Source organism: Hydrogenophaga sp. OTU3427 (assembly GCF_038440225.1).
Lineage (GTDB): Bacteria > Pseudomonadota > Gammaproteobacteria > Burkholderiales > Burkholderiaceae_C > Hydrogenophaga.
The window spans coordinates 57,672-101,250 of record NZ_JASATI010000015.1; the positions used below are offsets into that span (position 1 = coordinate 57,672).

42 protein-coding genes and 1 tRNA gene (1 of these 43 running past the window's edge) are annotated in these 43,579 nt (G+C 68.4%); 27 read left to right on the forward strand and 16 right to left on the reverse strand.

Annotation, left to right across the window (positions count from 1 at the left end):
* The 8 genes in view from nrdR to AAHB17_RS11085 are tightly spaced (at most 60 nt apart) and all read left to right on the forward strand, a layout consistent with a single transcriptional unit that may run on beyond the window.
* Positions 1-175: the 3' portion of a transcriptional regulator NrdR gene (gene nrdR / locus AAHB17_RS11050; protein WP_342130628.1), read on the forward strand. 275 nt of this gene lie to the left of the window's left edge; 175 of the gene's 450 nt are visible here — the last part of the coding sequence; its start codon lies beyond the left edge, outside the window; the stop codon is at positions 173-175.
* 60 nt (positions 176-235) lie between these two features.
* Complete coding sequence (locus AAHB17_RS11055) at positions 236-787, forward strand: GspH/FimT family pseudopilin (RefSeq protein WP_342130629.1); 552 nt, start codon at positions 236-238, stop codon at positions 785-787.
* A gap of 29 nt (positions 788-816) precedes the next feature.
* Entirely contained in the window at positions 817-1,251 is a 435-nt protein-coding gene (locus AAHB17_RS11060) for a type IV pilin protein (RefSeq protein ID WP_342130630.1), read from the forward strand.
* Positions 1,248-1,874, forward strand: a complete 627-nt coding sequence (locus AAHB17_RS11065; protein ID WP_342130631.1) for a PilW family protein — start codon at positions 1,248-1,250, stop codon at positions 1,872-1,874. Before AAHB17_RS11060 ends, AAHB17_RS11065 begins: the two co-directional genes overlap by 4 nt.
* Entirely contained in the window at positions 1,871-3,136 is a 1,266-nt protein-coding gene (locus AAHB17_RS11070) for a pilus assembly PilX family protein (RefSeq protein WP_342130632.1), read from the forward strand. Before AAHB17_RS11065 ends, AAHB17_RS11070 begins: the two co-directional genes overlap by 4 nt.
* Positions 3,133-4,278: a type IV pilus modification PilV family protein gene (locus AAHB17_RS11075; protein WP_342130633.1), complete on the forward strand. Its 1,146-nt coding sequence runs from the start codon at positions 3,133-3,135 to the stop codon at positions 4,276-4,278. The genes AAHB17_RS11070 and AAHB17_RS11075 overlap by 4 nt, the downstream gene beginning before the upstream one ends.
* Before the next feature lie 19 nt (positions 4,279-4,297).
* Positions 4,298-5,404, forward strand: a complete 1,107-nt coding sequence (ribD, locus tag AAHB17_RS11080; protein WP_342130634.1) for a bifunctional diaminohydroxyphosphoribosylaminopyrimidine deaminase/5-amino-6-(5-phosphoribosylamino)uracil reductase RibD — start codon at positions 4,298-4,300, stop codon at positions 5,402-5,404.
* A 40-nt stretch (positions 5,405-5,444) separates the two neighbouring features.
* Positions 5,445-6,071: a riboflavin synthase gene (locus AAHB17_RS11085; RefSeq protein WP_342130635.1), complete on the forward strand. Its 627-nt coding sequence runs from the start codon at positions 5,445-5,447 to the stop codon at positions 6,069-6,071.
* Positions 6,072-6,077: 6 nt separating this feature from the next.
* On the opposite strand, the gene AAHB17_RS11090 is transcribed toward AAHB17_RS11085, so the two are convergent.
* Positions 6,078-7,157 carry a GGDEF domain-containing protein gene (locus AAHB17_RS11090; protein ID WP_342130636.1) on the reverse strand — a complete coding sequence of 360 codons (1,080 nt, stop codon included), beginning with the start codon at positions 7,155-7,157 and terminating at the stop codon, positions 6,078-6,080.
* Between the two features lie 191 nt (positions 7,158-7,348).
* On the opposite strand from AAHB17_RS11090, the gene ribBA reads away from it, so the two are divergent.
* Genes ribBA through tolA form a run of 8 tightly spaced genes read left to right on the forward strand, consistent with a single transcriptional unit; the run spans position 7,349 to position 13,246 of the window.
* Positions 7,349-8,473: a bifunctional 3,4-dihydroxy-2-butanone-4-phosphate synthase/GTP cyclohydrolase II gene (gene ribBA, locus AAHB17_RS11095; RefSeq protein WP_342130637.1), complete on the forward strand. Its 1,125-nt coding sequence runs from the start codon at positions 7,349-7,351 to the stop codon at positions 8,471-8,473.
* Positions 8,474-8,491: 18 nt separating this feature from the next.
* Positions 8,492-8,956, forward strand: coding sequence for a 6,7-dimethyl-8-ribityllumazine synthase (ribH, locus tag AAHB17_RS11100; RefSeq protein WP_342130638.1), 465 nt, complete (start codon positions 8,492-8,494; stop codon positions 8,954-8,956).
* Positions 8,957-8,959: 3 nt separating this feature from the next.
* Positions 8,960-9,496, forward strand: coding sequence for a transcription antitermination factor NusB (gene nusB / locus AAHB17_RS11105; RefSeq protein WP_342130639.1), 537 nt, complete (start codon positions 8,960-8,962; stop codon positions 9,494-9,496).
* Entirely contained in the window at positions 9,493-10,695 is a 1,203-nt protein-coding gene (locus AAHB17_RS11110) for a pyridoxal phosphate-dependent aminotransferase (RefSeq protein WP_342130640.1), read from the forward strand. The genes nusB and AAHB17_RS11110 overlap by 4 nt, the downstream gene beginning before the upstream one ends.
* A complete protein-coding gene (ybgC, locus tag AAHB17_RS11115) occupies positions 10,692-11,108 on the forward strand; it encodes a tol-pal system-associated acyl-CoA thioesterase (protein WP_342130641.1) in 417 nt (138 codons plus the stop codon). The genes AAHB17_RS11110 and ybgC overlap by 4 nt, the downstream gene beginning before the upstream one ends.
* Positions 11,105-11,797 carry a protein TolQ gene (gene tolQ, locus AAHB17_RS11120; protein ID WP_342130642.1) on the forward strand — a complete coding sequence of 231 codons (693 nt, stop codon included), beginning with the start codon at positions 11,105-11,107 and terminating at the stop codon, positions 11,795-11,797. Before ybgC ends, tolQ begins: the two co-directional genes overlap by 4 nt.
* A 1-nt stretch (position 11,798) precedes the next feature.
* Complete coding sequence (locus AAHB17_RS11125) at positions 11,799-12,239, forward strand: ExbD/TolR family protein (RefSeq protein ID WP_342130643.1); 441 nt, start codon at positions 11,799-11,801, stop codon at positions 12,237-12,239.
* Between the two features lie 23 nt (positions 12,240-12,262).
* Positions 12,263-13,246 (forward strand): cell envelope integrity protein TolA, encoded by a 984-nt coding sequence (gene tolA, locus AAHB17_RS11130; RefSeq protein ID WP_342130644.1) that lies wholly within the window; start codon positions 12,263-12,265, stop codon positions 13,244-13,246.
* A 180-nt stretch (positions 13,247-13,426) separates the two neighbouring features.
* Here the strand turns inward: tolA and AAHB17_RS11135 are convergent, their stop codons facing one another.
* The 5 genes from AAHB17_RS11135 to AAHB17_RS11155 all read right to left on the reverse strand — a co-directional run bounded on the left by AAHB17_RS11135 (position 13,427) and on the right by AAHB17_RS11155 (position 20,925).
* Positions 13,427-14,902, reverse strand: a complete 1,476-nt coding sequence (locus AAHB17_RS11135) for a sensor histidine kinase (protein WP_342130645.1) — start codon at positions 14,900-14,902, stop codon at positions 13,427-13,429.
* Positions 14,903-14,988: 86 nt separating this feature from the next.
* Positions 14,989-18,561, reverse strand: coding sequence for a DNA polymerase III subunit alpha (gene dnaE / locus AAHB17_RS11140; RefSeq protein ID WP_342130646.1), 3,573 nt, complete (start codon positions 18,559-18,561; stop codon positions 14,989-14,991).
* 322 nt (positions 18,562-18,883) lie between these two features.
* Positions 18,884-19,579 (reverse strand): DUF599 domain-containing protein, encoded by a 696-nt coding sequence (locus tag AAHB17_RS11145; protein ID WP_342130647.1) that lies wholly within the window; start codon positions 19,577-19,579, stop codon positions 18,884-18,886.
* A 38-nt stretch (positions 19,580-19,617) separates the two neighbouring features.
* Positions 19,618-20,172 carry a flavodoxin family protein gene (locus tag AAHB17_RS11150; RefSeq protein WP_342130648.1) on the reverse strand — a complete coding sequence of 185 codons (555 nt, stop codon included), beginning with the start codon at positions 20,170-20,172 and terminating at the stop codon, positions 19,618-19,620.
* A gap of 51 nt (positions 20,173-20,223) precedes the next feature.
* Positions 20,224-20,925: a pirin family protein gene (locus tag AAHB17_RS11155; protein WP_342130649.1), complete on the reverse strand. Its 702-nt coding sequence runs from the start codon at positions 20,923-20,925 to the stop codon at positions 20,224-20,226.
* Between the two features lie 127 nt (positions 20,926-21,052).
* Between AAHB17_RS11155 and AAHB17_RS11160 the strand changes: the two genes are divergently transcribed.
* The 4 genes from AAHB17_RS11160 to trmB all read left to right on the forward strand — a co-directional run bounded on the left by AAHB17_RS11160 (position 21,053) and on the right by trmB (position 24,889).
* A complete protein-coding gene (locus AAHB17_RS11160) occupies positions 21,053-22,000 on the forward strand; it encodes a LysR family transcriptional regulator (protein WP_342130650.1) in 948 nt (315 codons plus the stop codon).
* A gap of 44 nt (positions 22,001-22,044) precedes the next feature.
* Entirely contained in the window at positions 22,045-23,160 is a 1,116-nt protein-coding gene (locus AAHB17_RS11165) for an NAD(P)/FAD-dependent oxidoreductase (RefSeq protein WP_342130651.1), read from the forward strand.
* Between the two features lie 81 nt (positions 23,161-23,241).
* Complete coding sequence (gene gluQRS / locus AAHB17_RS11170; RefSeq protein ID WP_342130652.1) at positions 23,242-24,150, forward strand: tRNA glutamyl-Q(34) synthetase GluQRS; 909 nt, start codon at positions 23,242-23,244, stop codon at positions 24,148-24,150.
* A 25-nt stretch (positions 24,151-24,175) separates the two neighbouring features.
* On the forward strand, positions 24,176-24,889 hold the full coding sequence (gene trmB / locus AAHB17_RS11175) for a tRNA (guanosine(46)-N7)-methyltransferase TrmB (protein ID WP_342130653.1): 714 nt from the start codon (positions 24,176-24,178) through the stop codon (positions 24,887-24,889).
* Here trmB and AAHB17_RS11180 read toward each other — a convergent pair.
* Together AAHB17_RS11180 and AAHB17_RS11185 are read right to left on the reverse strand one after the other, a co-directional pair.
* The gene (locus AAHB17_RS11180; protein ID WP_342130654.1) at positions 24,879-26,120 is read right to left on the reverse strand and encodes a sensor domain-containing diguanylate cyclase; all 1,242 of its coding nucleotides are present in this window, start codon (positions 26,118-26,120) and stop codon (positions 24,879-24,881) included. The two genes, trmB and AAHB17_RS11180, sit on opposite strands and share 11 nt — an antisense overlap.
* A 21-nt stretch (positions 26,121-26,141) precedes the next feature.
* Complete coding sequence (locus AAHB17_RS11185) at positions 26,142-27,236, reverse strand: ABC transporter substrate-binding protein (RefSeq protein WP_342130655.1); 1,095 nt, start codon at positions 27,234-27,236, stop codon at positions 26,142-26,144.
* Positions 27,237-27,370: 134 nt separating this feature from the next.
* Between AAHB17_RS11185 and AAHB17_RS11190 the strand changes: the two genes are divergently transcribed.
* A complete protein-coding gene (locus AAHB17_RS11190) occupies positions 27,371-28,315 on the forward strand; it encodes a pseudouridine synthase (RefSeq protein WP_342130656.1) in 945 nt (314 codons plus the stop codon).
* Between the two features lie 3 nt (positions 28,316-28,318).
* Here AAHB17_RS11190 and AAHB17_RS11195 read toward each other — a convergent pair whose 3' ends face one another.
* From AAHB17_RS11195 to alaS, 3 genes are all read right to left on the reverse strand, one after another.
* Positions 28,319-29,446 (reverse strand): transglutaminase-like domain-containing protein, encoded by a 1,128-nt coding sequence (locus tag AAHB17_RS11195; RefSeq protein WP_342130657.1) that lies wholly within the window; start codon positions 29,444-29,446, stop codon positions 28,319-28,321.
* Between the two features lie 69 nt (positions 29,447-29,515).
* Positions 29,516-30,043, reverse strand: coding sequence for a TlpA family protein disulfide reductase (locus tag AAHB17_RS11200; protein WP_342130658.1), 528 nt, complete (start codon positions 30,041-30,043; stop codon positions 29,516-29,518).
* On the reverse strand, positions 30,040-32,661 hold the full coding sequence (alaS, locus tag AAHB17_RS11205) for an alanine--tRNA ligase (protein ID WP_342130659.1): 2,622 nt from the start codon (positions 32,659-32,661) through the stop codon (positions 30,040-30,042). Before alaS ends, AAHB17_RS11200 begins: the two co-directional genes overlap by 4 nt.
* 98 nt (positions 32,662-32,759) lie before the next feature.
* On the opposite strand from alaS, the gene AAHB17_RS11210 reads away from it, so the two are divergent.
* The 5 genes from AAHB17_RS11210 (at position 32,760) to AAHB17_RS11230 (ending at position 36,800) form a co-directional block, all read left to right on the forward strand.
* The gene (locus AAHB17_RS11210; protein ID WP_342130660.1) at positions 32,760-33,572 is read left to right on the forward strand and encodes an HpcH/HpaI aldolase/citrate lyase family protein; all 813 of its coding nucleotides are present in this window, start codon (positions 32,760-32,762) and stop codon (positions 33,570-33,572) included.
* A 118-nt stretch (positions 33,573-33,690) separates the two neighbouring features.
* Positions 33,691-35,169 (forward strand): NAD-dependent succinate-semialdehyde dehydrogenase, encoded by a 1,479-nt coding sequence (locus tag AAHB17_RS11215; RefSeq protein WP_342130661.1) that lies wholly within the window; start codon positions 33,691-33,693, stop codon positions 35,167-35,169.
* Between the two features lie 14 nt (positions 35,170-35,183).
* Positions 35,184-35,741 carry a dTDP-4-dehydrorhamnose 3,5-epimerase family protein gene (locus AAHB17_RS11220; protein ID WP_342130662.1) on the forward strand — a complete coding sequence of 186 codons (558 nt, stop codon included), beginning with the start codon at positions 35,184-35,186 and terminating at the stop codon, positions 35,739-35,741.
* A gap of 6 nt (positions 35,742-35,747) precedes the next feature.
* On the forward strand, positions 35,748-36,713 hold the full coding sequence (locus AAHB17_RS11225; RefSeq protein ID WP_342130663.1) for a glycosyltransferase family 2 protein: 966 nt from the start codon (positions 35,748-35,750) through the stop codon (positions 36,711-36,713).
* A gap of 13 nt (positions 36,714-36,726) precedes the next feature.
* A tRNA-Gly gene (locus AAHB17_RS11230) sits at positions 36,727-36,800 on the forward strand.
* A gap of 64 nt (positions 36,801-36,864) precedes the next feature.
* Here the strand turns inward: AAHB17_RS11230 and AAHB17_RS11235 are convergent.
* The 5 genes from AAHB17_RS11235 to moaE form a co-directional block, all read right to left on the reverse strand.
* Positions 36,865-37,608 (reverse strand): heparan-alpha-glucosaminide N-acetyltransferase, encoded by a 744-nt coding sequence (locus AAHB17_RS11235; protein WP_342130664.1) that lies wholly within the window; start codon positions 37,606-37,608, stop codon positions 36,865-36,867.
* On the reverse strand, positions 37,605-38,348 hold the full coding sequence (locus AAHB17_RS11240) for an alpha/beta fold hydrolase (RefSeq protein ID WP_342130665.1): 744 nt from the start codon (positions 38,346-38,348) through the stop codon (positions 37,605-37,607). The genes AAHB17_RS11235 and AAHB17_RS11240 overlap by 4 nt, the downstream gene beginning before the upstream one ends.
* 83 nt (positions 38,349-38,431) lie before the next feature.
* The gene (clpB, locus tag AAHB17_RS11245; protein WP_342130666.1) at positions 38,432-41,035 is read right to left on the reverse strand and encodes an ATP-dependent chaperone ClpB; all 2,604 of its coding nucleotides are present in this window, start codon (positions 41,033-41,035) and stop codon (positions 38,432-38,434) included.
* 107 nt (positions 41,036-41,142) lie between these two features.
* On the reverse strand, positions 41,143-41,910 hold the full coding sequence (locus tag AAHB17_RS11250) for a GNAT family N-acetyltransferase (RefSeq protein WP_342130667.1): 768 nt from the start codon (positions 41,908-41,910) through the stop codon (positions 41,143-41,145).
* Positions 41,907-42,389 (reverse strand): molybdopterin synthase catalytic subunit MoaE, encoded by a 483-nt coding sequence (gene moaE, locus AAHB17_RS11255; RefSeq protein ID WP_342130668.1) that lies wholly within the window; start codon positions 42,387-42,389, stop codon positions 41,907-41,909. Before moaE ends, AAHB17_RS11250 begins: the two co-directional genes overlap by 4 nt.
* Before the next feature lie 261 nt (positions 42,390-42,650).
* Between moaE and AAHB17_RS11260 the strand changes: the two genes are divergently transcribed.
* Positions 42,651-43,556: a 4-hydroxy-tetrahydrodipicolinate synthase family protein gene (locus tag AAHB17_RS11260; RefSeq protein ID WP_342130669.1), complete on the forward strand. Its 906-nt coding sequence runs from the start codon at positions 42,651-42,653 to the stop codon at positions 43,554-43,556.
* The last annotated feature ends 23 nt before the right edge of the window (positions 43,557-43,579 follow it).

Consider the following 43,579-nt stretch of genomic DNA (forward strand, 5'->3'; position numbering starts at 1 on the left):
GGAAAAGCTGCTCAACCTGGGGCAGCGCGAAATCGCCTCCCACCGCATCGGCGAGATGGTGATGCGCGAACTCAAGAAGCTCGACAAGGTGGCCTACATCCGCTTCGCCAGCGTCTACCGCAGCTTCGAAGACATCGACGATTTCAAGAACCTGGTCGACGAAGTCCGGAAATAATTGTTCAGCTTCGTGTTCCCGATTCCGCTGTAGGCTGATGCCCACCAGGGGAGACGGAACATGCAGCACGAGCTCGCAACACCGCGGCGCCACGCCGAATCAGGACTCACACTCGCCGAGATGCTGGTGACCCTGGCGGTGCTGGGCATCCTGGCGGCCGTGGCGCTGCCCTCCCTGTCCGACCTGCTGGCCCGTCGCCGCCTTGATGGCGCCGCCACCGAATACCTGAACCACCTGCAGTGGGCGCGCCAACAGGCGGTGCAGCTCAACCGCAAGGTCCGTCTCAAGCTCGGCGCGGGCGGTCCCCACTCCTGTTATGTGTTCTACACCGGCGCGGCCGACAACTGCCAATGCAACGCGCAAGGCGCCCGTTGCACAGACCCGAGCCAACTGCTGCTGGCGGTCGCGCTGCGTCCATCGGACGGCGTCAGCCTGAGCACCCCCAGCGCCGGCGCGGGGCTGCTCATCGATCCCTTGCGCGGCACCGTCAGCCCCGCCATGACAACGGTCTTCAGCGCGGGACAAGCGGCCGTGCATCAGATCACCAACATCATGGGGCGAACCCGCAGCTGCAGCCCGGCCCCGCCGGTGCTGGGGCTGCCCGCCTGCTGACCGGTGTTCCAGGGCAAAGGAACCGCGGCATGGACACGATTCACCGGCTCCGGCGGCAGCGGGGGTTCAGCCTGGTCGAGGCGATGGTGGTCGTGGCGGTCATCGGCATCCTGGCCGCGATCGCCTATCCCAACTACACCGAACACGTCCGGCGCGGACGGCGATCGGACGCCATGGTCGCCCTCAGCGCGGTGTTGCAGGCACAGGAACGCTGGCGCGCCAACACCCTCACCTATGCAGCTCAATTGCAGGACCTGGGCCTTCGCAGCACCAGCCTCGACGGCCACTATGCGCTCGCCTTGAATGGCGCTTCGCGCAACAGCTACACCGCCACGGCCACCGCGGTCGGCGTGCAGGCCAGCGACACGGCGTGCAGCTCCATGTCCGTGACGCTGGACGCGCAGGGCATCCACTATGGTGCGACCGGCAGCGCCGGAGCTCGGCGTTGCTGGGGGCAGGAATGAGGCGCCAGCATGGTCTGACACTGGTGGAGTTGCTGATTGGCCTGGCCATCGGCCTGGTGGTGCTGGGCGGCGCCTTGCATCTGTTTCTGCAAAGCCTGCAAAACAGCCGGCGCCTGTTGTCGGAAGTCCGCCTTCACCAGGACCTGCGTGCCACCGTGGACCTGATCGCACGGGATCTGCGCCGAGCCGGCCACTGGAGCCAGGCGGTGCAGGCGCTGGACCAAGGCACTCACAACCCCAACGCGGACGTGACCTCCTCGGCTCACACCATCAGCTACCGCTTCGACAGCCCATCGGCCGCATCAAGCCAGGTGAACTTCTCGCTGATCGGTGACCGCATCCGGATGCAGATCGGTGGCGGCACCGCACAAAACCTGACCGATCCGGACGTGATGACGGTCACCCGCTTCGACATCCAGTCGCGGCCCGACACCTTGCCCCTGGGGCACCTGTGCCGCCCTGCCTGCACCGAGCTGGCCACTTGCCCACACATCGAACAGCGCCGCTATGAGATCCGCGTCGAAGCGCGGTCCCGAGCGGACGCCCAGGTTGTTCGGGCACTGGACAGCACCGTGCGGGTGCGCAACGACCAGGTGACGGGCAGTTGCCCCAGCCGTGCATGAACACGCACCGGCCCACGCCACCTCGCACCGCCGCAGGCGCGGCCACGCTGGTCATGGCCATCGTGCTGCTCTGCATCACCACCTTGATGGTGCTCTATCTCGACCGCGGGCTGGTCTTTGAACAAAAGGCCTCGACCAACCAGATGCGCGCCACGATCGCACAGGAGGCGGCGGAGGCCGGTCTCGACTGGGCCGCGGGCATGCTCAACCACCCCGAAGGCAGGTCGGCCACCTGCGAGATCGACGTGCCGCCCGCCCCATCGTTTCGCACACGTTACGTGGTCCCCGGCAGCACCGCGGCGGTGGCCAGCCCGGGCTGCAGCATCGGCGCCTCGGGCCTGGACTGCGCCTGCCCAGCCACGGGCGACGCCACCCTCGCAGGCACCCCGCAGGCCGGCTTCACCGTCTCGTTGGCGCCCGACCCGCAGGACCCCAACGGCTCGGTGCGCATCCGGTCCCAGGGCTGCGCGGCACCACCGTCTGCCTGCACGCCCGCCAACGCCGATGTGGCCGATGCCGCCGCCGTCGCCTTCGTCACCGTCAAGCTGCGCCCGCTGCTGCGCGCGGCGCCTCTGTCGGCACTGACCTGCGGCGGCAATTGCCAGCTCATCGACCAAGTTGCCCTGGCCAGTTCGGCCCGCGAATCGCAGGGCTTGCTGCTGCACGCTGGCGGCAACGCCAGCGCAGGCCCCGGTGTGTCGCTGCGCTCCCTGCCCGGCACCCCGGGCCACACCGCCCTGGTCACCCACGACCCCGCTCTGTCCGCTTTGGCCGGCGCCGACCCCACTTGCACCCAGGGGCTGCTTTTCCACGCCTACTTTGGGGCTCCCCTGGCGGCCTACGCGGCGGCGCCCACGGTGTTGAGCCTGGACTGCGCCGCCCAGTCCTCGTGCACACAACCCCTGGCCACCGCCTACGCCCGGGGCTGGCGCGCCTTCCACTTGCCCACCGGCCTCGTCGACGACGGTGCAGCCGGCCCGCTGCAACTCGGCACACCCAGCGACCCGGTGCTGCTGGTCAGCGCCGGGGCCGTGCGCCTGGGCGGCCCGGTGGACATCCACGGACTCCTCTACCTGGGTCACCCCGGCCCCGATGCACTGCGTGCCGACAGCGCCCGCTTCACCGGCGCCGTGGTGGCCTGCGCCGACCTGCGGCTGGGCGGCGGGACCCGCCTGAGTTACAGCACCGAGGTGCTCCAGGCGACCCGCAATGCCGGCAGCCTGATGGCCAAAGTTCCTGGCACCTGGAAAGACTTCGAATGAACCGCTCCCGCCGCCCGAACGCCCATTCTTCCCGACCGCCCCATCCGCTTGCCGGATTCGCGCTCGTCGAAGTCCTGGTCGCGTGTGTGCTGCTCGCCACCGGCCTGGTGGCACTCGCCGCCATGCACCCGCAGCTGTCGCGCAGCGCCGACCTGGCCCGCCAGCGCAGCGAAGCCGTACGGCTGGCACAGACCCAAATGGAAAACTTGCGCGTCGTCACCCAGTTCGACGCCAGCGCGGGCAACGACACCCACAGCAGCAACACGACCTACACCCGCAGTTGGCGCCTCGACACGACGCTCACCAGGACGCTGAAAACCGTGGCCGTTGACGTGGACTGGAACGACCGCACGGAACAGTCCCACCGCGTCAGTCTGCGCACCGTGCTGTGGCGGGACGATCCATCGTGGTCGGGAGGCCTGACCCACGCACCCGACCTCGCGCACGCCTGGCAACGTCCACACGACCGCCATCTGCAGATACCGCTGCCCGCCGTCTCGCTGGGCGCCGGCCGCAGCGTGCTCCGGGTCGACAACAGCCTGGCGGTGGTGCTGGACGACAGCACGGGAGAGATCGTGATGGTGTGCGACGCCGCCGTCACCAACCTCGCTGCACTCGCGGCGCATTGCCAGATGGCCAGCGGCCTGCTCCTCACCGGCCACATCACACGCTCCGAGCCGGGGTTGCCGTGGCCCACCGGCGTGGACATCAGTGGCCTCGCTGGCCTGGCCGATTCACCCCCCAGCACCTGCCGGCTGGGCGATGCGGTGGACCCCGCCACCGGGGCGGCCCTGCCCGACCACAAGCGCTATGTCTGTCTGCTGTTCCCGAGCAACGCCGACGCGGGCTGGTCGGGGCGGCTGCGGCTGGCGGGTGTGCCCACCGACGGCGATCACCTGGTGTGCCGCATCGAGCTCACGGCACGCGAACTGGACAACAACCAGCGCAACGCCCAGGACTACAGGGCGGTGAAAGCCCACCTGAGCGCGCAGAACCACCTGCTGCACCGATCCGCCGCCGGCACCTGCCCGGACGCGGGCGCCGACGACCACCAACTGGTCCTGCACCAGGACTGCCGCGCCAGCGATCCCCGCCGCGCAGCTTCGCAATGCCCGGCAATGGCGGTACGCTCGGGAGCTTGACGGCCCATCCTCCTTCCGAATGTCTTTTGAATCCGTTTCCGCCCTGCCGGCCATCGGCCTGTCCGAACCCAACCCCCGCGTCGCCTGCGCCATCGTCGGTCGTCACGGCGAACGCCTCGCCACCGGCCACACCCAACAAGCCGGTGGCCCCCATGCCGAAGTGATGGCCCTGCGCGCGGCCCAGGCCGCCGGCCACGACCTGCGTGGCGCCACCGCCTACGTGACGCTGGAGCCCTGCTCCCACCATGGCCGAACCCCGCCCTGCTGCGACGCGCTGATCGCCGCCGGCATCGCCCATGTGGTGGTGGCCTTGCCCGACCCCAACCCCCTGGTCGGCGGCGAGGGCATCGCCCGGCTGCGTGCCGCCGGCATCACGGTGGACGTGCTGCCGCCCGACGACCCCGCAGCCGTGGCCGCCCGGGAACTCAATATCGGATTTCTGTCGCGCATGGTCCGGGGCCTGCCGTGGGTCCGGCTCAAGGTGGCGGGCTCACTCGATGGCCGGACCGCGCTGCCCAACGGCAGCAGCCAATGGATCACCTCGCCCGAGGCGCGTGCGGACGGCCACGCCTGGCGCAAACGCGCTGGCGCCCTGCTCACCGGCATCGGGACCGTGCTGGAGGACGACCCCCGGCTCGACGTGCGGCTGGTGGACACCCAGATCCAGCCCCGCCGGGTGGTGGTCGACTCACGGCTGGAGATTTCGCCCACCGCCCGCATACTGCAACCACCCGGCGAGGTGTGGATCTACACCGCCGCCAACCCGGACAACTCCGCCGCCCAGCGCGCCGCCCTGCAGACCCTGGGCGTAAGCGTGATCGACTGCCCGGGCGCGCACGGCAAGGTCGACCTCGCGGCCATGCTGCGCGACCTGGCGCGGCGCGAGGTGAACGAACTCCATGTGGAGGCCGGCCACAAGCTCAACGGCTCCTTCCTGCGCGAAGGCCTGGTGGACGAGCTGTTGCTCTACCTCGCGCCCAAGCTGCTGGGCGACGGCGCGGGGCTCGCCGCGCTGGGCCCCTTCACCACGCTGGACCAGGCACCGGCCTTCGATTTCATCGACGTGCATCGGGTGGGCCCCGATCTGCGCCTGCGGGCCCGCCCACCTGGGCGAGACCGCTTCTGAGCCGGCACGGGCGGGCGGAAATCCCTGCGACAATCCCCGCATGTTCACTGGCATCATCACTGGCGTGGGGCGTGTCACCGCCGTCCACCCCCTGGGCGCTTCCGCCGCACACGGCAAACGCCTCACCATCCTGGCCCCACCGGGCTACCTGGACGACGTGGGCCTGGGCGACAGCATCGCCCTCAATGGCGCCTGCATGACCGTGACCACCTTTTCACCCCAGAGCGGCGAATTCACGGTGGACATTTCGGCCGAATCGCTGGACAAGACCAGCGGCCTGGACCGGCCAGGCCCCATCAACCTCGAAAAAGCCCTGCGCGCGCACGACCGCCTGGGCGGCCACATCGTCAGTGGCCATGTGGACGGCATTGGCCACGTGACGCGCTTCGAACAGGTGGGCGAAAGCTGGGACCTGCGGGTGATGGCCCCGCTGGCCCTGGCCAAGTACCTGGCCTACAAGGGCTCCATCACGGTCAACGGCGTCAGCCTGACCGTCAACCGCGTGGTCGACAGCAGCGACGGCTGCGAGTGCCACATCAACCTCATCCCGCACACGGTGGACAACACCGCGCTGGGCAGTCTGCGTGTGGGCTCGTCCGTCAACCTCGAAATCGACCTGATCGCCCGCTACTGCGAGCGCATGCTGAACCTCCAGACCCCGGCCTGACAGGGCTCAGCCCGCCGTTCCGGCCGCAACGCTGCCACCCGCCGCTGGCAATGGGTCGGCGACACACACCCGGTTGCGCCCGCTGCGCTTGGCCACATAGACGGCGCTGTCGGCGGCTGCCAGCAGCTTGTCCACGCCCATGCCTGGCTCACACTCGGCCACCCCCAGTGACGCCGTCGCCCAGAGCGGCGGCTCAGTGGGCAGCGCCCCGTCCGCGATGTGCTGGCGTATGCGCTCCGCAACCTCACGTGCCTGATCCTGCGTGGCTTCGGGCAACAGGACGACAAACTCCTCGCCCCCGTACCGCGCACAGCCATCGCCCACCCGCAACTGCGACGCCACACGGTCGGCCACGGCGCGCAACGCCTGGTCGCCCACGTGGTGGCCATGGGTGTCGTTGATCATTTTGAAGTGGTCGATGTCCAGCATGAGGATGGAAAAACGATGTCCACGGCTGTGGGCCATCTCCACGCTGCGGTCCAACGCGAGGTCGAGTGCGCGCCGGTTCATCTGCCCCGTCAGGGCATCGGTGGTCGCCTGGTGCTCCATCTGCGCCAGCGCCTCGCGCAACTGCTTGGCCAATGCGGCGTTCTCCAGCTGCAGCTGAAGGCCCTCGATGACCCGGACCGAGATCACCCCCAGGGTGTACGCCAGCACCACGAAGTAGACCAGCATGCCCACCACGAGCTGAAGCGAGGACACCAGGCGGTCTGCCCCGAAGCAGACGGTCACCCACAACGCGAACAGCAGCACGCGGAAGGCCGAGGGAATGGTGATGTAGACGGGCATGTTCACGGACACCACACCGCACAAAAGTACCGCCAGCCACGCATCCAGAAAGCGGTCGTGTGTCATCAGCAAGACGACGACCAGGCCCCAGCAAACGCCATCGATCAGGGCCACGGCCCACAGCCATCTGCTGTGGCGTTCGATGTGGCTGCCGTTGCGCTCGATGCCGCGCAACAACGCGAGGTTCAGGACCCATCCGGTGGCGAAGAGCCCCAGCCAGAGCACCATGTTGCCAACGGGCACCCGGCCATGGGCCAGCCAGGCCGCCAGCGCCCAGCCCGCAGGTGTGCCGTACATGATGCGCTGCAACGCATGGACACCCTGGGAAAAGCCGCGAGCCCTGGCCTCCGCAAACTTGCTCTCCACCTGTTGGGACACCTGCTGGACCTCCCCGTGCTGCGCAGAGGCAGCGATTTCATTGTAGTGGAGTCACCACACCAATACGATCTGGGACAATACGGGGTTACTCGAACTGATTGGCAAACAACATGGCACCCGTACCCGTTTCCCCGGTCGAAGACATCGTGGCCGACATGCGCGCCGGGCGCATCGTGATCCTCGTCGACGAGGAAGACCGCGAAAACGAAGGCGACCTGGTGCTGGCCGCCGAACACGTCACGCCTGAGGCGATCAATTTCATGGCCCGCTTCGGCCGTGGCCTGATCTGCCTGACGCTGACCCGCGAACGCTGCGAGCGCCTGCGATTGCCCCCCATGGTGCCGCGCAACGGCACCAAGATGGGCACCGCCTTCACCGTCTCCATCGAGGCCGCCGAAGGCGTGACCACCGGCATCTCGGCGGCCGACCGTGCCCGCACCGTGCAGGTGGCCGTGGCAGCCAACGCCAAGGCGTCCGACCTGGTGCAGCCCGGCCACATCTTCCCGCTGCAGGCGGTCGACGGCGGCGTGCTCATGCGCGCCGGCCACACCGAGGCCGGCTGCGACCTCGCCGCCATGGCCGGCTGCACGCCCGCCGCGGTGATCTGCGAGATCATGAAGGACGACGGCACCATGGCCCGCCTGCCGGACCTGCAGCTGTTCGCCGCCGAACACGGCCTGAAGATCGGCACCATCGCCGACCTGATCGAACACCGCAGCCGCGTCGAGAGCCTGGTGCAGAAGCTGGGCCACCGCCCGCTCAACACCGCTTTTGGCGAATTCACCGCCCACGCCTTCCGCGATGCCCCCAGCGGTGCGCTGCATCTGGCCCTGGTCAAGGGCAGCTGGGACGCCGCCACCTCGGTGGACGTGCGCGTGCACGAACCGCTGTCGGTGCTCGACGCCCTCGAAGTCGGCCGCAGCATGCACTCCTGGTCGCTTGAAAACAGCCTGCGCCACATCGCGGCCCAGGGCCAGGGTGTCGCGGTGCTGCTCAACTGCGGCGAAAGCGCCGACCAGTTGCTGGCGCAATTCGAGGGCACGGCCCGCTCTGCCCATGCCCCGGAACGCGGCCGCATGGACCTGCGAACCTACGGCGTCGGCGCCCAGATCCTGCGCGAGTGTGGCGTCCACCGCATGCGCCTGATGGGCAACCCGCGCCGCATGCCCAGCATGACCGGCTACGGGCTCGAAATCACCGGCTACGTGAGCATTGACAGCGCCGCTGGCGCATAACCCCTAGGACCCCCTGATATGTTTGGCGCAGACAAAGGCAACACCGGCCCCCTGGACGGCAAGAACCTGCACATCGGCGTGGTGCAAGCCCGCTTCAACGAAGGCATCACCAACGCGCTGTGGGACGCCTGCCGTGGCGAGCTGCTGGCGCTGGGCGTGCAGGAAAAACGCATTCGCCACGTGACGGTGCCCGGCGCCCTCGAGGTGGCCACCGCCCTGCAGGCCCTGGCCGAGCACGACGAGTTCGACGCCCTGATCGCCCTGGGCTGCATCATCCGCGGCGAGACCTACCACTTTGAGCTGGTGGCCAACGAATCCGGTGCGGCCGTCACCCGTGTCGGCCTGGACTACCAGGTGCCCATCGCCAACGCCATCCTGACCACCGAGAACCTGGAACAGGCTGTGGCCCGCCAGGTGGACAAAGGCGCGGACGCGGCCCGCGTCGCGGTGGAAATGGCGCAACTTCTCAAACAGATCGGCTGAACCATGACAGAACCCACCCCTTCCCCCGATTTGGGCGGGGCGGCCGACAAGGCGCCCAAGGCCCGCAAGGCCGCCGACAAGTCGGCCCGCACGCGTGCCCGCGAATTCGCCCTGCAGGCGCTCTATCAGCACATGGTGGGCCGCAACGACGCCAGCGACATCGATGTCTTCACCCGCGACCTGAGCGGCTTCAACAAGGCCGACAGCGCCCACTACGACGCCCTGCTCTACGGCTGCATCCAGCAGGCCGCCGCGCTGGACGCGGCCATCACGCCCCATCTCGACCGCCCGCTGGTCGAGCTCTCGCCCATCGAACGCGGCGTGTTGTGGATAGGCGCCTACGAGCTGCAGCACTGCCTGGACGTCCCCTGGCGCGTGGTGGTCAACGAATGTATCGAGCTGGCCAAGTCTTTTGGCGGCACCGACGGCCACAAGTACGTCAACGGCGTGCTGCACCCGCTGGCCAAGCGCCTGCGCGAACAGGAGGTCGCCGCTTCGCCCAGCACCGGCCGTGCCCCGCGCCCCGCCAAACCGGCATGAAGTTGTCGACCCGCGCCCAGCGCATCGAACCTTTTTACGTGATGGAGGTGGCCAAGGCCGCCGCCTTGATGGCCGAACAGGTGGCACGCACCGACCGGCCCATGATCTACCTCAACATCGGCGAGCCCGACTTCACCGCCCCCCCCCTGGTGCAGGCCGCGGCGGAACGCGCCATCCGCGACGGGCGAACCCAGTACACCCAGGCCACCGGCCTGCCCGCCCTGCGCGAGCGCATCAGCGGCTGGTACGCCCAACGGTTTGGCCTGGCCATCGATCCGGCACGTATCGTGGTCACCGCCGGGGCCTCGGCCGCCTTGCAGCTGGCCTGCCTGGCGCTGGTCGACGCCGGCGACGAGATCCTGATGCCCGACCCCAGCTACCCCTGCAACCGCCAGTTCGTGCAGGCGGCAGGTGGCACGGCGGTGCTGCTGCCCAGCGGCCCCGAGGCCCGCTTCCAACTCAGCGCCGACCAGGTGCGGCAGGCCTGGGGCGAACACACCCGAGGTGTGCTGCTGGCCTCGCCGTCCAACCCCACCGGCACCTCCATCGCCCGCGACGAGTTGCTCGCCATCGCCCGCGCGGTGCGCGAGCGCGGCGGTGTCACACTGATCGACGAAATCTACCTGGGCCTGAGCTACGACGAGGCTTTTGGCCACAGCGCCCTCGGACTCGAAGACGGGCTGGGTGAGGACATCATCAGCGTCAACAGCTTCTCCAAGTACTTCAACATGACCGGCTGGCGCCTGGGCTGGCTGGTGGTGCCGACGGCCCTGGTGGACGCGTTGGAGCGCATCGCGCAAAACCTCTTCATCTGCGCCAGCACCGTGGCCCAGCACGCCGCCCTGGCCTGCTTCGAACCCGACAGCCTGGCCGAATACGAGCGCCGGCGCCACGAATTCCAGGCGCGGCGCGATTTCTTCATTCCGGAACTCAACCGCCTGGGTCTGACGGTGCCGGTGATGCCCGACGGTGCTTTCTACGCCTACGCCGACTGCACGGCCGCCTGCGCCCGATGGGACATGGCGCCCGGACAAGGCAGTTGGGAATTCGCCTTCGAGCTGATGCGCCGCACCCACCTCGCGGTCACACCGGGCCGCGACTTCGGCAGCGCCGATCCCCAGCGCTACGTGCGCTTTTCCACCGCCAACTCGATGGCCCAGCTGCAGGAAGCCGTGCGCCGCCTGGAGCAGGTGCTGTGACATCCCCATTTCGTTGGCCGGTGCGCGTGTACTGGGAAGACACCGACGCCGGCGGCATCGTCTTCTACGCCAACTACCTCAAGTTCTTCGAGCGCGCACGCACCGAGTGGCTGCGCAGCCTGGGCCTGCAGCAGCAGGCCCTGCGCGAGGAAACCGGCGGCATGTTCGTGGTCACCGAGACCCAGACCCGCCACCACCGTCCGGCGCGGCTCGACGATTTGCTTCTTGTAACCACCCGATTGGTGGAACTTGGACGCGCCTCCATGACACTAGAGCAGGTGGCGTGGCTGGGCGACGGCGCCAGCGCGCAGCGTTTGTGCGAAGGCCAGATCCGCATCGGCTGGGTCCACGCCGAGACCATGAAGCCCGCACGCATCCCCGCCACCCTGACCGCCCAACTGCAACTCGAATGACACACGACTTTTCCATCGTTTCACTGCTGCTCAACGCCAGTTGGGTGGTCCAGGCCGTGGTGCTGCTGCTGCTGACCCTGTCCGTCATCAGCTGGGCGGCCATCTTCCGCAAACTGTTCGCGCTCAAGCGGGTGACCACCCTGACCGAGGACTTCGAGCGCGAGTTCTGGTCGGGCAGCAGCCTCAACGACCTCTACGCCGGTGCCACGCAGAACGCGCGCCAGGGCAGCCCGATGGAACGCATCTTCGCCAGCGGCATGCGCGAATACCTCAAGCTGCGCGAGCGCCGCATCGGTGACAGCGGCGCCCTGCTCGACGGCGCCCGCCGCGCCATGCGCGCCAGCTACCAGCGCGAGCTCGACGCCATGGAGGTCAACCTCGCCTTCCTGGCCTCGGTCGGCTCGGTCTCACCCTATGTCGGCCTGTTCGGCACCGTCTGGGGCATCATGCACGCCTTCACCGGCCTGGCCGCCCTGACCCAGGTGACCCTGGCCACCGTGGCCCCCGGCATCGCCGAAGCGCTGGTGGCGACCGCCATCGGCCTGTTCGCCGCCATCCCCGCCGTGGTGGCCTACAACCGCTTCGCCCACGACATCGACCGCGTGGCCAACCGCCTGGAGACCTTCATCGAGGAGTTCTCCAACATCCTGCACCGCAACCTGGGCGCGGGCACCGCGTCCGGCCACTGACATGCCCACCATGTCCTCGCGCGGCCGCGGCCGCCGCACCATCAACGAGATCAACATGGTGCCCTTCATCGACGTGATGCTGGTGCTGCTGATCATCTTCATGGTCACGGCGCCGCTGATCACGCCCAGCATGATCAACCTGCCCAGCGTGGGCAAGGCCGACCGCTCGCCCGACCGCTTCGTGCAGGTGCTGATCGACAAGGATGCCCGGCTGCAGGTGAAGGACGGCACCAGCAACGCGTCGGCACAGGACACCAGCAAGGAGCGTCTGGTCGACCGCGTGCGCCAGTTGCAAGGCAGCCCGGGCGCCGACGGCAAGACCGCCCCGGTGGTCATCAGCGCCGACAAGAACGTCAAGTACGAAACGGTGGTCGACGTGATGGACCGGCTGCAGCGAGCCGGTGTCGAACGCGTGGGCCTGTCGGTGCAAACCAGCCGCTGAACCGCCGCCCACACCGCACTCGCATGAACGCGACCGCCGACCACCTCGACCTCAACCCACCGGGCGACACCCGCTGGAGCGGGCCGCTGACGCTGGCCCTGATCGCGCATGGCTTGCTGGTGGCCGCGCTCACTTGGGGCGTGAGCTGGAAACCGGACGCCACCGAGATCGCGGTCGAGGCCGAGCTGTGGTCGCAGCTGCCGCAGCAGGCCGCGCCCCGCCTGGTCGAGCCAGCCCCCACGCCGCCGCCCCCACCGCCGCCGCCCGCGCCGCCCAAACCGGCACCGGCGCCGGTGCCACCCCGTCCTGCACCACCGCCGCCCGCGCCCACGCCCGACAAGGCCGAGATCGCCCTGGAAGCCAAGAAAAAGGCCGAGGACAAACGCAAGGCCGAAGCCAGGCTGGCGGCCGAAAAAGAGAAAAAACAGCGCGAAGCCGAACGCAAGGAAGACGAGCGCAAGCTCGAGGAGAAAAAGCAGGCCGAACAGAAGAAGCGCGAGCAAGCCAAGGAGCTTGAACGCAAGAAGGCCCAGGAACAGGCCGAGCAGAAAAAGCGTGAGCAGACCAAGGCCGAGGCCGAACGCAAGAAGCGCGAGGACGCCGCCCAGGCGGCCGAGGAACGGCGCCGCGAGGCCCAGACCGCCGCCGACCGACAAAAAAACCTGGAACGCATGATGGGCCAGGCCGGCGCCACCGGCGGGCCCACGGCCTCCGGCAATGCCCAACGCGCCAGTGGGCCATCGGCCAGCTACGGCGGGCGGGTGGCGGCCCGCATCAAGCCCAACATCGTGTTCACCGACGTGGTGGCCGGCAACCCGCGTGCCGAGGTCGAGATCAAGCTGCTGCCCGACGGCACCATCGTGTCGAGCAAGCTGACCCAGTCCAGCGGCAACAAGGCCTGGGACGACGCCGTGCTGCGCGCCGTGGACCGCACCGCCACCCTGCCCCGCGACGAGGGCGGCAAGGTGCCACCGGTCATCGTGCTCGGTTTCCGGCCACTCGACTGAACGGAAGTCCCGGCCGGCTCAGAAGGTGTGAATGAATCGGGCGTGCCCGAAAGGGCCGCCAAAGGCCGCCCGATCCAGGCGCAAAGCACAGCCGCAGCTCGGGCTACGGCGCGCATTTGCAACGCAGAGCGGGTGGGTCTTGGCGGTCAAGGCGGGCATGAAGGATTCGTTCACACCTTCTCAGGGCAGCACCTCGTCATCGGCCGGTGCCGGGTTGGCGGGCAGCTCACGCGGCAGCTCGATGAAAAAGCGCAGGCCCACGCCCACCTCGGATTCGAACTCCAGCCGGCCGCCCAGCTTCTGCGTCACCAGGCTGTGGACGATGTTCAAACCCAGGCCCGTGCCACCACGCCCGCGCCGGGTGGTGAAAAAGGGCTCGAAAAGCCGGGGATGCAGGGCCAGTGGCACGCCGACGCCATTGTCCCGGTACGCCAGCGTCCAGTGGTGGCCGGCATCGGTGACGGTGATCACCACCTCGGGCCGCTCCACGCCATCGAAGGCATGCAGCGCGCTGTTCATCAGCAGGTTGGTCATGATCTGCATCAGGGCACTGGGATAGGAACGGACCTGCAAGCGCGCAGGCCCCCGCAGCACCGGGACCACCGGCACCCGCCGCGTGGCCGGCTGCAGGCTGACCAGCAGTGTCCGCAATGCCTCCATCACCTCGAACTCGCACAGCCGGTCGTCCACCTGGCTGACCACCGTGTGCTTGAAACTGGCCACCAGCTTGGCGGCACGGCCCAGGTTGTTCTGAAGAATGCCCACGCCTTCGATCGCGTGGCCCAGCGTCGATTCGAACTCCCGCTGCGTGAGCTGGTGGGCGGCGTAGCTGACATGCAGTTGTTCCAACGTGTCGGCCACGGCCGAACAGGCCGTCACCGCCACCCCCAGCGGGGTGTTGACTTCATGCGACACGCCGGCCACCAGCGCGCCCAGCGAGGCCAACTTCTCAGTGTTGTGGAGGTGGTCGCGCGCCAGTTCGAGCTCGTGCAGGCTGGCGCGCACACGTTGCTCGGCCAGCACATGGGCCGTGATCAGGCGCGAGATGTAAAGGCCGAACCAGCCCAGCACCAACACGTAGAGCCCCAGCGCCATCAGTTCGAACTCGACGTGGCGGCGCGGAAAAATGCCCAGTGACGCCGCTGTCGCCAGGAATTGAGGCAGGAGGTAGGTCCAGACGGCGGAAGTGAACCAGGACAGCGCCAGGGCCCCCACGCACATGTTGCCCACCACGATGGCCACCATGAAGTTGCGCCCGGTGTCGTCGGCATGGCTGAACCACACCCAGATCGCGGTGGACCACAACAAGGACAAGGCGAGTGTGCCCATCAGCACGCGTTGCAAGGCCCAGGGCGTGGCCAGTCGGTAATCACGCTGCCGACGGCGCCACCACACCACCACCACGTAAAGCACCCATGTGGTCTGCAGAAACACCCAACCCGCCATGAAAGGCCAGCCAGCGTCGTCTTGAAAGACCCCCGCCGTCAACAGCGTGAACACGAGATTGACCACCGCCACGAAGGGAATGGTCCGGTGTTGGCTGCACAGGTGCATCGCCCGCACCTCTGGCCAGGGTTCGTTCACCGAGGTGCGCAGCACCTCGTCGGCGTGCCACGCCTCGCGCGCGCCCGCCCACATCGCCTGCCAGCTGCTCATACGTCCCCTCCCTGCCACGCGCGCCGGCCATCCGGGTCCATCCGCGTGATCTTGTATTTTTTCGCGACCCCTAGGTTAACCGCGTTTCAGTCAAACACGATCTCGGCCCGCTGCTGGTGTGCCTGGGCCGCCCAGCTCGCCAGGGCGGCATCGCTGGGGTAGAACAAGGCGCGCTCGTCCAGCTGGATCTCGCAGCGGGCGCCGTGGCGTTCCAGCTCGATGCGCACCGGCAGGCCGCGCACCAGCTCGCCCTGTTCTGTGATTTCGCGCAACGGTGCGAAGGTCTTGACCAGGTCGGCGATGGACGGTGCCATGCCATTGACGGCGACGCGCAGGTACTTGCCGAAGCGGCAGCGCGCGGTGGGCAGGTCCCACACCTGGGTGATCTTGAGCCGCAGCCCGCCGGAAAAGCGGTCGTGCTGCGCCTGGGCCATCACGATGATGAGTTCGTCGTCCTTGAGCAGGCCCTTGTGGGCATTGAGCAGGTTTTCATCGGCCGATGCTTCCAGCATGCCGCTCTTGTCGTCGAGCTTGAACAGGCACAGCTTGCCGCGCTGGCCGTTGATGACGCGCAGGTCGCTGACGATGCCGGCCAGCAGTTGCTGGTCGCGCGAGTCGGTCACGTCGCCCAGCGGCGTGCGGGCGAAGCGGCGCACCTCGCGCACCACCTCGTCGAACAGGTGCCCCGACAAGTAGAAGCCGATGGCGGTCTTCTCGAAGGTCAGGCGCTCCTTCACGCCCCAGGGCAACACGTCGACCAGGCCGGGCTCCTCGGTGCTGGCGCCCGGGCCCTCGTCCATCATGTCGAACAGGCCACCCTGGTTGGCGTTGGCGGCCTGGGCCGAGGCGAAGTCGAAGGCACGCTCTACCGAAGCCAGCAGCGCGGCGCGGTTGAGTTCGATGGCATCGAAGGCGCCCGCCTTGATCAGCGCCTCGACCGTGCGCTTGTTCACGCGCTGCTTGTCGATGCGCACACAGAAGTCGAACAGGCTGGTGAAGGGCCCCGTGCGGTCGCCGAACTCGCCCGAGCCCCGGCCTTCGCGCGCGGCCACGATGGCCTCGATGGCCTGCTGGCCCGTGCCCTTGACGGCGCCCAGGCCGTAGCGGATGACCTTGTCGCTGACCGGCTCGAAGCGGTAGCCGCCCCGGTTCACGTCGGGCGGCTCGAAGCTCAGGCCAAAGTTCTTCTGCGCGTCCTCGAACAGCACCTTGAGCTTGTCGGTGTTGTCCATTTCCACCGTCATGTTGGCGCAGAAGAACTCGGCCGTGAAATGCACCTTGAGCCAGCCGGTGTGGTAGGCCAGCAGCGAGTAGGCGGCGGCGTGCGACTTGTTGAAGCCGTAGCCCGCGAATTTTTCCATCAGGTCGAAGACCTCGTCGGCCTTGTCCTGCGGGATGCCGTGGGTGGCCAGCGCACCGGCGCGGAATTTCTCGCGGTGCTCGGCCATCTCCTCGGCCTTCTTCTTGCCCATGGCGCGACGCAGCAGGTCGGCGCCGCCCAGCGAGTAGCCGCCCAGGATCTGCGCGGTCTGCATCACCTGCTCCTGGTAGACCATGATGCCGTAGGTCTCGCTGAGCATGTCGGCCACGGCCGGGTGCGGGTACTCGACCTCCTCGCGTCCGTGCTTGCGGGCCACGAAGCTGGGGATCAGGTCCATGGGACCAGGGCGGTAGAGCGCATTGAGCGCGATCAGGTCCTCCAACCGGCTGGGCTTGGCGTCGCGCAGCATGCCCTGCATGCCGCGGCTTTCAAACTGGAACACGGCTTCGGTCTTGCCCTCGGAGAACAGCCGGTAGGTGGCCTTGTCGGTGAGCGAAATGTTCTCGAAGGCAAAGTTTTCCTGCCCCTTGTGCCGCTGGACGATGAATTCCTTGGCGATCTCCAGGATGGTCAGCGTCGCCAGTCCCAGGAAGTCGAACTTGACCAGGCCCACGGCCTCCACATCGTCCTTGTCGTACTGGCTCACCGCCGACTCGCTGCCAGGCTGCTGGTAGAGCGGGCAGAAGTCGGTGAGCTTGCCCGGCGCGATCAGCACGCCACCGGCGTGCATGCCGATGTTGCGGGTCATGCCTTCGAGCTTTTGCGCCAGCTCGATCAGGGTCTTGACATCTTCTTCCTTCTCGATGCGCTCGGCCAGCACCGGCTCCATCTCGATGGCGTAGTTGTTCTTGTCGCCCTCCTTCTTGGGCACCGGCGGGTACTGCAGCGTGACACTCATGCCCGGCTTGTTGGGGATGAGCTTGGAGATGCCGTCGCAGAAGCCGTAGGGGAAGTCCAGCACGCGGCCCACGTCGCGGATGGCCGCACGCGCGGCCATGGTGCCGAAGGTGGCGATCTGGCTGACCGCGTCCTTGCCGTACTTGTCCTTCACGTAGTCGATCACGCGGTCACGGTTGGACTGGCAGAAGTCGATGTCGAAGTCGGGCATGGACACCCGCTCCGGATTCAGGAAACGTTCGAACAGCAGGTTGTACTCCAGCGGATCGAGGTCGGTGATCTTGAGCGCGTAGGCCACCAGCGAGCCCGCACCCGAGCCCCGGCCCGGCCCCACCGGACAGCCGTTGTTCTTGGCCCACTGGATGAAGTCGCCCACGATCAGGAAGTAGCCCGGAAAACCCATCTTGAGGATGGTGTTGAGCTCGAATTCCAGCCGTTCCACATAACGCGGCCGCTGCGCCTCGCGCTGGGCCTCGTCGGGGTAGAGGTGGCTCAGGCGCTCCTCCAGGCCTTCGAAGGACACGTGGCGGAAGTAGTCCTCGGTGGACAGTATCTGGCCGTTGACCGGCGGGATGGGGAAGTTGGGCAACTGCGGCTTGCCCAGCACCAGGCTGAGGTTGCAGCGGCGCGCGATCTCCAGCGTGTTGGCCACGGCGCTGGGCACGTCGGCGAACAGCGCCGCCATCTCGGCCGCGCTCTTGAAATACTGCTCGCGTGTGAACTTGCGCACGCGGCGCTGGTTGCCCAGGATCTCGCCTTCGGAAATACAGACCCGCGCCTCATGCGCCTCGTAGTCCTCGGCCAGCGGAAACTGCACCGGGTGGGTGGCCACCACCGGCAGACCCAGGCGGGCCGCCAGCGGCACGGTGGCCAGCACGTGGCGCTCGTCGTCGGGTCGGCCAGCGCGCTGCAACTCCAGGTAGAAGCGGTGGGTGAAGGTGCCGGCGATCTGCAGCGCCACGTCGGCGGCGCGTTGGGCATCACCGGCCAGCAAGGCTTGGCCCACCGGCCCGACGTGGGCACCCGAGAGCATGATCAGTCCGCCATTGAGTTCCTGCAGCCACTCCCACTTGACCAGGGCCACGTCGCGCACCACGTTGCGCGTCCACGCACGCGCCAGGATTTCGCACAGGTTGAGGTAGCCCTCGTGGCTTTGCGCCAGCAGCAGCACGCGCGGCAGCGGTTGCACGTTCTGGCCGGGTCCGGGGACGGCGGCGGCGTCGGAACCCAGGCCTTGCAACACCACCTCGGCCCCCAGCACGGGCTTGATGCCAGCGCCACGCGCGCCCTTGTAGAACTTGATGGCACCGAACAGGTTGCTGAGGTCGGTGATGGCGAGGGCGGGCTGGCGGTCGGCGGCGGCGGCGGACACCGCGTCGTCGATGCGCACGGTGCCGTCGACGACGGAGAATTCGGTGTGGAGACGGAGGTGAACAAACATGGACTCATTTTAGGGAGCTTGAGGTGCGGTCTAACCTTGCACATTCGACCTCGCGCCCGAGAGCACAGGGTGCCTGGCTCCGCGGCTGTCCCCCGGGCGCCGTGCGCCCTCCTCCTTGATGCCGCTGCGCCAGACACCTTGCGCTCTCAGGCAGCCAGCGTGATGGCGGGCCAACATGGGCGCGCCACCCTCACTCCAGATCGCGGTGGCAGCGTGCCCTGTGCAGCGGCATAAAGGAGGAGCCGGCGCAGCCGGCGGGGGACAGCCGCGGAACAGGGCACGCTGCCGCCCCGGTCCAGCGAGGTAAGGCCTCAAAAAAACCTCACTCCCGCAAAATCCCCAGCACCTCGGAATGGAACTCGCGCCGGTACAGGATGAGCACCACCAGCAGCGTGCCCCCCACCATGGCCAGCGGCGAGAAAAACCAGGCCAGGGCGGCGAACGAAAAATAATAGGCGCGCAGGCCATCGTTGAAGGTTTCGGCCGCCGCGCCCACCATGTCGGACGCACGCCGGGCGAAACGCTCGCGGTCGAACTTGCCGGACTCGAAGTCCTTGGGATCGGGCAAGCCCCCGATCAGCAGCGACACGAAGGTGTATTGCCGCATGGACCACGAAAAGCGGAAAAACGCGTAGACAAAGACCGCGAGCAACACCAGCACCTTGAGCTCCAGCACCGCCAGCGAGGTGGATTGCGCGAAAGGCATTTCGCTGACCATCTCCACCGCCTTCTCGGTCGTGCCCAGCACCGCGAACAGACCACCGATGATCAGGATGGACGTGGAGCAGAAAAAGGCCGGCGTCTGCGACAGGCTCTGGGTGATCAGGCCGTCGAGCATGCGCGGGTCGCGCTCGGTGGCCTGCAGCATCCAGAATCCCCGGAAACGGTTGGTCGTGCTCAGCAAGGACGGCGCCTTGGCGCCCCAGGCCTTGGCGAACCAGGCGTAGCCGGCCCACAACCCCACAAAACAGGCCAGTGCGAGCCAATCCGGCCAGGGAAGCAGTGCAATGAACTTCATGGCGCCGGATATTACGTCGGTCGCGCCGGCTGTGGTCGTCAGCCCTTGAATTTCGCCGCCAGCGCGGCCACCCGCTCACCCAGCAGGCGGGCGCTTTCCAGATCGCCCTCGCTCATTTCGTGGGCGCCGGCGTCGGCCGGGGTCTGGCCCATCACGCCGGCATGGGCGCCCAGGTAGTTGGCGTCGCAGCGTTTCGACGCCTTGGTGTTGTGGAAATTCACGCCATTGCCCACCCACAGGCCACCGTGCTGCATGGCCAGGGTGAACAGGTAGTCCAGCGTCGACTGCTTGTCGCCGTTGAGGTTGGCGCTGTTGGTGAAGCCGGCGAAGAGCTTGTCCTTCCAGGCCTGGGTGTACCAGGCTTTGCTGGAGGCATCGGCAAAACGCTTGAACTGCCAGCTCACATTGCCCATGTAGGTGGGCGCGCCCATGACGATGGCGTCGGCCTCGCGCAGCGCCTCCCAGCCGCCCTCGGGCAGTTGGCCATCGGCATCGATGGCCAGCAGTTCGGCGTCCGCGCCCAGCGCGACGGCCTGGGCCAGGCGTTGGGTATGCCCGTAACCCGAGTGGTAGACCACCAGCACCTTGGCCATCGTCCTGCTCTCCTGTGGCGTGGAAACGGCGTGCCGCCGATCAGGGTCCGCTCAGGGTTCGAGGTCGAACACCAGCACCTCGGCGCCCCTGCCCTCGGTCAGCACCAGGCGCGATTCTCCCTCGATCCGCGCCGCATCGCCGCCCTGCAACGCCTGGCCGTTGACGGTGAGCGATCCGCGCACCAGGTGCACATAGGCCTTGCGCGCCGGGTCCAGTGCCAGTTCGGCCTGCTCATCACCGTCGAACAGGCCGGCATAGAGCGAAGCGTCGGCGTTGATGCTGACCGAGCCCTCGGCACCCGTGCGCGAGGCCACCAGGCGCAGGCGGCCGCGCTTGTCCTCGTCTGAAAAGCGCTTCTGCTCGTAGCCGGGTTTGATGCCGGTGAACTTGGGCAGCAGCCAGATCTGCAGGAAGTGGGTGGTCTGGTTGGGGGCGTGGTTGAACTCGCTGTGCATGACGCCGGTACCCGCGCTCATGCGCTGCACATCGCCCGGGGGAATGCCCTTGACGTTGCCCATGCTGTCCTTGTGCGCGAGTTCACCCGACAGCACGTAGCTGATGATTTCCATGTCGCGGTGGCCGTGCGTGCCAAAACCGGTGCCGGGCGCGATGCGGTCTTCGTTGATCACCCGCAGGTTGCCCCAGCCCATGTGGGCCTGGTCGTGGTAGCCGGCGAACGAGAACGAATGGAAGCTCTTGAGCCAGCCGTGGTCGGCATAGCCGCGTTCCTGGGATCGTCTGAGGGTCAACATGGTCGTGCTCCTGTGTGTGTGTGTGTGTGTGTGTGTTGTGGCATCTACTGTAGACAGCCGGGCCCCTGGCCGGAGGCTATGCCTTTGATGCCATCATTCAAATTTTCTGAATAAAATCCGGCACATCATGCAAAACACACGCGGGGCGCTGTCGCCCGAGAACCTGCACCTGATCGACACCGTGGCCCGCCTGGGCAGCATGGCGGCAGCGGCACGTGATCTGGGCCTGGTGCCCAGCGCCCTGACCTACCGCGTGCGCCAGGTGGAGGACGCGCTGGACGTGCTGCTGTTCGACCGCAGCGCGCGCCGCGCCAAGCTCACGCCGGCCGGCGCCGAGCTGCTGCGCGCTGGCGAACACCTGCTGCACGAACTCGATGCGGTGGCGCAGCGGGTCAAACGCATCGCCACCGGCTGGGAGCCCCAGCTCACCATCGCTGCCGACGCCATCATCGCCCGCACCACCCTGTTCGAGCTGTGCGAGGCCTTCTACACACTGGGCGCCCCCACCCAGCTCAAGCTGCGCACCGAAACCCTGACCGGCACCTGGGAGAGTGTGCTCAGTGGCGCCGCCGACCTGGCGCTGGGGGTGTCCGCCGACCTCACGCCTTCCACCGGCATCGAGTTGACCGACATGGGGCAACTGCCCTTCGTCTTCGTGGTGGCGCCCCACCATCCGTTGGCCGCGCTGGAGGGCCGCCTGAGCGACGCCCAGCTGCAGCCGCACCGCGTGGTGGCCGTGGCCGACAGCACGCAGCGTGGACGCAGCATCAGCCTGGGCATCTTGCCAGGCCAGGACGTGCTGACCGTGCCCACGATGCAGCACAAGCTCGAAGCGCAGCTGCGCGGCCTGGGCTGCGGTTTCCTGCCCCAGCCGCTGGTCCAGCCCTACATCGACGCCGGGCTGCTGGTGATCAAGGCGGTGGCCCGGCCCAGCCGCGTGATACGGGTGGCCTACGCCTGGCGCGTGAGCGGCCAGAGCCGCAACGACGACGGCCGGGCCCTGCGCTGGTGGCTGGAGCAATTGCGCCATCGCAACACCCGACAGGCCCTGCTGGAAAACCACCACCGCAGCTGACGTGGTGGCTGTTACAGTGGCCTGAACAACTCTGCACAGTGACCATGAACAAGAAGCGCCCCTCCGCCCCCAAAGCCACCCGTCCTCCGGACGACACCGCCACCTCTTCCACGCCGACGCGGCACATCGCCATCGTGGGCGCAGGCCTGGCCGGCGTGGTGTGCGCCCGCACCCTGGTGCAGGCCGGCCACCGCGTCACGCTGTTCGAAAAAAGCCGCGGCGTCGGCGGCCGCATGGCGACCCGCCAGACCGAGTTCGGCGGCTTTGACCACGGTGCACAGTACTTCACCGTGCGCGACCAGCGCTTTGTGCAGTTGCTCAAGACCGTGCCCCAGCTGGCCCGGCCCTGGAGCGCCAACACCGTGCGCGTGCTCGACGAACTCGGCCACGTGCTGGCCAGCGCGCCGCCGCCCACCGAGGCGCACTTCGTGGCCTCGCCCGGCATGAACGCCCTGGTGGGCCACTGGGCCCAGCCGCTGGCCGACGGCTCGCTGCGGGCTGAAACGCGGCTCGAAACCTGCGTCACCCACATCGGGCGCGACGCCCTGGACGCCACCCGCTGGCAACTGCGCACCGAAGGCCCGGGCGATGCCCAGCAGGTCCACGGCGGCTTCGACCAGGTGCTGCTCGCCATCCCCCACGTGCAAGCCGACAGCCTGCTGCGCGCCAGCGGCCTGGTGCCGGCGCTGCGCAAGGCCTTGTCGCATGTGACCGTGGCCCCGTGCTGGACGCTGATGGTGGCCTACCCCAACGCCATGCAGCCCGGTCTGAGCCACCTGGGACCCCACTGGAACGCCGCCCGCAGCACCCACCACCGCATCAGTTGGCTGGCGCGCGAATCGAGCAAGCCCGGCCGCAGCCCGATCGAACGCTGGACCGTGCAGGCCAGCCCGGCCTGGTCGGCCGAACACCTGGACGACGATGCCGACCGCGTCAAGGCCAAGATGCTCAAGGGCTTCGCCCAGATCACCGGCATTCGCGCCGAACCCAGCCACGCCGTGGCCCACCTCTGGCGCTACGCCCAGACCCAGCAGCCCCTGGGCCAGTCCTACCTGTGGGATGCCCAGACCGGCATTGGCCTGTGCGGCGACTGGTGCCTGGGCCACCGCGTTGAAAACGCCTTCGTGTCGGGCCTGGAGCTGGCACTGAAAGTGGCCTGACCTGCGGCTGTGACAACGAGCGCCGTCGGGCCGCCCCAAAGCGCGAGCGCGCCACTGGGAAACAGCGAAGCACACGCCGCGGTGAACGCGGGGGCAAGCCACACCGGTCGGTTCGCGCCCTCGCCCACCGGGCCACTGCACGCCGGCTCGCTCGTGGCCGCGCTGGCCAGCTGGCTGGACGCCCGTGCGCACCACGGCCGCTGGCTGGTGCGCATCGAAGACGTGGACACACCGCGCTGCGTGCCCGGCGCCGATGCCCTGATCCTCCAGCAGCTGGCCGTCTGTGGCCTGGTCAGCGACGGCCCGGTGCTGTGGCAATCGCAGCGCGACACCGTCTACCAGCAAGCGCTGGAGCGCCTCATCTCCCGGCAGCTGGCCTACCCCTGCGCCTGCTCGCGCAAGGACATCGTGCAGGCGCTGGCCGCTCAGGGCGCGGGCAAGCCACGCCACGGCGAACTGGTCTACCCCGGCACCTGCCGCCCCGAAAACGGCGGCCTGCGTGGCCGGACAGCCCGTGCCTGGCGCTTGCGGATGGACCCGGCGCATGGCCCCGTGCGCTGGACCGACCGCCGCCTGGGCGAGCAGGCGCAGGACGTGGCCACCGAGGTCGGCGACATCGTGCTCAAACGGGCCGATGGCCTGTGGGCCTACCAGCTCGCCGTGGTGGTGGACGATGCGGCCCAGGGCGTCACCCACGTGGTGCGTGGCGAAGACCTGGCCGACAACACGCCTCGCCAGATCCTGCTGCAGGCCGCCCTGGCCCTGCCACGGCCGGCCTATCTGCACACGCCGCTGGTGCGCGATGCCCATGGCGACAAGCTCAGCAAGCAGACCGGGGCTCCCGCGCTGGATGTCTCGGACCCGCTGGCCGCGCTCAACGCCGCCGCGGCCTGCCTGGGGCTGTCCCCGGCCACTGGCGAGGTGTCCGCCGCACTGGCCGGCTGGACCGGCGCCTGGGCACAACGGTGGGGCATGGCCGCGGCCACCTAAAATCGGGGGCTTGACACACCCCACCATGACCGAACCCAACGACTCCCCCGACGTGGCCGCCGCGGCGCCACCTTTCCTGCGCGTCATCAAGAGCTACGTGCTGCGCGCCGGCCGCACCACCGCCGGCCAGGCCCGGGCCTACGAGCTGTTCGGCCCACAATTCCTGCTGCCCTATGCCCCGGCGCCGCTGGACACCGCCGCCGCCTTTGGCCGCAGCGCACCGCTGATCCTGGAAATCGGCTTTGGCATGGGCGACGCCACGGCCCACATCGCGCAGGTGCGGCCGGACGACAACTTCCTGTGCTGCGAGGTGCACGAACCCGGCGTCGGCGCCCTGCTCAAACACGTGGGCGACAAGGGCCTGCGGAACATCCGCATCATCCGCCACGACGCGGTCGAGGTGCTGGACCACATGCTGCCCGAGGTCAGCCTGGACGGCGTGCACATCTTTTTTCCCGATCCGTGGCACAAGACCCGCCACCACAAGCGCCGCCTGATCCAGCCGGCCTTCGTGGCCCGCCTGGCCCGCCACATCAAACCGGGCGGCTACCTGCACCTGGCGACCGACTGGGAACCCTATGCCCAGCAGATGTTGGAGGTGCTGCGCGCCGAACCGCTGCTGGCCAACACCGTGACCGACTACGCACCCAAGCCAGCCTACCGGCCGCTGACCAAGTTCGAGAACCGGGGCCTCAAGCTGGGCCACGGCGTCTGGGACCTGGTGTTCGTCAAGCGCTGAAAGCGACCCGGTTGCGCCCGTCCAGCTTGGCCTCATAGAGCAAGACATCGACGCGCGACAACAGGCGTTCGCTGTCTTCACCGGGGCGGCAGACCGTGACGCCGAAGCTGGAAGTCACGCGCAGCACCAGGCCCCCGGCGGCCTCGACGGATTCTGCCGCGATACATTCGCGCAGGCGCTCGGCCGTGGCCACCGCGGCCTCCAGGGTGGTCTCGGGCAGAACCACCAGGAACTCCTCGCCGCCGTAGCGCGCCATCCAGTCGACACCCCCGCGCAGCGTCTCGCGCACACGCTGGGCCATGTGGCGCAGCACCACATCGCCAACCGGATGGCCATGGGTGTCGTTGATCTGCTTGAAGTGGTCGAGGTCGACAAACAGCACCGCCAGCGGCCGGCCGTAGCGTTGCGCGCGCTCCACCTCGGACGGCAGGCGCTCGTCGATGCTGCGGCGGTTGTAGACGCCGGTCAGCGCGTCGGTCATGGACAGGCGGTGGATTTCCTGCACCAGCTCTTCCAGTTGCCGGGTGCGTTCAGCCACCAAGCTGTCGAGGTTGGCGATGTGGCCGCGCAAACCGGCCTGCAGCTTGCCGAAACCCTCGGCCAGCACATCGATCTCGTCCCGGTGGCCTTGGCGCGGTACCCGCGCGATCTCCAACGGCGCCATCAGCCGGTCGGGCGTGAGCTGGGCGGCAAACTGCGCCATGCCCTGCAATGGACGGTGCAGCTCGCGCCGGAGCAGCACCGCGATCAGCACGCAGACCACGGCGGTGAACAAGCCATACCCCAGCAGCACCTGCAAGGCGTTGTGGACCACGGTGTCGCGCAGGTACTGGGGGTCACCCACCAGTTCGAGCGTGCCCACGGGCAGGCCGCCCTGCGGCGCCGAAATCGACAGGGTCTGGGTCGGCGGGGTGTCGGCCAGCCGCAGGTCGCCGCCCTCGAACACCTGCCCGGTGCTGGCGCGCAGGCGCACGTAGCCGATCTCGGGCCAGCTCGCGATCGCCTTCACCTGCAGTTGCACCGCCCGCGGTTCGATGTCCCACAAGGCCACGCCCAGCAGCGGCACGTGGGTGCTGCCCACCAGCTCCACCACCTCGGCCAGGCGGTTGCGGTGCTGGTGCCACAGTGCCCAGGTCTGTACCGCCAGCACCACGGCCACACTCAGCAGCGCCAGCCACACCGTGTGGCGGACCAGCCGCTGCGCGATCGATCGGAACTTGGGCGTTGACATGGGACAGGCGTCGGGCGCAGTTCAGCGCAACAGCTGCTCGAAGCCGAAGTCGTAGCGCCGCAGACGGGGATTGCGTGCCTTGCTGTAGCGGCTGAAATCGATCTGGTCGAGGTTGTCGCCAAAACGCGCCATGAACACGGCCGCCGACTTCGGGGTGAACAGCGCGAACATGGAACGCTCAAGGGTCAGGCCCTCGTCCTTGAAATCGCGCCCGCGGTGAAAGTCGTGGATCATCACCAGCGCCCACGCGCCGGTGATGAAATGCCCTCCGGCCAGTGCCGCCAGGCGACCCGAGCGCAGGGCGTCCATGGCCTCCCGCGAGGTGTTGATGCCGCTGAACCAGGCGTCCTTGCCCGGCGTGCCGCCTCGTTGCTCCCAGGCCGACATGGCGCCAAAGGCCATGAGGTCGTTGCCCGCCCACACCAGGCGCGCATCGGGGTGGCGCTGCCACAGCCAGGCCGCCTGTTCGGCGGCCTTCTCGCGCGACCAGTTGGCATAGACCTCCTGCGCGATCACCACGTCGCCGGCCTCGTTCACCGCGCGCAGCATGCCTTCGTTGCGCAGGACGGACGAGGTGGTGCTGCGGTCGCCAGCGATCACCAGCAGGTGCAGCTTGCCGTCGGCCGCGCGCGCGCCGGCCGCGCGGCCCTTGGCGATCAGGGTCTTGGCCGTCAGGTAGCCGGCGTCCTGGGCACGCGGCTCCAGCGAGCCGATCCAGTCCGGATGCCGTTCGCGCGGGCCCCCGGTCTGCTGCTCCAGCTCGCCCTGCGGGCGGCTGTAGGCCATGAAGCTGCGGATGCCGCTGCCGTCGAAGATGCGCAGCAATTCGGGCGCCGTGCCGTAGTCGTTGGAGAACACCACGTAGTCGGGCCGGTCCTCGGGCGCGCGGGCCACCAGCGCACGGGCAAAGGCCAGCGCCCGCAGGTGTTCCCGCTCGGCATAGAAGACCTCCAGGGACTGCCCCAGGCTGCGCGCGGCCGCCTGCATGGACTGGCTCGCCGCGACCCAATAGGCCTCGTCGGACTTGCCGGGGTTGATGAAGGCCACCCGCTGGGCCCAGGCCGAACCGCCGGACAGCAAGCACAGGCCCAGCACCCAGGCCAGCGCGGTCCCCATCGTTCGTATTGTTTTTGCTTTCAACATGTTCCTCCGCCCCCAATCCGGGCTCCCACCGGTCCGGGCACAATGCCAACTGTAACAAGTCGGCGGCGCCCGCCCCGAGCGCCCCCTGCCCCTTCCCCCGATTTCCCATGACACGCGCCCCCCGCCCCGCCAGCATTCCGCCCCGTGGCGGCCTCTCCGCCAGCGCCGTGGCCTTGCCGGGCGGCGGGCCCTGGACCAGCGTGCTCGACTTCCTGGCCTGGCGCCTGCCCACCCTGGGCCGCGACACCTGGGCCGCGCGCATGAGCGCCGGCGAGGTGCTGGACGAAGCGGGGGTTCCGCTGCCGCCCGGCGCCGCGTTCCGCCCCAACGCCCGCCTCTGGTACTACCGCTTCGTCGAACAGGAACCGCCGGTGGCCGAAGCCGAGACCGTGCTGTTCCGGGACGACTGGCTGGTGGTGGCCGACAAGCCCCATTTCATGCCGGTGGTGCCCGGTGGCCGCTATGTGCGCAACAGCCTGCTGGTGCGCCTGCGCGAACGTCTGGACCTGCCCGAACTCAGCCCGCTGCACCGCATCGACCGCGAAACCGCCGGCCTGGTGGCCTTCGCGGTACAGCCCCACACGCGGGCCGCCTACCAGGCCCTGTTCCGTGACCGCGCGGTGCACAAAAGCTACGAGGCCGTGGCCGGCTGGCGCGACGACCTCGCCCTGCCCCACCTGCAGCGCAGCCGGCTGGAGCCGGTCGACGGCTTCTTCACCATGAGGGAAGTGGCGGGCTCGCCCAACAGCGAAACCCGGGTGGAACTGCTGGAGCGCCAGGGCGGCCTGGCCCGCTACCGGCTGTTGCCGCTGACAGGCAAGCGCCACCAGCTGCGGGCCCACATGCAGGCCCTGGGCCTGCCCCTGGTGGGCGACCGTTTCTACCCCCGGGTGCTGCCTGCCGACGAACCCGACGACACCCAACGCCCCCTCCAACTGCTGGCCCAGGCGCTGGCCTTCGACGACCCGCTCACCGGCACTCACCGGCGTTTTGAAAGCCAGCGCCGGCTGCTGCCGCTGTGGGCCCTGGCCGGGTCGGCGATCAGCCCTTGACGCTCAGGCCTTGATTTCGCGGGCCGTGATCTGGTACTTGAAATCGTCGGGCGCGTAGGAATCCAGGCGCTCGCCGCCGGTCTCGGCCGTGGGGTACATGAAGAAGCCCAGCTCCGGCCCCTTGGCCTGGGGCAGCTCGATGTCGTGGCCCATGTTCCAGGCCATCCAGTTGCCTTCCCAGCCGCCGAACAGCCGCTGGTTGACCGGTGCCACCACCGGGTGCTGGGTGGTCTTGATCCACTCGGGCGTCTCCAGGCGCATGACCTTGGCCACATCGGCCGGGTCCATGGCCACCCAGCCCCATCCGGCCAGGTGCACCTCGGCGCGGCAATGTTGCGCGCCCTTGAGGCTGGCCGGGTTGCCGCTCAGCTCCTTGTAGCCAAACGCCGACGGCGCCAGGCGGATGCCGTACACGTCACGGGCCGGCAGACCGACCGAGCGGCACAGGCCGACAAACAGGGCATTGAGGTCGGCGCACTTGCCGCCCAGGCTGCCGGTCTCCAGCATGGTCTTGATGTCGCCTTCGCCACAGCCACGCACCTTGGGGTCGCGGAAGGTGTTGTTCACCACCCAGTTGTAGATGGCCTGGGCCTTCTGCACATCGGTGCGGGCGCCCTGGGTGGCCGCCAGCGCCGTGCGGCGCACGATGCCATCGGTGGGCAGCAGCTGGGTGGGTTGGGTCCAGAAACGCAGCGAGGCCGCGTCCTCGGCCGGCGCCGACTTGCTGGACCAATCGACCGCGCGGCTGCGGGTCGACACCCGGCTGGTCAGTTCGACGAAGGGCTGTGCCACGCCAGCGTCGAACCGCACGTGCAACATGCGCACGCCGTAGCGGCCATCGTCGGCCAGGCGCGCCTGGCCATTGCTGCGGAAATCGCTGGTCAGAGAGCGCTGCCACTCGCTTTCGACCGCCGGCAAGGGCAGCCACACCTGGGTGGCGCCCTGCGGCTTGGTGATGTCGACGCGGGTGGTCACGTCGAAGGTGCGCCAGTCGCCTGGTTGGGGCTTGAATTCGCTGCGGACGGGTGCGGTGGCCTGGGCCAGCGCGGCGTGGAACGGAAACGCGGGCAGCGCGGCGGCCGCGGACGCGGCAGCCGTGCGCCGCAAAAAGGCGCGGCGATCGGTGGTCATGAAGAGAACTCCGGAATAGAAAAAATGACCAGGGCGTCTGTAAAAGGACACCCCGAAATCAGCAGCCCATTATCGCCGCAGCAAGGCTTCTATCCAGCCCAGCGCCTCGTTGCTGCTCCAATCCACCTCACCCCGTATGCGCCGGCGCGCGCGGCCGGCCGTGTCGATGAGGATGGTGGAGGGGAACACCCGCACGCCCCAGGCACGAGCGATTTCTCCTTGGGGATCCAGCGCCATGGGCAGGGTCACGCCGGCGGCCTGGGTGAACTGCGCGATCTTGCGCGGACCTTCCTTGAAGTTCAGGCCCAGCACGGCCACACGGTCCTCGCCCAGGACCTCGGGCAGCTGCTGCAAGGTGGGCATCTCGGCGCGGCAAGGCTCGCACCAGCTGGCCCAGAAGTTCAGCACCAGCACCCGGCCCTTGAAGTCGGCCAGCGTCAGGCGCCGGCCCGTCAGATCCAGCGCGTCAAGCGACGGTGTGGGCATGCGGCGCGGCCAGTCGGTGGCCTCGAAACTGGCGTGGGCGTGCGGCAGCAGCGCCCAGGCGCCCAGGCTGGCGCCAGCGGCGCGCAGGGCCAGACGCCGCTGGGCGTTCACAGGCGCTCGGCCACCCAGGCCTGCACCGAAGCCAGGGCCTGGGGCAGCGCGGCCGCATCGGTGCCACCGGCCATGGCCATGTCGGGCTTGCCGCCGCCCTTGCCACCCACCTGCTGCGCCACAAAGTTCACCAGCTCGCCGGCCTTGACCTTGGCCATGCTGTCGGCCGTCACGCCGGCGGCCAGCTGCACCTTGCCACCGTCCACGGCGGCCAGCACGATGGCAGCGGACTTGAGCTTGTCCTTGAGCTTGTCCATGGTGTCGCGCAGGGTCTTGGCGTCGGCGCCGTTGAGCACCGCGGCCAGCACCTTGATGCCCTTGACATCCACGGCCTGCGCCATCAGTTCGTCGCCCTGGCTGGAGGCCAATTTGCCCTTGAGGGTCGCGACTTCCTTCTCCAGGGCCTTGACCTGCTCCAGCGTCTGGCCGATGCGGGCCGTGAGTTCGGCGGTGGGTGCCTTGAGCACACCGGCGGCCTGGGCCACGGTGTCCTCCAGCGACTGCAGGTAGCCCAAGGCGTTGGCGCCGGTGATGGCCTCGATACGGCGCACGCCCGCGGCCACGCCGCTTTCGCCCACCACCTTGAACAGGCCGATGTCGCCGGTGCGGCCCACGTGGGTGCCGCCACAGAGTTCGCGGCTGGAGCCGATGTCGAGCACACGCACGGTGTCGCCATACTTCTCGCCAAACAGCATCATGGCGCCGGTCTTCTGGGCCGACTCGATGTCCATCAGGCGAGCCTGGGTCGCGGCATTGGCCAGGATCTCGGCGTTGACCTGGGCTTCGATCGCACGGATCTGGGCATCGGTCACGGGTGCGTTGTGGGCGAAGTCGAAACGGGTGCGTTCGGCGTTGACCAGCGAGCCTTTTTGCTGCACGTGGGCGCCCAGCACTTCGCGCAAGGCCTTGTGCATCAGGTGGGTGGCGCTGTGGTTGCGCACGGTGGCGGCGCGCAGATCCAGGTTGACGCTGGCGGTGACCGTGTCGCCCACGGCCAGCGTGCCCTGTGCCATGGTGCCATGGTGGCCAAACACGTCGGACTTGATCTTCTGCGTGTCGCCCACCGTGAAGGTGGCCGAGCCGCTGGTGATGACACCCTCGTCACCCACCTGGCCGCCGCTCTCCGCGTAGAAGGGGGTGGTGTCCAGCACCACGACACCTTGCTGGCCGGCCTTGAGCGCGGCCACGGGCGTGCCGTCCAGGTACAGGGCCAGCACCTTGGCGGGGGCTTGCAGCTGTTCGTAACCGACGAAGCTGTTGCCGGCGCCGGTGTACTCCAGCGCCTTGTCCATCTTGAACTTGCCGGCGGCGCGGCCCTTGGCCTTTTGCGCCTCCATGGCCGCATGGAAGCCGGCTTCGTCCACGCTCAGGCCACGCTCGCGGCAGACGTCGGCCGACAAATCCAGCGGGAAGCCGTAGGTGTCGTGCAGCTTGAAGGCCACCTCGCCCGGCAGCACCTGGGCGCCGTCGGCCAGGGCCGCATCGAGGATTTCCATGCCGTTGGCCAGGGTCTCGTAGAAACGCTCTTCCTCGGCCTTGAGCACCTCGGTGATGCGCTGCGCCTGGCTCGCCAGGTTGGGGTAGGCGTCGCCCATCATGCGCACCAGATCGGGCACCAGCTTGTGGAAGAACGGCGTCTTCTGGCCCAGCTTGTAGCCGTGGCGGATGGCGCGGCGCACGATGCGACGCTGCACGTAGCCGCGGCCTTCGTTGCTGGGGATCACGCCGTCGCTGATGAGGAAGGACGTGGCGCGGATGTGGTCGGCAATGACCTTGAGCGAGGGGTTGCTCAGGTCGGCCGTGCCGGTCTCGCGGCCGGCGGCCCGGATCAGCGCGTCGAAGATGTCGATCTCGTAGTTGCTGTGCACGTGCTGCAGGATGGCGGCCAGGCGCTCCAGGCCCATGCCGGTGTCCACGCAGGGCGCGGGCAGCGGCGTGACGGCGCCGGTCTCGTCCATGTTGAACTGCATGAACACGTTGTTCCAGATCTCGATGAAGCGGTCGCCGTCTTCGTCGGGGCTGCCCGGGGGGCCACCAGGGATGTGGTCGCCGTGGTCGTAGAAGATTTCCGAGCAGGGACCACAGGGGCCGGTGTCGGCCATCATCCAGAAGTTGTCGCTCTTGTAGCGGCCGCCCTTGTTGTCGCCGATGCGGATCACGCGCTCGGGCGGCAGGCCGATCTCCTTGGTCCAGATGTCGAAGGCCTCGTCGTCCTCGGCGTAGACCGTGGCCAGCAGGCGCTCCTTGGGCAGCTTGTAGACCTCAGTCAGCAGTTCCCAGGCCCACTTCAGGCTCTCGCGCTTGAAGTAGTCGCCAAAGGACCAGTTGCCCAGCATCTCGAAAAAGGTGTGGTGGCGGGCGGTGTAGCCCACGTTTTCCAGGTCGTTGTGTTTGCCGCCGGCGCGCAGGCAGGCCTGCACAGAGGCCGCGCGCACGTAGTTGCGCTTGTCCGTGCCCAGGAACACGTCCTTGAACTGCACCATGCCGGAGTTGGTGAACATCAGCGTCGGGTCGTTGCCCGGCACCAGCGGGCTGGACGCCACCACGGTGTGGCCCTTGGCGGCGAAGAAGTCCAGGAAGGTCTTGCGGATGTCGGCAACGGTGATCTTGGTGGTCATGGTGTGAGGGCTTGGAGAAGCAACCCGCCATTTTATCGGCTTGGCCGGGGGCGGTTTGTGTATAACGCGGACCTCCTCCCCCCCGACGGACATCATCCATGCAAACCCCCATCAACCCCTTCAAGCTGGCCATGCGCGAAAAACGCGCCCAGATCGGCCTGTGGGTCGGTATGGCCGACGCCTACGTGGCCGAGCTGCTGGCCACCGCCGGTTTCGACTGGCTGCTGCTCGACGCCGAACACGGCCCGAACGACATCCGCAGCCTGCTGGCCCAGCTGCAGGCCATTCACGGCTACGCCTCGCACCCCATCGTGCGGGTGCCGGTGGGCGACGTGGCGCTGATCAAGCAGGTGCTGGACATCGGCGCCCAGACCGTGCTGGTGCCCATGGTGGACACGCCCGAACAGGCCGCGCTGATGGCGCGCGCCATGCACTACCCGCAGCCCGACGATCCGGACGGCGTTGCCGGCATCCGCGGCATGGCGGGTGCGCGCGGCTCGCGCTGGGGTCTGTACCCCCGCTACGTGCACGAGGCCAATGCCCAGGCCTGCCTGCTGGTGCAGGCCGAAAGTGTGCTGGCCATGGACAACCTGGACGCCATCGCCGCCACCCCCGGCGTGGACGGTGTTTTCATCGGCCCGGCCGACCTGTCGGCCTCCATGGGCCACCCGGGCGACTTCAACCACCCGGCTGTGAAGGCGGCCATCGAGGACGGCATCCAGTGCATCCTGCGGGCCGGCAAGGCGCCCGGCATCCTGAGCCTGGACCCAACCCAGGCCCAACACTGGCTGGACGCCGGTGCCCGTTTCGTGTCCGTGGGCATGGACACGGTGATGCTGGCCAACGCCGCGCGCCAGCTGCGCCAGCGTTTCGCGGGCAGCGTGCCGGCGCCGACGGTCACGGCCTACTGAGCCCCCGGGCCGCAGCCGAGTGGACCCCGCGCGGCGTGGCCACTTGGTCCGGCGCCGGACCGCGCATCGGGGTAAGCTTCCCATTTTTCAGGGACACCCCGCCCTCAGAAGGACAAGCATGGACATGAAGACCTCGCCCCTTGCATCGCTCAAGGACCCCAGCCTGCTCAAGACCGACGCGCTGATCAACGGCCAGTGGGTGGCCGGCAGCAGCCGCTTTGACGTGCTCGATCCCGCCACCGGCCTCAAGCTGGCCGACGTGGCCAACCTGGGCCCGGCCGAGGCCGAAGCGGCCATCGCCGCCGCCGACGCGGCGTGGGCTGGCTGGAAGAACAAGACCGCCAAGGAGCGCAGCATCATCCTGCGCCGCTGGTACGACCTGCTGATGGCCCACCAGGACGACCTCGGCCGCATCATGACCGCCGAACAGGGCAAACCCTTGCCCGAGGCCAAGGGCGAGGTCGCCTACGGCGCGTCCTTCGTGGAGTGGTTCGCCGAGGAGGCCAAGCGCGTCAACGGCGAGACCCTGCCCCAGTTCGACAACAACCGCCGCCTGATGGTGCTCAAGCAGCCCATCGGCGTGTGCGCGGCCATCACGCCCTGGAACTTCCCCCTGGCCATGATCACCCGCAAGGTGGCCCCGGCCCTGGCCGCCGGCTGCCCGGTGGTCATCAAGCCGGCCGAGCTCACGCCGCTGACCGCGCTGGCCGCCGGCGAGCTGGCCCTGCGCGCCGGCATCCCCGCCGGGGTGCTCAACCTCATCACCGCCGACAGCGACAACAGCATCGCCGTGGGCAAGGTCATCTGCGCCAGCGACACCGTGCGCCATCTGAGCTTCACCGGATCCACCGAAGTCGGCCGCATCCTGATGGCGCAGTGCGCGCCCACGGTGAAGAAGATGTCGCTGGAGCTGGGCGGCAACGCACCCTTCATCGTGTTTGACGACGCCGACATCGACAGCGCGGTGGAAGGCGCCTTTGCCAGCAAGTACCGCAACGCCGGCCAGACCTGCGTGTGCTCCAACCGCCTGTACGTGCAGGCAGGTGTGTACGACGCGTTCGTCGAGAAGTTCGCCGCCAAGGTGAAAACCGCCAAGGTCGGCAACGGCTTCGAGGACGGCGTGAACCAGGGCCCGCTGATCGAGGAGGCCGCGCTGGTGAAGGTGCAGCGCCACGTGGACGACGCCGTGGCCAAGGGCGCGCGCGTGGTGGCCGGCGGCAAGCGGCTGGAGGGCCAGTTCTTCGAACCCACCGTGGTGGCCGACGCCACGGCCGACATGTTGTGCGCCCGCGAGGAAACCTTTGGTCCGTTCGCACCGGTATTCAAGTTCACGACCGAGCAGGAAGCGATTGACGCCGCGAACAACACCGAATTCGGGCTCGCCAGCTACTTCTACAGCCGCGACATCGGACGCATCTACCGCGTGGCCGAGGCGCTGGAGTACGGCATGGTGGGCATCAACGTGGGCATCCTGGCCACCGAGCACGTGCCCTTCGGCGGCGTCAAGCAATCGGGCCTGGGCCGCGAGGGATCGCACCATGGCATGGACGACTACGTGGAGATCAAGTACCTGTGCCTGGGGGACATCCTCAAATAGAGCTCCAACGCCACATGCCCCGCTCCGTAGAGCCCGAACGACACCCCATCTCAGGCGTCCAGCTGGTGAGCTTGACGTCGCACGGGGATGCGCGTGGATCTTTCACCGAAATCCACCGAGAGTCCTGGTTCAGCGAACCCCGGCCGGTACAGTGGAACCTGGTGCACTCCCGTGCGGGCAGCTTGCGCGGCATCCACGTGCATGTGCGCCACGGCGACTACCTGGTGGTGAGTGGGGGGAACATGCAGCTCTGCCTGGGTGACCTCCGGGAGCGTTCGAGCACCTATGGCCGCTGGGATCTCGTCGACCTGCGCGCCGAACCGCTGCAGTTGGTGTACGTCCCACCCGGCGTGGCACACGGTTTCTACTTTCCGGTCGCCAGCCACCATCTGTACGGCATGAGCGAATACTGGTGCCCCGAAGAGGAGATGGGTTGTCACTGGGCAGACCCTGCACTGAACCTGGCCTGGCAAGTCAAGGACAGTCCCACCCTGTCCCCCAGGGACAGCCAGCTGGGCACGCTGGCCCATCTGATCGGCCAGATGAAACCCTACCAGCCGCTGCTGGCCTGAGACCCCATGCCCAACCCGCTGGTCACGGTCGTCATCCCCACCTACAACTGCGCCCGAACGCTGAAGCTGGCGCTCGTCAGCGTGCTCGCACAGGATTTCGCCGATTTCGAAATCCAGGTCGTCGGGGACGGTTGCACGGACGACTCCGAGGCCACGGTCAGGGCCCTGAACGACCCCCGCGTGTCCTGGACCAACCTGCCGGCCAACTCCGGCACGCCCAGCGCCCCGCGCAACGAAGGCCAGCGGCGCGGGCACGGCACCTTCCTGGCCTACCTCGGGCACGACGACCTCTGGTTCCCCTGGCATCTGTCGTCCTTGGTCGCCGCGATGGGCCAGGGCCAGGATTTCGCCTACAGCCTGGGCATCAACTACAGCAGGACCACGGAGACCGAAGGCCCCAGGTTTGCATTCACGCTGCCGGCGGCGAACGCCGTCAAGACCGCGATGCTGTCGCCGTCCAACTGGATGATGACCCGAGCCTTCGCGCAGCGGGTTGGACCCTGGAACACACAGCTCGCCTCGGCTGTGGACAAGGAGTTTTTGCTGCGTGCCTGGGAAACCGGCATGCAAACCGGTCGCACCGAACGGCTCAGCGCGATCAAGTTTCCGTCATGGGAATGGGAACCCTACCGCGCGTCTGCCGCGTGTCCCCAGGCCCCGCTGCTGCAGGCCATGCAGGACGACCCGCTGGCGCTGGAACACCGCTTGTTGACTCAACTCGCGACCCATGTGGCCGGTCAACCCTACCAGGTGCGCCCCGCCGAGGATTCACGCTCCGAATTCAGTTGGTCCATGCTGTACCTGCGCGCAGCGCTCATGACCGCCTACGGGCGCCAGCGCTGGCCGCTGAAGCAACTCATCGAGTGGCTGGAAACAAGAAATGCCCGCCAGGCCAGAGGCCTGGAGTCCGCCCCACAACACCCGGGACCACACCACGCGACAGGCACCAGAGACCCTGCGGACGTGCGGTAAACTACACCGTACCGCGGGTGTAGTTCAATGGCAGAACGGCAGCTTCCCAAGCTTCATACGAGGGTTCGATTCCCTTCACCCGCTCCAACCGACACGACACAACAAGGCCTCTGGCGTATCCCCCAGGGGCCTTTTTGTTGGGCGGCCGGCCTCAGCGCAGCAGCGGCTTGAGCGCGGTCAGCAGGCCCAGCAGCATCGGCTGGTGCAGCATGTAGTAGCTCAGGCTCCAGCGGCCCAGCGTGCTCAGTGGCCGTGGTGACGGCCCCGACAGCAGCGACGGCCGCCGCCGCAGCGCCCACCGGCCCGCCAGCAAGCCCGTCCACATCACCCCCAGCCAGGGCAGCACCGGCACGTAATCTTCGGTGATGGGCTTGTGCGAGATCAGGCCCAGCCAGTTGGCCCAGGGGGTGTTGAGCCAGTCCAGCGCGGACTGTGCGGCGATCACGCCCGCCGCCAGCGGCGGCGCCAACCAGGCCAGTCCCACCCCCGCCAGCAAGACGGGTGTTGGCCACCGGGCGCTCAGGCGCACCAGCAGCAGCATCACCGCCATGCCGTGCAGCACGCCGAAATAGATGTAGCTGTTGGGGAACATCCACCACGAGCCCGCGCTCACCAGCAGCGCGCAGCCCGCCACCTGTGCCCAGCGCCGCCAGAAACGGGACCAGCTCTGGCCCTGCGCACTGGCCACGGCCTGACCCAGTCCGGCGCAGAACAGGAACAGGCTGACGATGGCGGTGCGCTGCAGCGTCCAGAACGGATCGCGGTAGAAGTCGGCCTGCAGCCAGCCAAAGAACTCCAGGTCGAAGGCGAAGTGGTAGGCGGTCATCCACCACATCGCCAGCGCCCGCAGGGCATCGACGCGGTCGAAGCGCTGGGGTTGGACCGGCGGCTTCATGCGCGCGCGATGTCCAGCAGCAAGGCCGACAAGGCCTCGGGCGCACTGACCATGGGATCGTGCCCGGTGGGCAGGCTCAACAGCCGCCAGCCCGGTTCGCTGCGCACGCGCTCGCGGCTCACCGCGATGGTGGCCAGGGCCGGCTGGGGGCAGTCGATGAAGCTGCGCGGCAGGCTGGCCACGCGCTGGGCGTCAAAGGCCAGCGGCGCCTGGTAGACCGCCAGCGGCTGTGGCGTCTGCCGGCGGTTGACCCAGTCGCGGTCGGCGCCGTCCAGCCCGAAGGCCGCCGCATCGGGCGGCGGAAACGACAGGCCGCCGCTGGCCTGCGCGGCGCCCACACGCGCGGCCACGGTCTCCGGTGTGTGGGTGCTGCTCCAGCTTTCGCCGGGCCGCGGCACCAGGGCGTCGAGGTAGACCAGGTCGCGCAGCACGCCGGGAGCGCGCTGCAGCAGGGCATCTGCCACGCCGGTGATGACCAGACCCGCGAAGCTGTGGCCCACCAGCACCACGTTGCGCAACTCCTCGGCGGTGATCAGGCCGATCACGTCGTCGATGTGGGTCTGCAGCGTCACGCGCTCGCTCAACAGGTGGGCCCGCTCGCCCACGCCGGTCAGGGTCACGGCATGGGCTTCGTGTCCGCCGGCGCGCAGCAGCGGCAGCACCCGCCGCCAGCACCAAGCGCCATGCCAGGCGCCATGGACGAGGACAAACACCGGTGGATTCGGGGGGGTCGGACTCATGCAGCGGGCTCCAAAAACAACGCAGCCCGCGATCATGCCTCAACATGCACCGCGGGCTGGCATGTGGGGCCACGCCCCCGGCTTCAGTGCACCTGGCGTTCGAAGCTGAACTGGCCCGGCGTGCGGATCGGGTCCACGCCCACGGGGATCACGTCCTTGGGTCCGAAACGGCCTTCCAGAATCAGCTTGGACAGCGGGTTCTCGATGCGCTGCTGGATGGCCCGCTTGAGCGGGCGCGCACCGTACACCGGGTCGAAGCCGACCTTGGCCAACTCGGCCAGCGCGGCCGGCGACACCTCCAGTGACAGCTCCATCTGCGCCAGCCGCTTTTGCAGCAGCTCCAGCTGGATCTTGGCGATGGACTCGATGTGCTGAGCGTCCAGGCTGTGGAAGACCACCGTCTCGTCGATGCGGTTCAGGAACTCCGGCCGGAAGTGGTTCTTGAGTTCGCCCCAGACCGCGTCCTTGATGTCCTCGGCATCCTGCCCGGCCATGGCCTGGATCAAGGGTGAGCCGATGTTGCTGGTCATCACGATGACGGTGTTCTTGAAGTCCACGGTGCGGCCCTGGCCATCGGTCAGGCGGCCGTCGTCCAGGACCTGCAGCAGCACGTTGAACACGTCCGGGTGGGCTTTTTCCACCTCGTCCAGCAGCAGCACGCTGTAGGGCTTGCGGCGCACGGCCTCGGTCAGGTAGCCGCCCTCCTCGTAGCCCACGTAACCGGGTGGCGCGCCGATCAGGCGGGCCACCGAGTGTTTCTCCATGAACTCGCTCATGTCGATGCGGATCAGGTGGTCCTCGCTGTCGAACAGGAACCCGGCCAGCGCCTTGCAAAGCTCGGTCTTGCCCACGCCAGTGGGGCCCAGGAACAGGAAAGAGCCGGTCGGGCGGTTGGGGTCGCTCAGGCCGGCGCGCGAACGCCGGATGGCGTGGGCCACGGCCACGATGGCCTCGTCCTGGCCCACCACACGTTCGTGCAGCTTGGCCTCCATCTGCAGCAGCTTCTCGCGCTCGCCCTGCATCAGCTTGCTCACAGGGATGCCGGTGGCGCGCGCCACCACCTCGGCGATCTCCTCGGCGCCGACCTGGGTGCGCAGCAGGCGCGCGGCCTTGGGCTCGCCGTCCTTGCCGGCTTCCTTGGCCTGGGCCTCCTTGAGCTGTTTTTCGAGCTCCGGCAGGCGGCCGTACTGCAGCTCGGACACCTTGGCCAGGTCGCCCTTGCGGGTCAGTTCGGTGATCTGCAGCTTGACGCGGTCGATGTCCTCGCGGATGTGGGCCGAGCCCTGGGCCTGGGCCTTCTCGGCCTTCCAGATTTCCTCGTAGTCGGCGATTTCCTTCTGCAGCTTGCCGATCTCGTCCTCGATCAGCTCGAAGCGTTTCTGCGAGGCCTCGTCCTTTTCCTTGCGCACGGCCTCGCGCTCGATCTGCAGCTGGATCAGCCGGCGGTCGAGCTTGTCCATGACCTCGGGCTTGGAGTCGATCTCGATCTTGATCTTGGCCGCTGCCTCGTCGATCAGGTCGATGGCCTTGTCGGGCAGGAAGCGGTCGGTGATGTAGCGGTGGCTCAGCTCGGCCGCGGCCACGATGGCCGGGTCGGTGATGTCCACGCCGTGGTGCACCTCGTACTTTTCCTGCAGGCCGCGCAGGATGGCGATGGTGGCCTCCACGGTCGGTTCGTCGACGAGGATCTTCTGGAAGCGGCGTTCCAGCGCGGCGTCCTTCTCGATGTACTTGCGGTACTCGTCCAGCGTGGTGGCGCCCACGCAGTGCAGCTCGCCCCGCGCCAGCGCGGGCTTGAGCATGTTGCCGGCATCCATTGCGCCTTCCGCCTTGCCGGCGCCCACCATGGTGTGCAGCTCGTCGATGAAGACGATGGTCTGGCCCTCGTCCTTCGCGAGCTCATTGAGCACGGTCTTGAGGCGCTCCTCGAACTCGCCTCGGAACTTGGCCCCGGCCAGCAGCGCGGCCATGTCCAGGCTCAGCACCCGCTTGCCCTTGAGCGAATCGGGCACCTCGCCGGCGACGATGCGCTGGGCCAGGCCCTCGACGATGGCGGTCTTGCCCACGCCGGGCTCGCCGATCAACACCGGGTTGTTCTTGGTGCGGCGCTGCAGCACCTGGATGGCGCGCCGGATTTCGTCATCGCGGCCGATCACCGGGTCCAGCTTGCCGATGCGGGCGCGCTCGGTCAGGTCCAGGCAGTATTTCTTGAGCGCCTCGCGCTGGCCTTCGGCCTCGGGGCTGTTGACGTTCTGGCCGCCACGCACCGCCTCGATGGCGGCCTCCAGGCTCTTGCGCGTCAGCCCGTTGGCCTTGACCGCCTGGCCGATGTCGCCCTTGAAATCGGCCAGCGCCAGCAGGAACAGCTCGCTCGCCACGAACTGATCGCCGCGCTTGATGGCCTCTTTCTCGGCCGCCTGCAGCAGGGTCACCGCGTCACGGCCCACTTGGACCTGCTCCTGGCCCTGCACCTGGGGCAGGCGCTTGACCGCCGCCTCGGCCGCCATCAGCAGGCCAGGCACGTTGACGCCGGCGCGCTGCAGCAAGGCCTTGGGGCCGTCGTCCTGGCGCAGCATGGCCACCAGGATGTGGGCGGGTTCGATGTAGGCGTGGTCGTTGCCCAGGGCCAGCGACTGGGCTTCCCCCAGGGCCTCCTGGAATTTGGTGGTGAGTTTGTCGATGCGCATGAAGCGGCTCCAAAAAGCTTGATTGGCACAGACGTGGGGCCGTCGGTCGCCTTTTCAAGCCAGGCATCCAGCTTGCACCTGGGCGCCGGCCTTGTCCTTGCGGCAGATCAATCGGCGCGGGCGTCCGGCCCGGGTCGCCAGTAGGCGTAGGTCCAGGCCTCGGCAAAACCCAGACGCCGGTACAGCGACAGCGCGGGTGTGTTGGCCCCATCCACCTGCAGAAACACCCGCTCGATGCCACGCCGCCGGGCCTCCGTCGCCATGGCAGCCAGCACGCGGGTGGCCAGCCCCCGGCCACGGTGGGCCGCGGCGGTGCGCATGCCATGCACGCTGAGCCAGCCCCCGGCGAAGCAGGCCATGCCGCAGGCGCGCGTCTCGCCGGCGGCGCGCAGGCTGGCGTAGCGGCTGTCCTGGGCGCGTGCCAGGGCCGCCGCGCGGCTGGCGCCGTCGACCGGGTCCAGTCCCTCGCCCAGGAACATGGCCATCCAGGCCGCGTCGGGCCGCTCGTCCAGGGCGCAGCCCTGCGTGTCCGCCGCCAGCAGCCCGGCCAGCGGCGCCACCTGCACCAGGGTGGGCTGCACGCGCAACCAGCCGGCGGCGGCCAGCTCGGCGCGCTGGGAGGCGAACGCCACCGATTCCGGCAAACGGAACACCGGGCGGTGGCCCTCGGCGCGGTAGCACGCGGCCACCTGGCGCCAGGGGGCAATCTGTGTGGGTTCGTGCACCAGGGGCACGGCCGCATGCGCGCGGCCCACGGTGCCGTGGTCCATGGGCAACAGCCAACCGGGCAGGGACGCCAGCTGCGTGGGGGCGACGGCGGCCAGGGTGGCGCGCTCGATCGCTTCGATGTCGGTGGGCAGCAACAACACGGTCATGGGGCCGCGTTGTGGGCGATGAGGCCCCATTTGGCCAGCGCCTGGTCGTCGCTCACCCGGGCGTCGACCCAGCGCGCGCCGGCCGGCGTGTCTTCCTTTTTCCAGAACGGCGCCTGGGTCTTGAGGTAGTCCATCAGGAACTCGCAGGCCTGGAAACTGTCGCCCCGGTGCGCCGAGGTCACGGCCACCAGCACGATCTGGTCCTGCGGTTGCAGCAGGCCCACACGGTGGATCACGCGCGCGCCATGGATGTCGAAGCGCCGCTGCGCCTCGTCGATCATGGCTTCGATGGCGCGCTCGGTCATGCCTGGGTAGTGCTCCAGTTCCATCGTCTTGACCGACTGTCCATCGTTGCGGTCGCGCACCGTGCCCACGAAGGCGCAGACCGCCCCCACCCGCTGGTCGCCCGCGCGCAGGCGGGCCACCTCGTTACTGAGGTCGAAATCCTCGGTTTGGATGCTGACACGTGGGATGTTCATGCCCCCCATTGTGGCACCGGCGGACAGATGCTCGGCTACACTGGCCACATGCCCATGTCCCTCCAACGCCACCTGTCCGCGCCGCTTCCAGCGGCGTGCCATGGCGCTTGCGTGGGCAAAAAAAGCAAACCACAGCTCATCTGACCGGGGCTGCGGTTCCGTCGTCGGATGAGCGACGGAACGCCCTCTCCCACCGGTGACTGCTGCCCGCGCTGTGTCCGACGACGGTTCATTTGACCGGTCGTCACGAAAGGACACACCATGACCCTGACCCCATCCCTCCGCCCCGACCTCCAAGGTCTCTGGGTTCCCCTGATCACGCCCTTCACCACGGCACCCGAGCGGCAGGTGGACCACGCCGCCCTGGGCCGGCTGGTGGAGCGGCTGGCCAGCGAGGGCGTGCACGGCTTCGTCGTCTGTGGCACCACGGGCGAAGCCAGCGCCCTCAGCGAAGCCGAGCAGGACGCCTGCCTGCGCACCGTGGCGGCCCACGCCCGTGGCCTGCCGCTGATGATGGGCCTGGGCGGCGACGCCCTGGCACCGGCGCTGGCACGCCTGGAGCACCTGTGCCACGACAGCACCCTGCCCCCACTGGCGGCGCTCCTGGTGGGCGCGCCGGCCTACATCCGGCCCGGCCAGGCCGGTGCCCAGCACTGGTTCGAGGCATTGGCCGACGCCAGCCGCCTGCCCCTGGTCCTCTACGACATTCCCTACCGCAGCGGCTGCGAGCTGCACCTGGACACGCTGCTGAAGCTGGCGGCGCACCCGCGCATCGTGGGCGTCAAGGACTGCGGCGGCGACCTCGGCAAGACACTGGCCCTGATCGGCGATGGCCGCCTGCAGGTGCTGGCCGGGGACGACCTGCAGATGTTCGGTGCCCTGGCCCAGGGCGCGGCCGGTGCCATCGCCGCCAGCCTGCACGGCCGGACGGTGGACTTTGTCGCGCTGCACGCCGCGCTGCGGGACAACCGGCTCGCCCAGGCCCGCACACTCTGGCACGGCTTGCGCACCTGGATCGAGGACTGCTTTGCCGAACCCAACCCGGCGCCGATCAAGGCGTGGCTGGCCGCCGTGGGCGCGTGTGGGCCCACGCTGCGCCCGCCCTTGCAGGCCGCGTCCCCAGCGCTGCAGGTGCGGCTGCGGCGGCATCCCCTCAGCGGTGGCTGAACGCCGCAGGACGCTTGCCGACA

What these genes read in the sequence shown, in the direction of transcription:
- AAHB17_RS11055 (WP_342130629.1), top strand. Translation starts at nt 236, where the DNA reads ATGCAGCACGAGCTCGCAACACCGCGGCGCCACGCCGAATCAGGACTC.
- AAHB17_RS11060 (WP_342130630.1), top strand. Translation starts at nt 817, where the DNA reads ATGGACACGATTCACCGGCTCCGGCGGCAGCGGGGGTTCAGCCTGGTC.
- AAHB17_RS11065 (WP_342130631.1), top strand. Translation starts at nt 1,248, where the DNA reads ATGAGGCGCCAGCATGGTCTGACACTGGTGGAGTTGCTGATTGGCCTG.
- AAHB17_RS11070 (WP_342130632.1), top strand. Translation starts at nt 1,871, where the DNA reads ATGAACACGCACCGGCCCACGCCACCTCGCACCGCCGCAGGCGCGGCC.
- AAHB17_RS11075 (WP_342130633.1), top strand. Translation starts at nt 3,133, where the DNA reads ATGAACCGCTCCCGCCGCCCGAACGCCCATTCTTCCCGACCGCCCCAT.
- ribD (WP_342130634.1), top strand. Translation starts at nt 4,298, where the DNA reads ATGTCTTTTGAATCCGTTTCCGCCCTGCCGGCCATCGGCCTGTCCGAA.
- AAHB17_RS11085 (WP_342130635.1), top strand. Translation starts at nt 5,445, where the DNA reads ATGTTCACTGGCATCATCACTGGCGTGGGGCGTGTCACCGCCGTCCAC.
- AAHB17_RS11090 (WP_342130636.1), bottom strand. Translation starts at nt 7,157, where the DNA reads ATGTACGGCACACCTGCGGGCTGGGCGCTGGCGGCCTGGCTGGCCCAT.
- ribBA (WP_342130637.1), top strand. Translation starts at nt 7,349, where the DNA reads ATGGCACCCGTACCCGTTTCCCCGGTCGAAGACATCGTGGCCGACATG.
- ribH (WP_342130638.1), top strand. Translation starts at nt 8,492, where the DNA reads ATGTTTGGCGCAGACAAAGGCAACACCGGCCCCCTGGACGGCAAGAAC.
- nusB (WP_342130639.1), top strand. Translation starts at nt 8,960, where the DNA reads ATGACAGAACCCACCCCTTCCCCCGATTTGGGCGGGGCGGCCGACAAG.
- AAHB17_RS11110 (WP_342130640.1), top strand. Translation starts at nt 9,493, where the DNA reads ATGAAGTTGTCGACCCGCGCCCAGCGCATCGAACCTTTTTACGTGATG.
- tolQ (WP_342130642.1), top strand. Translation starts at nt 11,105, where the DNA reads ATGACACACGACTTTTCCATCGTTTCACTGCTGCTCAACGCCAGTTGG.
- AAHB17_RS11125 (WP_342130643.1), top strand. Translation starts at nt 11,799, where the DNA reads ATGCCCACCATGTCCTCGCGCGGCCGCGGCCGCCGCACCATCAACGAG.
- tolA (WP_342130644.1), top strand. Translation starts at nt 12,263, where the DNA reads ATGAACGCGACCGCCGACCACCTCGACCTCAACCCACCGGGCGACACC.
- AAHB17_RS11135 (WP_342130645.1), bottom strand. Translation starts at nt 14,902, where the DNA reads ATGAGCAGCTGGCAGGCGATGTGGGCGGGCGCGCGCGAGGCGTGGCAC.
- dnaE (WP_342130646.1), bottom strand. Translation starts at nt 18,561, where the DNA reads ATGTTTGTTCACCTCCGTCTCCACACCGAATTCTCCGTCGTCGACGGC.
- AAHB17_RS11145 (WP_342130647.1), bottom strand. Translation starts at nt 19,579, where the DNA reads ATGAAGTTCATTGCACTGCTTCCCTGGCCGGATTGGCTCGCACTGGCC.
- AAHB17_RS11150 (WP_342130648.1), bottom strand. Translation starts at nt 20,172, where the DNA reads ATGGCCAAGGTGCTGGTGGTCTACCACTCGGGTTACGGGCATACCCAA.
- AAHB17_RS11155 (WP_342130649.1), bottom strand. Translation starts at nt 20,925, where the DNA reads ATGTTGACCCTCAGACGATCCCAGGAACGCGGCTATGCCGACCACGGC.
- AAHB17_RS11160 (WP_342130650.1), top strand. Translation starts at nt 21,053, where the DNA reads ATGCAAAACACACGCGGGGCGCTGTCGCCCGAGAACCTGCACCTGATC.
- AAHB17_RS11165 (WP_342130651.1), top strand. Translation starts at nt 22,045, where the DNA reads ATGAACAAGAAGCGCCCCTCCGCCCCCAAAGCCACCCGTCCTCCGGAC.
- trmB (WP_342130653.1), top strand. Translation starts at nt 24,176, where the DNA reads ATGACCGAACCCAACGACTCCCCCGACGTGGCCGCCGCGGCGCCACCT.
- AAHB17_RS11180 (WP_342130654.1), bottom strand. Translation starts at nt 26,120, where the DNA reads ATGTCAACGCCCAAGTTCCGATCGATCGCGCAGCGGCTGGTCCGCCAC.
- AAHB17_RS11185 (WP_342130655.1), bottom strand. Translation starts at nt 27,236, where the DNA reads ATGGGGACCGCGCTGGCCTGGGTGCTGGGCCTGTGCTTGCTGTCCGGC.
- AAHB17_RS11190 (WP_342130656.1), top strand. Translation starts at nt 27,371, where the DNA reads ATGACACGCGCCCCCCGCCCCGCCAGCATTCCGCCCCGTGGCGGCCTC.
- AAHB17_RS11195 (WP_342130657.1), bottom strand. Translation starts at nt 29,446, where the DNA reads ATGACCACCGATCGCCGCGCCTTTTTGCGGCGCACGGCTGCCGCGTCC.
- alaS (WP_342130659.1), bottom strand. Translation starts at nt 32,661, where the DNA reads ATGACCACCAAGATCACCGTTGCCGACATCCGCAAGACCTTCCTGGAC.
- AAHB17_RS11210 (WP_342130660.1), top strand. Translation starts at nt 32,760, where the DNA reads ATGCAAACCCCCATCAACCCCTTCAAGCTGGCCATGCGCGAAAAACGC.
- AAHB17_RS11215 (WP_342130661.1), top strand. Translation starts at nt 33,691, where the DNA reads ATGGACATGAAGACCTCGCCCCTTGCATCGCTCAAGGACCCCAGCCTG.
- AAHB17_RS11220 (WP_342130662.1), top strand. Translation starts at nt 35,184, where the DNA reads ATGCCCCGCTCCGTAGAGCCCGAACGACACCCCATCTCAGGCGTCCAG.
- AAHB17_RS11225 (WP_342130663.1), top strand. Translation starts at nt 35,748, where the DNA reads ATGCCCAACCCGCTGGTCACGGTCGTCATCCCCACCTACAACTGCGCC.
- AAHB17_RS11235 (WP_342130664.1), bottom strand. Translation starts at nt 37,608, where the DNA reads ATGAAGCCGCCGGTCCAACCCCAGCGCTTCGACCGCGTCGATGCCCTG.
- AAHB17_RS11240 (WP_342130665.1), bottom strand. Translation starts at nt 38,348, where the DNA reads ATGAGTCCGACCCCCCCGAATCCACCGGTGTTTGTCCTCGTCCATGGC.
- clpB (WP_342130666.1), bottom strand. Translation starts at nt 41,035, where the DNA reads ATGCGCATCGACAAACTCACCACCAAATTCCAGGAGGCCCTGGGGGAA.
- AAHB17_RS11250 (WP_342130667.1), bottom strand. Translation starts at nt 41,910, where the DNA reads ATGACCGTGTTGTTGCTGCCCACCGACATCGAAGCGATCGAGCGCGCC.
- moaE (WP_342130668.1), bottom strand. Translation starts at nt 42,389, where the DNA reads ATGAACATCCCACGTGTCAGCATCCAAACCGAGGATTTCGACCTCAGT.
- AAHB17_RS11260 (WP_342130669.1), top strand. Translation starts at nt 42,651, where the DNA reads ATGACCCTGACCCCATCCCTCCGCCCCGACCTCCAAGGTCTCTGGGTT.